This window comes from Cellvibrio sp., assembly GCF_046347455.1.
Taxonomy (GTDB): Bacteria; Pseudomonadota; Gammaproteobacteria; order Pseudomonadales; family Cellvibrionaceae; genus Cellvibrio.
The window spans coordinates 1-57,671 of the sequence record NZ_JAXMGC010000005.1 but is presented as its reverse complement, the minus strand read 5'-3'; the positions used below and the strand labels follow the sequence as shown (position 1 = coordinate 57,671).

Below are 57,671 nucleotides of genomic sequence, written 5' to 3'. Positions count from 1 at the left end.
TGCTGACTGAGAACGAGCGTAAGCGCGCGAAGTAATTTTTTTGTGATGACCGTTTGATAAGAATCCTCAATGCGAAAGTGTTGGGGATTTTTTATTTAGTTTAATTTTTAACTGATATATTTTGCCTTCCGCGGGAGTCACTTTTCGTTGCTTGTCCAACGAAAAGTAACCAAAAGAAAAGACACCCCTCTCGCGCCTGTTTCCTGCGCGCTTCAGAAATTTGCTGTCGTTCCAACGCGACATCCATGTCGCGTAGTCACTAAAACAAACCTCCTGTTTGTTTTACAACAAATTTCTTCCAGTGCTCGGGGCGCTCGCAGGGGGTAATTGGAACCAGCGACGAGCTATGATTTTTTAGCTTTTGCTTACATTTCTTTGTACAAGCACAAAATTACAGGACAGTAATTTTGCACGGCGAAGCTGCCCAACGGTTGAAGGCCATGGAGGCTTTCATGCACAAAAGTGAGGCCTGCCGCAGGCAAATGCGATTAATTTAAAATGTGGTTTTGATGAATATTTTATTCTTATTTTATTTCTTAATACTCGGCGCCTTCACCGGCCTCTTCGCAGGCCTCTTCGGCATCGGCGGTGGCGGTATCATGGTGCCGGTACTCACATTTCTATTCATCAAACTAACCTTCCCTTCTGAACACTTAGTGCATATGGCACTCGCCACATCCATGACCGCAATCGTCCCAACGGCGATCGCCAGTTTACGCGCACATCACAAACGCAACGCGGTAATTTGGCCTGTCGTCATAAAAATCGCACCGGGGATTTTGGCGGGTACTTTTGCAGGTACATTCCTAGCGAGTTATTTATCTGCAAAACCACTCGCGATTTTTTTCTCGTGCTTTATGGCATTTGTTGCTTTGCAAATGGTGTTAGATCGCAAGCCAAAACCTTCTCGCCAATTACCCGGTTCGGTTGCGTTGATCGGGGCGGGTTCAGGTATTGGTGGAATATCTGCCTTGGTGGCAATTGGTGGTGGAACACTGACAGTACCCTTTTTAACATGGTGTAATGTTGCATTGCCCGTAGCGATTGGAACCTCAGCTGCGGTTGGCTTGCCCATCGCATTTTCGGGTGCAGTTGGTTACGCCATTAATGGTTGGTCGGTAGAAAATTTACCGCCGTATACTGTTGGTTTTATTTATTGGCCAGCCGTGGTTGCTATGGCGACCGCAAGTTTTTTTACCGCGCCTTTGGGCGCAAAACTCGCGCACAGCTTACCCATTCCTGTGCTTAAAAAATGCTTTGCCGTGTTGCTGACCGGCTTGTCCTTACAAATGCTATTTACTGTGATTGGTCGTTAAGTATGTCGATTAGAGCTTCGATTTTGTCTGCATTAAAGCAAAATTTATTGCCGGGTTTGGTTTTGCAATTTTTTGCGCTCGCGCTGGTGCTTATTTATTTTTTTGTTCCAGCATCCCAACCCGTTTACGCGTGGTTTGGTGTTTTAAAGCATGATTACGGATTTCTTTACGCTTTTGTTGCAACCGCATTTTTTGGTGGATTGATTCCGTTTATCTATTTGTGGCTAAGCAGGCGGTTAGATTCATCGCGCAGTTTATTTGCGCTCTTAGCTTTTTATCTGGCGTTCTGGGGATTGAAAGGCATTGAAGTAGATTTCTTTTACCAGCTGCAAGGCAAATGGTTTGGCTATGAAAACAACTTTAAAACTATCGCAACCAAAGTGTTAATTGATCAGTTTATTTATAGCGCGCTCTGGGCTGCGCCGACTATTACCATCGCTTACTTGTGGGTGGAAAATGGATTTGATATTCGCGAATGGTATGCGTCTATGAATAAGCGCTTTTTCGCCGAGAAAATTCCGACAGTTGTCTTCTCAAACTGGATGGTGTGGATTCCTGCGGTATCTATTGTGTATAGCATGCCGCAGGATTTACAAATACCGCTGTTCAATTTGGTGTTGTGTTTTTGGGTGCTACTGCTTGCTGTACTGAATAAAAAGTAGCAGCTAATAATGCTTAATAGTTAATTGATTTGGTAACGAACTTGCTTTAACTGATTTGTGTGCTGTAAGCCGCGCAAATAAGCCAATACTTTTTTTGTGCGGGCTTGCGTTAGTTCTTCTGCTTTGCGTTGGGTTTTATTCATAAGTCTTTGCAACGCATGGGCACCCTCTGGCCAGAACTCACCTTGGGTTTGTGCTGGCGCGTTAGATAAATCGGTACTCCACAGCGCGGCAAGCAAAGCAGACTTGGTATGAGTTTGCGTGCGAATCACAATTTTTGTGGGTGCCGGCAAATGTTGCTTAGGAATTTTTTTGCGCAAATCAAATTCTTCCGGATCAGCTGGGTCAACTAAAAACGCAGCGATAATTTTTCCGGGATATTCTGCTGCCACGCTCGCTGCTGCCAAGGCGCCAAAACCTTCAGCGATTAATACAACGGGTTCATCAATACTGATTAAGGATGCAATAATGCTGTTGCGCCACTTCACCCAATCTGGCGAACTCCAATCGTGCATAAGAATTCTGCGGCTACGTGGAATATTGCGCTCCCAAACACTGAGCCAATGACGGGCGTCGCTGTTGCTTAAATCAGGAATAATCAGTGCGCGGTAACCGTTTAAAGCACAGGCTAATTCGTTGGAGTATTCAGTGTTCGTCATCATGGCAAGCTCCTTATCAGAACTATCTTGCTTGCAGGTTATGACGCTGAGGCTGAATTGCGAATGAACAAGTTGTAAAAAAAGAGAAGGCGCCTTTAGAGCGCCTTCTTTTATAAAAATTAAGCTTTGTATTTCCGTCTTGCTAAACCTAAACCAACCAAACCCAATGTGAAGAGCAATATTGACGAAGGTTCAGGTACGCTTTGGGCACCTACATTGATTCGGAAAATCAAATACTCGTCGTGATTGAATCCGCCCTGTGTTGGGTCTGATCCATCTTTCTTGCTGTTGTACCAAGACCAACGCGCTGCGCTGTCAATCGAAGACAAATTGCCCCAAGGAGCCGAGCCATTTGCATTACCGGCTGTAGTCGCAACCCAACCTGCTGAAGGGTTAGTACCAGCATTAGCCAAAGCCAATTGGCTATTTAACTCAGCAAATGAAGCTGGAGTGCTGTCATAAGGCGCGAAACCATAACGGCCGGTTGCCGTTACTTGCCACTGACTGTCGTGGCTGTAAAAACGCTCGTTAGTTAGCAGGTTCGTGAACTGTGCCAAGAATCCCTGCGCAACGGCTAAATCAGATTGGGTAACCACGTAAATGTAATTGTTAGCGGGCAAATCAAACGCATATTGCTCCGCAGTTGGCCAGTTGTTATCGGAACCAACGAAATTAGTCGCAGTGGTCTGGGTACCATAAAACAATGCGTAAGAGTTATCGACAGTAATGTCTACCTCAAACGGAATTGCGTTAGCTTTGAACGAGATTGCTAAGAGCGCGAGGCCGACGGTCACACCTTTAACTGAGTTAAAAAATACTTTCATTTAATTTTTCCTTAATTGAAATCTTACAGGACGGAACCACGCATCAGGCACTGTTTGTGCCAGTTTCGCTTGATTCACATTCTGCGACGGTATTTTGCGAATTTTTGTCGCCGAAAAATTCATTTTTCTAATCTCTAGGTAGAAAAATTACATACCTTGGCGCTTTCATGTAAATTATGTCGACATCAGAGCTGCTTTAAAAAGTGAGATGCAAATGCAAAATGAATTAATTATTGAAGATATGATCATTGGTGACGGTAAAGCTGCAGTGAAAGGTGCCTTGATCACTACGCATTACCGCGGTTTTTTGGATGACGGCACTGAATTCGATTCGTCATACTCGCGAGATAAACCTTTCCAGTGTGTTATTGGAACGGGACGCGTTATTAAGGGCTGGGATATGGGTATTATTGGTATGAAAGTGGGTGGAAGGCGAAAACTTTTTGTACCCGCGCATTTAGCCTATGGGGAGCGGCAAATGGGCGCGCTTATAAAGCCGAATTCCAATTTAATTTTTGAAATTGAATTGCTGGAAGTCTTAACGCGGGACGATTAACAATTTACGTTTTAGCAGGTGATATGCCAAATAAATCTTCTCGCCCTTTTTCACTAATCGCCATAATCGCCGGGTGTTTTACTTGTCGCTCGGTGGCAATCATATAAACCTGCTCTACCACTGCCTCAATTTTTCCAATCGGTTGAACTTTATATTGTTCGCAAATATGCGCCGCGTTGGTGGATGGCGCTGCGAACAAACCAACGCCCGCTTGGCCGAAAGACTTCATCAAAGCGCTGTCGTCAAACTCGCCGTTGATAATGGGGTGCAAATTATTATTGTCGAGCCACTGTTCTAGCTTGGAGCGAATGGCGGCATCCTCACCGGGCATTAAAAACGGTGCTTGGTCGAGACAACTTGGGAAATCGTTCGCCAACTTTTTAATCAGCGACGGGGCGCCAAAAACAGTGAGCTGGCTTTCGCCGAGCAAGTGATTAAATCCGCGTACATTCAAATGATTCGGCATGGGGCGATCTGCGATGATCATATCCAAACGATTCACCGACAATTCTGCAAGCAATGGCACCAATCGCCCTTCGCGACAAATCAACCGAATCGGCTCCGCTAATTCAAGCGCGGGTTCGAGCAAACGGTAAGCCACCAACTTTGAAACCGAATCTGCAATTCCTACTTTCAGCGGTGTCGATTTTTTTGCGCGCTGATCGTGAATTGCTTCTATCAATTCGTCGCCGATGGAAAAAATCTCGTCCGCGTAACTCAAGACTTTTCTGCCCGCATCGGTCACTTCCAAATTCCGCCCAGAGCGGCGGAATAATTCAACGCCCAACACACTGGCAAATTCTGTGAGTTGGCCGCTAATGGATTGCGGTGTGAGGAAGAGTTGTTCCGCTGCTTTAGCGATGCTCCCCGTTTTGGCAACCATCCAAAAATAGCGCAGATGCTTGTAGTTGAGGTTGTTCATGCGGGCACTCCATTCATCGAAAAAAACGATTTATTGTTCAATTATATTCGATTTGTTGGATGCTTTGTCTTTATCTAGTATCTGGTGTGTTGCAAGTCGCAACGGCTATCACACGAGGAAAGTTCCCATGCGTATTGAAATACACACCGGTAAGTTTTCGTTGACTGAGAGTTTGCGGGAACACATTGAGCGCCGGATTCAGTTCACCTTGAGTTGGGCGCATCACGGCCTGCAGAAGGTGGTTTTGCGGTTGGACGATATTAATGGCCCCAAGGGAGGAGCCGATAAATCCTGCCGTGTGCAGATTCCGGTGGCGGGTGGTAAGCCCGTGGTGATTGAGGAGATCCAATCGGATTTATACATCGCCATCGACTGTGCGCTGGAGCGAGCGGGACGAGCCTTGAGCCGTAAGTTAGCGCGCAAGCGCGAGCACGGGCACAAGCGCCTAACGCCCGCGTTGGGTGATGGCATTCAACTGGTTTAAACATTCTTTTTGCTGAGGAGCATAACGATGAAACGTATCTTGTTATTCCTGGCCACCAACGTCGCGATAGTGTTGGTGCTGTCAGTCACCATGCGCGTATTGGGGGTTGAGCCATACCTCAGCGCGAATGGACTTAACCTTAATTCATTACTGATATTTGCCGCCGTTATGGGCTTTGGCGGCTCCTTTATTTCACTCGCCATTTCCAAGTGGATGGCGAAAAAATCCATGGGCGTGCAAGTGATTGAATCGCCCAATACCGCCACCGAGCGCTGGTTGGTGGATACGGTGCGCCGCTATTCGGAGGAAGCCGGAATCGGCATGCCGGAGGTGGGTATTTTTGACAGCCCCGAGGTCAACGCTTTTGCCACAGGGATGAGCAAAAACAGTTCGTTAGTGGCTGTGTCATCGGGCTTATTGGAGCAGATGACTCGCCAGGAAGCCGAGGCGGTAATCGGCCATGAAGTGGCGCACATTGCCAATGGCGATATGGTGACGCTCGCGCTCATTCAGGGTGTGGTGAATACCTTCGTGATGTTCCTGTCGCGTGTGATTGGCTACTTCGTGGATAAGGTAATTTTCAAAACCGAGAACGGTACGGGCCCCGCCTTCTTTGTCACCATGATTGTGGCGGAACTGGTATTGGGTATTCTCGCGTCTATTATCGTTATGTGGTTTTCGCGTCAACGCGAATTCCGTGCGGACAGCGGCGGCGCGCGCCTAGCCGGTCGCCATAACATGATTGCGGCGCTGGAGCGTTTGAATTCGCTGCACCCATCACCATTACCAGACCGTATGGCGGCCTTTGGTATCTCCGGTGGTGGTGCTAGCGGTCTGAAACGATTGTTTTTAACGCATCCACCCTTGAGTGAACGTATTCAAGCACTGCGTGATAGCCAATAAGGAGTCTTTCGATGAATGAGATAAGTGTAGGAAGTCCCGCCCTATGGGCGGGCTTTCTGGCCTTTGTGCTCGTCATGCTCGCGCTGGATTTATTTGTCTTTGGCGCAGGCAAAGCGCACAAGGTCAGCATCAAAGAAGCGGCGACTTGGTCGTTAGTGTGGTTTGTGTTGGCGATTGGGTTCAATGCAGGTCTTTGGTGGCATCTGCAAGGCAGTGTGGGGGCAGAAATCGCCGATCAAAAAGCCTTGGAGTTCCTCACGGGTTATCTCATCGAAAAATCTTTATCTGTAGATAACGTCTTTGTGTTTTTAATGATTTTTTCGGCATTCCATGTTCCGCCGGAATATCAGCGCCGCGTGTTGATTTACGGTGTGCTGGGCGCTATTGCCATGCGTATCGTCATGATCATGTTGGGCAGTTGGGTGGTGCAGGAATTTAAATGGGTGCTTTACCTATTTGGTTTCTTCCTGTTTGTCACAGGTATCAAAATGATGATTCCTTCAGACAAAAAGCCGGATATGGAAAACAACTGGGTGTTAAAAGTTGCGCGCAAATATTTGCGCGTGACAACAGAAAATAACGGCGAAAAATTCACAGTGCGAAAAAACGGTGTGCGTTATTTTACACCGCTGTTTTTAGTGCTCATCCTGATTGAGATGTCAGATCTCGTGTTTGCGGTGGATTCCATTCCGGCGATTTTTGCGATCACAACAGATCCATTTATTGTCGCCACCTCAAATATATTTGCCATCATGGGATTGCGCGCGTTGTATTTTTTACTGGCAGATATTGCTGAGCGTTTCCATTTGCTCAAATACGGCTTGGCAATTGTGTTGACCTTTATCGGTATCAAAATGCTGATCATGCCTTGGTTCCATATGCCGGTGGCTTTATCGCTCGGCGTGGTGGTCACGGTGATTGGTTTGAGTGTAGTGGCAAGTCTTTGGGTAACGAGAAAGACCGCTTAAATTTTAATGTCGGCGTTGGTTCCTTTATGCCCCGTTCGCGGGGCTTTTTTATTTCAGCAGCAAATCAAGTTCGTTGCGCACGTATTTTTCTTCTACGCATGTGTCCAAGTTTGCATTTAAGAATTCAATAAATTGTTGTGCGGAAATCGGCAGGCGGCGGTCGCCGGGGCGAACTAAATACCAGTGACTTAAGAGTGGAAATCCTTCCACATTGACGATCGCAATATTGGCTTTCACTTGCGCGAGCGTATGCTCCGAAATTACGGCGAGCCCCAAACCTGTTTCAACACTCAAACGAATAGCTTCGTTACTCTCAATTTGAAAGGTGTTGCGCAACTGCAAGTTGTTATCGCGCAGAAAATTTTCAAACACCATGCGCGTTGCACTGCCGGGTTCGCGCATTAAAAAGCGCTCGTTCGTCAGTTCAGAAAAATTTACCTTGTCGCGCTGCGCGGCCCAGTGATCTTTTGGGGCAATTAACACCAAAGGGTTTCGCAAGAATCGTCCGCTAATAACCTGATCACCCGTGGGTGGGTGGCTGAACACGTAAAGGTCATCCTGCTGGTGTGCAAAGCGCTGCAACACAGAGCCGCGGTTGCCAATGTTTACGGTCACATCTACCGCCGGAAATTGTTTAGCGTAGGGGCTGAGCAAACGCGGCAAAACATATTTCGCGGTGGTGACTATGCCGATGCTGAAATGGCCTTTGCGCCCGCGCGCGGCGTCATCCAAAAAGCTATCAAAATCTTCAAAGCGCGTGAGTGCATCCTGCGCGGCGTTAAATAGTTCCTTGCCGATAAAGGTGGGCTGATAACTGCCTTCCCGCATTTCCAACAACTGGTCGCCAACAGCTTCGGTTAAACGTTTGATTTGTAGCGACACCGTAGGTTGGGTGAGGTGGAGTTGGCTGGCAGCTTGGGAAATTGATCCTGTGCGGACGACGGCGACATAGACCTGAAGTAGGCGGAAGGTGAGGTGGCGAATGTTCATGGGGGCTCACGGATCTAATGTATAGATAATTATCAATATTTAAAAGTATAAACATTAATTATCGTAAATGAAAAACAGCAATCAGAATGGCGCCGAAGACCACTGAGGAGATTGCCATGCCTGATATCGTGATTATGTTTTTCTTGCTGGGAGCTTTGGCCGGTTTGGCCAAGTCAGATTTAGAAGTGCCCAAAGCGGCCTACGACACCTTGAGCATTTTGCTCATGCTCACTTTGGGCCTGAAGGGCGGTTTGTCCCTACATGGGCAAGTGAGTTGGCAGTTGCTGCCAGAGGTAATGGCGGTTTTGGCTGTTGGTAGCCTCATTCCTTTTGTACTTTACCCCTTGCTGCGCAAAGCCGTGCAACTCTCGCAAGCCAACGCCGCCAGCGTTGCCGCGCACTACGGTTCCGCCAGCGCGGGAACCTTTGCGGTCGCGCTGGCGTTTACCGAGGCTTTGAAACTCCCCATCGCCCCGCAAACCACACTCTATTTGGTGCTCTTGGAGCTTCCGGCGATAGTCGCGGCCATTCTTTTGCACCGCAAAGTAACGGGTAGTAAAGGCGGTGCGGGCGCGATTTGGCATGAGGCCTTAACCAGTCGCGGTGTGTTGTTGCTGGTTGGCGGTGTGGTGATTGGTTATTGCTACGGGCCGGAGGGCAGCAGCGCCATATCGCCCTTGTTTCTCGGTGCTTTTAAAGCCTTGCTCGCCTTATTTTTGCTGGATATGGGCTTGTGCGCGTCCAAGCATCTTTACCCGCTGCCTGTTCACCATTGGCGGTTAATGGTGTTCGCTCTTGTTGTGCCCGTGTGCTTGGCGATTGTCGGTCTGCTAATCGGTTTGGCGCTTGGCCTCCCAAGTGGCAGCACCTTGATCTTGGGTTGTCTTGTCGCCAGCGCCTCCTACATCGCCGCGCCCGCTGCCATACGTGCAGCCATTAAAGATGCGGATGTCGGTATCGCTATATTCGCCTCGCTCGGCATCACCTTTCCGTTCAACGTGCTCTTGGGAATTCCCCTTTACCACAAGATGCTAATGGCTATAACGGGCTGATGTGGAGACGCTTATGAAGGTGTTATCCCACCTGCAAACCTTGGAAGCGGAAGCCATAGGCATATTGCGCGAAGTCGCTGCCAGCTTTGAAAATCCTTGCATGTTTTATTCGATTGGCAAGGATTCCACGGTCATGCTGCACCTCGCGCGCAAAGCCTTTTGGCCTGCGCCCGTGCCCTTTACCTTGCTGCATATAGACACTACGTGGGAGTTCGCGGAGATGGCGCGCTTTCGGGATCGACTGGCCGAGCGGTTGCAGCTAAAACTGAAAGTGCACATTAATCAGGAAGCTTTAGATCAAGGTGTCCACCCGATACTTTCGGGGTCAGTGAAATACAACGATCAGATGAAAACCCAAGCCCTCAAGCAGGCATTAAAGCGCTACAAGTTTGATGCTGCCTTGGGCGGTGCGCGGCGCGACGAAGAAAAATCCCGTGCAAAAGAGCGCGTATTTTCCGTGCGCGATGCCCACCAAACCTGGGATCCTAAAAACCAACGGCCTGAATTGTGGAACCTGTACAACACACGCTTAAACGCAGGCGAAAGCGTGCGCGTGTTTCCGCTGTCCAACTGGACGGAATTGGATATTTGGCTGTACATACTGCGCGAAAAAATCGATTTGGTTTCCCTCTACTTTTCTGCGCCGCGCAAGACATGGATTAGCGAAGAATCCGGCCAAGTGTTTATTTTGGATGACGACCGCATGTTGCCGTTTCTCTCGCCGGCAGAATTGGATTCTATCGCCGTGCGCCCGGTACGCTGCAGGACATTAGGGTGCTACCCGCAAACGGGCGCTGTCTTGAGTGATGCGAGCGATGTAAGCGCCATCATTCAAGAATTGCTGTTAAGTAAAACCAGCGAGCGCGAAGGCCGCATGTTGGATAAAGACCAAGTGGGCTCTATGGAAAAGAAAAAGCGCGAGGGGTATTTCTGATTGTGCCCCGCAGGATTTCTGCAGGGCGTGTTTGTTTTATAGATGTGTGCGCACAATGGAAGTGAGTGCGGCAATATGATCTTCCCGTGTGTTAAGCGCGGGAATGTAACGATAATCTGTACCGCCTGCGTGTAAAAAAATCTCGCGGTTTTCCACTGCCAGTTCTTCCAAGGTTTCCAAGCAATCTGCACTAAAGGCTGGCGAGACTATGGCAACATTCTTGGTGCCGGTTTTGGCGAGCTCTTCCAAGGTTGCATCTGTATAAGGTTGCAACCATTCCGCATAACCAAAGCGCGATTGAAAGGTGGAGATATATTCGCCTTTTTGCAACCCCAACTTTTCCGCCACCAAGCGCGTGGTTTTTTGGCACAAGCAGTAGTAAGGATCGCCCAAATCTAAATTGCGCTTTGGCATGCCGTGGTACGAGAGTAATAACTTTTCCGGCTTGCCGTGCTGATCAAAATCTTCCTGAATGCTCTTGGCGAGTGCATCAATAAACAAACTGTTATCGCAGTAGTTATTAATGAAATGCAGCTCGGGCACAAAGCGCCATTTTTGGAGTTCGCGTGTCACCGCATCAAAAGTCGAACCCGTTGTCGCTGCGGCGTATTGGGGGTAGAGCGGGAAAACAATCAGTTTGCGCACACCTTCTACTTGGAATTCGCGCAATGCTTTGGTGATGGACGGGTTGCCGTAGCGCATGCCCAATTTCACAGAGACGCTATCTCCCAGCTGAGCTGCAATTGCACTGGTTTGACGCTTGCTGATCGCGAGCAAAGGCGAGCCTTCGTCTGTCCACACGGTTTGATATTTAGCGGCGGATTTTTTGGGGCGCACGCGCAGGATAATGCCGTGCAAAATCAGGTTCCAAATGATCTTGGGGATTTCAATCACACGTGGGTCTGCCAAAAACTCCGCGAGGTAGCGCCGTAAAGCGGGCGCGGTGGGTGCGTCTGGTGTTCCCAGGTTGACCAGCAGAACGCCCGTGAGCGCTGGCTTTCCTTTATGAAAGAGTGAATCGGCGTTGGCGGTTTCGGCGGAATATTTATTTTTCATGTGTATACAGAATCTCTCTTTATCACCTCATCTCATGAGGTTAGCTTTTATTGGCGCAAGCCTGTGTGCTGGCAAAATTGAGCTAAGCTTAGTTCGATCAGCTGGCCATTCTAACCTGTGCCGCTGCGAATTTTGGCTAACTGGACGCTTTATGGGTATAGGTCAGCGATTAGAACGGATAGCACTGTGGAAAAAGTTCACCTGCCTTGGGTTCCTTTGTCTTGCAGCCACTTTTTTGCCGAGCTTTTTATACTGGGAAGAGGTGCAAAAAGATCTCGCCTTCGCAAAAAAAGAGCAAGAAGGGCTGCCGCAAGTCCAACTGGTTCTTAACGTCATACAGCGTACCCAGCAGCACAGAGCCCTCTGCGCGAAATACCTGCAAACCACCCTTGAAAGACGCGAACAACGCATGAAGGCAGAGGAAGTCGATACTGCCATCTTTGCGTATGAAGCTTATTTGGACAAAAATCCCAACAAACAACTTCAAGCCCAGTTTGCAGAAACGGTGAGTTATTGGCACAAAATCCGTCACGATGTTTCGCAAAACCGCATTAATTATCTTGAGAGCTTTGAACAGCATAGTTTTCTGGTTAAGTTACAGCTGCAATTTCTGCGCAATCTCGTTGACTCCTATCAACTCAGCCTTGATCCGGATGTTGATGGTTACTTTCTGATTGACGCGAGCCTTGTTGAATTGCCCGAATTGGCGGAAGTACTCGGCCAGATTCGCGGCTACGGCACGGGTTTGTTGACCAAAGGGGAAGCGAACTTTGATGAACGTGCCCACTTAAAAGCATTACTGCTCTTAAGCAAATCAAAAGCAGACCAATTGAGCATAAATATTAATAAGGCAGTCGCTGCGCGATCAACGGGGCGAGAAAATATTTATGCCAATTATCAATCGACCAAAGCGCAATACGATAAAGCAGTGAGTATTGCACAACTGAATATTCTTGATTCACAAAATCTTACGTTCAGCCCCGATGATTATTACGCATCTTTCACGCTGGGTGTGAACAGCTATTTCGCCTATGCACATTTTGCCATTGAGCAATTAGATTCCATTCTGCAAAGTAGAATTACCAAATTAAAAAACCAAATGATCGCGCTGTTGTTTTACGTGGTTATTTTGACCTTAACCGTCGCGTTGATATTTATTCTCTTCGTTAGGCGCTTGCTGCACCAATTAGGTGGCGAGCCTTACTATGCAGCTGAGGTTGTGCAAACAGTAACAGACGGAGATTGGGAGTACGAAGTAAAAACCCCTTACCCGGATTCGCTGCTGGGTAAAATGAAAATCATGCAAGAAAAACTCAAAGAAAATAATCGCCTCAAAAATGAATTCGTTTCTACCGTAAGCCACGAACTGCGCACCCCCTTAACGGCAATTGGCGGAGCACTATCGGTAGCGCTGAGCGGACAGTTAGGCGCCCTGCCGGGCTCAGCGGTAAAACTGCTTGATATAGCGCAAAAAAATTCGGTGCGTTTGACAGAGCTTATCAATGACTTGCTGGATATTGATAAATTAACCGTCGGCAAGCTTGAACTGGATTTAGTTGTGCAGCCCATAATGCCAATTATTGATGATGCCTGTTTGGCAATGACATCCTACGCACAAAAGTATGGCGTAAATATTGTTGTGGGGCCGCGTTTTGAGTATGCCTTGGTAAAAGTTGATGCGCGGCGGTTGCGTCAGGTGTTGATGAACTTCTTATCTAACGCTGCAAAATTTTCGCAAAAAGGTGATGACATTATCATCAATGCCAGCGTCAGCTCAGATCGCGTGAGAATAGAAGTTGTCGATCACGGCAGCGGAATTCCTGAGGAGTTTCACGATAAAATTTTTCAAAAATTTTCCCAAGCCGATTCATCTGATACACGAGCTGTGGGCGGTACAGGATTAGGACTTGCCATCGCCAAAGAGCTTATCCAGCAAATGAATGGAACTATAGGCTTTTCCTCCAGCTTAACTGTAGGCTCTTGTTTTTATGTTGAGCTACCGCTGGAAGAAGCTAATAGCGATTAAGAAAATCGCCTGAAGTTATAGGCTCGAGATGTTCAATCTCTTGCTGGTAGACATAAGTCCAAGCACTCATGATTTCACCGCTGCTTAATATAACCTCGGCTTTACAGCGCTTGTATTCGTGCGGCTTGGGCGATTTTTCTGCGCAGCCTTCATACACATCCAAATCGTGTAATTGCGACTGATCCTCTAATAAATACACTTCTCCCAAGGCCCAATGCTCAGTTTCACTCAAAATTAATCCGGGGTAGTAATCAACTATATAAAGTTGCCCGCGAATTTTTGCGGGCGACACAAAATCTGCTCGCCCTAAGTATTCCCGATGCGCTCCGGTTTCGCATTCTTTTCGCAAGGTGCCGTACACAAACAAATAATGCATGGGGAGATCGTCACTGCTTGAATCGTACATAGGTTATTTACCTGGTCCGCAATCTTTGTATCTATAACAGCTAGTCATGTGGTCATTCACCATACCAGTCGCTTGCATAAAGGCGTAGCAAATAGTGCTCCCCACAAAATTAAAACCACGCTTTTTAAGCGCTTTGCTCATGGCGTCTGATTCGGGTGTAGACGCTAGAGCTTCGCCCATGTGCTTCAGTTTATTTTGTTTTGGTTTGCCACCGACAAAACTCCATAAGAACTCGCTAAAGTCTTCACCATTTTTTTGCATCGCCAAATAAGCTTTTGCATTTTTTATCGCGCTCTCTATTTTTAAACGATTGCGAATAATGCCCTCGTTCTGCAAGAGCTTTTCTACTTTGGCATCACTATAACGGGCTATTTTTATCGGGTCGAAATTATCAAAAGCTTTGCGGTAGTTTTCGCGTTTACGCAACACCGTTATCCACGAAAGTCCGGCTTGCGCACCTTCAAGAATTAAAAACTCAAACAGCTTTTGGTTGTCATACAAAGGTGTGCCCCATTCTTTGTCGTGGTATTCCATGTAAAGTGGATCCGTCCCACACCAAGGGCAGCGAACTTTTTCAATCATAGGGTTTCGTCCTGAAAAGATTCTTCGCGTTGGGCTAAAAAGTGTTTCAAGCTTTTGTTGTCGTTGGTTTCAAATTGTTCTTCAAGTACGGTTAATTGATTAATGCGATCCAGTCTAAAGGTGCGGTACTCGCCTCGTAATTGACACCACGCAACCAAAGTCCACACCTTGCCCCAAAAAATCAAACCCAATGGTTCAATGATGCGTGTGGAAATTTGTGCGTCCGCTCGCGTGTATTCAATATCAATGCGTTGGCGCGTTCTGATCGCCTCCCGAATTTGCTGGCTGTGCGCCGTATAAAATTTTTGAATTTCTTCGATATTGGGCACGAGCAGCGGTAGGGTTTCATCACTGTGGCGCAAATGGTCCGGCAAGACCGCGAGAATTTTTTGAATCGCATGTTTTGCGTGCGCCGCCATATCTGTATCGCCCCAACTGCTCACCATACGTGCACCGAGCAACAATGCCTCCACTTCATGGCGGTCAAACATTAAGGGGGGCAGCTGATAGCGATGCGACAGACGATAACCAACACCCGCTTCGCCCTCAACCGGAACACCCGAGAGACTCAGCGATTGGATGTCGCGATAAATGGTTCGCTCAGATACGCCCAGATGTTCGCTCATGTCCCTCGCGGTCATCACCGTACGTCGGTTGCGCAGCAATGTAAGCAATTGAAAAAGGCGTTCGGCGCGTTGCATGTGTTCCGTTTCCGAATGGGCAGTTATGAAAGGCTAAAGTTAACACGAACACCTGCCAATATCTGTCAGTTGCGCTTTAACTCAAGATCTAAATATTGATTTGGACGGGTATTGCGCGAAAAAGTACGCCTAATGCACGACGCTCTGTGCTACCTTTAGATAAAGATTCCAGCCTGTAAGACCAAGCTCAACACCTCATCAGGCTTGATCGACACAGGTACATGCACATAACAAGGTCAGTCTATGCATACATTTTTTCCCGAGATAAAACCCTACCAGCGCCACATCATTGCCGTTGAACCACCCCATGAGCTTTATGTGGATGAATCGGGAAACCCCAACGGAATACCTGTACTGTTTGTGCATGGCGGCCCGGGAGCGGGTTGCGGGAAATACGATCGCCGCTTCTTTGATCCACAGGTGTATCGCATTGTTTTGTTTGATCAGCGCGGTTCAGGCCGTTCGCGCCCTCACGCGGAATTACAAAGCAATACCACACAAACATTGGTCGAGGACATTGAGTTTATCCGCAAAACCCTGGGCATTGAAAAATGGGTTTTGTTTGGTGGCTCCTGGGGTTCAACCCTAAGTCTGGTTTACGCACAAACCTATCCTGAACGTGTTTTGGGGCTGATTCTGCGCGGCATTTTCCTGTGTCGTCCGGTAGACCTTCTCTGGTTTTATCAGGATGGGGCGAGTCGTCTTTTCCCCGATTACTGGGACGATTTTATTCAGCCCATTCCGGAAGACGAGCGTCACGACATGATGAACGCCTACTATCGACATCTCACCAGTGATAACCAAATTCAGCAAATGACAGCCGCCAAAGCGTGGTCTTTGTGGGAAGGACGCACAGCAACCTTGCGCCCTAATCAAGAAGTGGTGGATTCCTTCACTGAGCCTCATCGTGCTCTTTCTCTCGCACGAATCGAAGCTCACTATTTTGTAAACAACGCATTTTTGGAGGAAAACCAAATTCTGCGTGACGCACACAAGCTCGCCGATATTCCCGGCGTCATTGTGCATGGTCGCTACGACGTTATTTGCCCGCTAGATAATGCCTATTTGCTGCACAAAGCTTGGCCGGGTTCTGAGCTGAATATTATCCGCGAAGCGGGGCATGCATCGCGGGAAGCGGGTATTGTTGATGCCTTAATTCGTGCAACTAACGACATGGCAAAAGAATTGGGTGAACGACCAGATCAGCTTGCATAAGTTAAGTATTACCAAGTGGAGCCTAAGGGCTCCATTTTTTTATCAACTAAATAAATCCAAGGCAAAATGGGCGAACGCTTGGTGAAAAGTTATGTTATGTGGCGTGCGGTAAATTCCGCTGAACGGCTAGAATTTCAAAATAAAAAGTATCTTCGATAAAAATAAACAACGACAAATCAAAATAAGAATGGTGAGGGACTATGTATCAAGTTATTTTTAATACTCATGATGTCGTCTTATTAATGACGGCCTACCAATGTATTCTTTTCGCGATCTTATTGCTCACTATCAAGCGCGAAAAAGCCATAAGCAATATTTTCCTCGCGCTATTTTTGCTACAGCAAGCAGCGATTCCGCTCGATATTCTGATTAGTTTTGGTGCGGAGTTTCGCCACATAGCGCTCAGCTGGTCACCAAACTTATTTTATGTGTTTGGATTTGGCTATTGGTTGGAAGCTCCCTTTTTGCTGTGGTACACCCGCTCCCTCATTTATAAGGATTATCGTTTGACTAAGATGGATGCGATTTATTTAATTCCGTTTCTTTGCTATCTCGTTCATCAAATCCTGTTCTACTACCGCCTTGAGTGGAGCGACAAGCTACACATACAACAAGCGTACAATTTGTTTCTGGCGCCACATTATATGAACTATGTAACCCTGTTCAGGGAATTGTTCAGAGCGGCATTAGGTGTGATGTGTATTATTGAAATCAGGCGATACAGCCAACACATAAAAACAAACTTCTCCGATATAGAGCGGCTGGACCTGACGTGGCTAAAAATGCTGTCCATTGGATTCCTCATAATCAGAGGATGGGCGGTGCTCGTCGGCCTATTGATTTTGCTGTCGGTAAGCTTTGGCATCAGCACAAATTTTGAAGTCATGGGGCTATTAGGAAATTACACCACATTTGTTATGGTGAGCATTCTCATCTTTTTCGGCTTGGGCCATTCTTCCGTTTTTGAAGGAATGGAAGCAAGACATAGCTCAGCAGGACGAAATGAATTACCAAAGGATAGGATTAAGGATGAGCAAATAAAATCACTCACAGATTTCATGGAGCAGCAAAAACCTTATTTGGTTCCGGCGCTAACGCTGGATAAATTGGCTACACAATTAAAAATGCAACCCCGCGTTTTGTCCCATTTGATAAATCGGCATTTTGACTGCAATTTCTTTGAATTCATCAATGCCTATCGTGTCGATGAAGCCAAGCGGCTGTTAAATGATCCGGCAAATGAAGCGCGAAATATGCTCGCTGTTATGTATGATGTGGGATTCAATAGCAAAGCAACGTTCAACACACTATTTAAGAAAAAAGTGGGAATGACACCAACAGAATATCGCAAGCAAGCTCTGCTACGCCAGCAGCAAGACAATACAGGTTTATAGACAATGTTAGGACTTATTCAGCGCGTTAAAAAGGCGCAGGTTGATGTGAACGGTGAGTGCGTAGGAAAAATAGAGCAAGGTTTACTGTTGCTGCTCGGCCTGGAAAAAATGGATACGCACTTAACAGCAGATAAGCTGGTCGATAAAATTCTGGCCTACCGTGTTTTTGCCGATGAACAAAACAAAATGAACTGCAATGTGCAACAGATTCAAGGTGGGGTTTTAGTGGTTTCGCAATTTACCCTAGCGGCTGATACACAGAAAGGTTTACGCCCCAGCTTTTCATCCGCCATGCCGCCTGCAGAAGCAGAACAGCTGTATCAATATTTTGTATCTCAATTACGCACTAAGCATAAGATTGTACAAACCGGAATATTTGGTGCAGATATGCAAGTAAGCCTTGTTAACGATGGCCCGGTTACTTTTATGTTAAAGATGGATTAGTGGATGATCGCACCCATTTCCTGGAGTAACTCATCTAAATAGCGTTCCGCTAACACCAAATCATATTGCTTTATCGCATTGGCAATTCGTTGATAGCTCGTTTTTCCAAGCGCTTGTGGCGTATGTGATTTAAATAGCTTTTTACTGTTATTCGAGTCGCCACTGGCTAAACTTGCTTTCAGCTCCACAAGCTGGCTATGCAGGTTTCTTAATTCGTTCGGATCAGTCCAGCATGCTCTCTCGTTTTCCAGTTTTTCCTCTTGCTGATCTGCATTGTCGAGTCTAATGAATTGAACGCCGGTTAAATTTTCCAAGGTGCGGTAAATATCGCTGAATTCGTACGGCTTACCAATAAATTCATGGAATCCCTCTGCAAGATAAAAAGTGCGCTCATGCTCAAGGCTTGAAGCCGATACCGCGACCACAGGCAAATCCTCCTTGCTAAAAGTTTTACGCAATTCCTTTAGCATTTCCGTACCTGTAAGCTCCGGCATGCGAATATCGGTAAATATAATGTCGGGCTTTTGTTGCAGAGCAGCCGTCAGGCCAGCTTTGCCCGAATATGCCTCGCGGGTATCGCACCCCATGTTGCGCAAAAGGCTGACCAAAAAATCGCGGCTTGCTACATCATCTTCAACTACCAGGACGCTACAACTAAAACCCGCTGCTAATTTTGCATTTGCTACCGCAGGCCTATGTTCAACATCCGCAGCGTATTCTATGGGAAGCGGTAACTTCAGCGTTGCTCGTGTACCTTTACCTTGCTCACTTTCTAAAATGATTTCTCCACCCAAGCTTTCTGCAATATGTTTTGAGATCACAAGTCCCAAACCCGTACCGCCAGACTCTTCGCCTGCTTTGCCTTGTTTAAAAGCAGAAAAAAGCGATTGCTGCTCTTGCGGTGAAATTCCAGGGCCGGTATCAATTACGTCGACGCAAATAATTTTTTCGTCCAAATAGGCGCGCAATTTTATTTCGCCAACTTGGGTGAATTTAATGGCGTTACCCAATAGATTTAAAACCACTTGACCAATTTTTTGGCGGTCACTTTTTACAATAGCGGGATTCGGCAACTGAATATCGCAACTCAAGGCCAACCCCTTTCCTGTCGCCTTGGTGTGCATGATGGTATAAATATCTTGAAGCTCGTGATTGAGGTCAAAATAATCTTGCCGGAAATGCAAGACACCAGCTTCTATTTTTGAAAGATCCAGTATGTCGTTGATAAGGTGCAACAAGCGCTGCCCAGCACTCAGAATTGATTGCAAACGCTCCTGCTGCTGCGTAGAAAGTTGTGTATCAGTCATGAGCAATTGCGAATAGCCAAGCACCGCATTGAGTGGTGTTCTTATTTCGTGGCTCATGTTGGCAAGAAAACGGCTTTTTGCCTGGGTTGCTTCTTCTGCTGCCTGCTTCGCTAATTGCAAGGATTGTTCGATTTGTTTTTGTTCCGAAATATCGCTCATGATCTCGCCAATATACAAGGGTTGCCCTTTGTCATCGCGAATGACGAAGAAAATAGCTTTCGTGGGAAAGCGTGAACCATCGGCGCGCAGTGCTGCCAATTCTCCTTGCCAGTAACCTTTATTTAACACGTAGGGAAAAATGCTCTGATGCCACTGTTCGTGTAAATCATTTGGAAAATAGGAAAGAAAATGGTTGTGCCCGGCGTCATGCTCAATGAGCAGCATCTTTTGCATACTAGGGTTTGTGTAAAGCGTATCTGCCATCAGCGACATAATGGATAAGCCTTCACTGGCGAATTCCGCAAACCGCTTGAACTTCTCGAGTTCGACAATTAATTGGTGTTGCTCGGTGATATCACGCGCAATACTTAAAATACCTATGGCAGTATTGTTGTGGTCACGCATGGCAATTTTGATGGTGTCCATCAAACGGTGTTCGTTTTTGGAAGGAATGTGCATCCACAAATCGCGTCTTACCGCCGTATCGCTGGCAAGTGCAGCCATTTCAAATTGTTTGATTGCTTCTGCAAATTCCTTATCTACATAATCGCTCGCACGTTTTCCCGCTACCTCGTTTTCATCGCGATAAAATAATTCGGTCACAGCTTTGTTGAAGCTGATATATCTGCCTTCGGGCGACTTCAGCCATACCGGATCCGGAATAGTATCTAGCAGTGTGCGCAAATGCGCCTCACTCGCTTCGAGTTGTTCTTGCGTTTTGCGTTTGGATTCCATTTCCTGCAACAGCCAATCATTCGCTGAGCGCAGCGCTTCGGTTTGCGTGTTTATCTCTTCTTTTAGTTTTTCCTGATTTTCAACGATAATTTGATCGTGCCTGAATAATGCCTGCAAATATGCACTTAACAATGCAACTAACGTCAAGCCAATAACTAATATTCCGCATTGCAAAAGCGTTGGCTTCAATTGGTTAGGCAGGTTGCTCGCTCCGAACAGAAGCTCCCATTCCGCGCCAGCGAATTTCACACTCGGAATTTTTTTTAAGTCATTCCTAATGGGACTTTTTATCAGGTCTTCATCATTCACAATCGGCCGCCATTGCGTGCCAGACCATTCAAGATTACTTAAGACTTGTTGCGGAGTTTTGATTACAAGCTGAAGGCTTAAACCAGCGAGAGAGACGTGCTCCAGACTGGCTCGCGTGATTGCGTTCAAATCCAACTCTGCAGCTACTAGATAAGCGGAAGCGCAATTTTGCGTATGGTTAACGCAAGTGTTAATGGGAAAGCCAAGTGTTTGAACCCAGCTTTTCTGGTCGGCTATTGGTCGAAGCCAGAGAAGGTTTTGATCGTTTGAAAAAGCTTTTTGTTCGGAAAAGACTGCAGCCAAACTAGAATCACGGGCTTCCCTATACCTATCCGAGTTCCACACTATCTCGCCACTAATTGCGCGAGAGACTGTTAAGTTTTTACCGAATGCTTGCTCACTGCCTCCGGCTGATGTCGAAACAAGATTCAATGACACAATTTGCGGGTTGCGCTCCAAAAAGGCTTCTGCATTCACACGAAATTGTTCTTCCGCTGAGTCAGCATTTAGGCTATCAAAGTGACCGAGGTCGCGCGTCACCAAGTCTATATTGGATTGCAAATGGGCTTCTAATAAATCTGCGGCGTGCACCAAACTCGTTTTAAATGTTTCCCGCTCTTTATGCCCCACAGTAGCAGCAACCAGCAACACAAGTCCCACGCCCACACTAAAAATCAAAAAGGCATTTTCTTGCGACTGTTTGAAAAATATTTTTCGGTGGTGTACCCAAAGTAGTAATGGAGTGACTATAAGAACGCCTATAGCGTCGCCACTCCACCACACAACCCAGTTTTGAATTGTACCCGCGCCTGAAACAATCTTGGCTTGCCAGAGAGAAAGGCTGCCAAGGGTAGCCGCAAGCGTGCACGCACCCAATACCATTAAGGTAAATTTAAATGCGGCACCTAGAGGAACACGAAAATCTTTCGAGTAATAAACACGGGATAGTCTTGCGATAAGATAGGCTTGGAGAATGCTCGCGCTACTATTCACCACGCTTAATAAATATGCGAGAGAATCATTGCTTGATATGTTCACCAGCGAAATACTTTGACTTGACGCTATAGCACCCAAAAGCAGCCCCGGGATAACCCGAGAACCGAATACCAGACAGGCGAATACTGCAAGCCCCGAGGGCGGCCACAATAAAGTAGCATTTGCGGTTAAGGCGCCCCATTTAAATCCCAGTGTGGCCAAACAAAAATAGCAGATACAAAAAATAATATTGAGCGGAATGCTTTTAGTGAAAAAGTGATTCACAAATCGGCCCCTGGGTTTGTTATTTTTACAGTATCCGATATACCAATACTAACTCGGCAGATGATTCAGTAGGCTTTGATAACTTAGCTCTTCAGGTTTGTGAAACAAGAAGCCCTGTCCCCACCTAACGTTTAGGGCTTTGAGTTTTTCGGTGACCTCTGGAGTCTCCACGAATTCTGCAACAACTTCTTTATTAAGCGATTGCGCCATTTCAACAATGGCCTTGACCATAGCGTAATGATGCGGTTCGCGATCCATATCTCGCACAAAAATGCCGTCAATTTTTAGCGTGTCAAAGGCCAAGGTGTGCAAATAGGCATAAGAGGCAAAGCCGCTGCCAAAATCGTCGAGCGAAAAAAAGCAACCCAATTCATGTAGGCGCGACATAAATTCGTTGGCGACATCAAGATTGGTAATTGCTTCAGTTTCCGTAATCTCGAAATTAATCATAGACGCAGGGACATTGTGCTTGTTAATAAGCTCAATTATATGATCGGCAAAATGGGGTTCGCGCAAGGAGAGCGCGGAGAGATTCATAGACACTGTTTTAATTCCAGCGAGCAAATCTTTGTGCTGTGATAATAGCGTCAAAACTTCTTCAATCATCCATTTATCCAATTCGGGAATCAGATGCAATCGCTCCGCCGGGCCAATAAATTCTGCGGGAGGAATAAGCCGATTGTGCGTGGGGTCCAACATACGGATGAGCGTTTCAATACGAATCTTGCGCGGCTGAGTTGTGTCTGGGAAGAAATCCTGGATAAGCTGAAAGTAGGCGCGGAATAATTTGTTGTGGTTAGCATCAACCAAACGCTGTGCCCAGTTGATGTTTTCTTTGTCATCGCTGGAACGTTTTGTTGCTTCATTGTAACTGCGTATGAGGCCGCGACCCTCTCTTTTCGCAAGGAAAAGAACTTCGTCTGCCATTAACATGACTTGGTCAAAACTGACGATGTCGCGGTTCAGCGGCACCAATGCGATGGATGCAATTAATTTAAACTCACGCTCCTGCCAAATAAACGTAAAGTTTTTGATATGTTGTAAAATAAGCGCGGCGAGATGCTCACTCTTATCCACGTCTGTACTTTGGGTGGCTATCGCAAATTTGTCACTGCCAATGCGTGCGAAAAAATCCTCACGTGACAATAATCCGGTAATGGAATCCGAAAACTGTCTTAATAATTCGTCACCGGCAATACATCCACAACTTTCATTAATCACACGGAAGCGATCTATATCAATCAACAAAAAAGATGCCTTGTTGTCGCCAGTTTGCAAATGGCTAAGCAAGGAGCAAACATGGGCTTCCAATGCGCTGCGATTATGCAAGCGTGTTACAAAGTCGTGCGTTGCCAAATAATTCAAGCGGTCTTGCATATAGCGACGCTCGTTTATTTCTTCGCGCAATTGGCGGTTGGCAATGGTCAGTTCAGATGTGCGTTCACGCACTTTTTGCTCGAGCTCTTTATTCAGTATTTGTAATTCATTGAGCAAAGCTTTGCGTTCGAGCTGGTGGCGAACGCGGGCACGCACTTCGTCGGCGTTGATCGGTTTAGAAATATAATCACTGCCACCAACAGAAAAGCCTACGCTGATATCGTCGGTACGTGCGGTCACAAAAATAATGGGAATGTCAGCAGTGCCTGCATCTGCTTTGAGTAAGTTGCAAACTTCAAAGCCATTCATGCCGGGCATCATAACGTCGAGCAGAATTAGATCGGGGTGTTGTTTGTGCGCAAGCTCAATAGCGCGCTCACCATTGGTTGCCACAATCAGTTTGCAGCCCAGATCTTCCAGAATTGCACTCAGCACATCCAGGTTTTCGGGGGTGTCGTCGACCAGCAGTATCCGTGAACTTGCAAGCATAACCAACCTCATTCCATCGTTATTCTTTGATGGCTAAAGCCTAGCTGGTTTTAGCCCGGAGAACTTATTGGATAATAACAGAGGCGCGCAAAATTGCACTATCGCGACATGTGAAGCCATGTAAGGAAATTCAAGCTTATGAATAACTCAGGATTACCCTTTTCCAAGAATAATCCTGCCTTATAAGAGACCAATTTTTATGACTTTTTAATCAGTACGGCGGCCAAACCAAAGCCGATTGTCAGCACTAGGATGCTAGTGGCGTTGAGGCTAGCTAGATAGATTTTAATGGCACCAAAAACAGCGGGGTGCGCAAGCGTCAATGCGACTGCAACCACAGCTCCTCCCAGCCAATAGCGGCCAGTAGATCGGTTGCTTCTTTTTTGAAGTTGCTGTGCGGTTTTGTGCAGTTCGGGTGCGAGTTGGCCTACGTTTTGAAGTTGCTCTAATCCATTAAAAATAAGTTGGGGGATGAGCGGGAATTTTTCCATCCATTCGGGGCCGTAGCGTTTGAGTTCCCCCCACAGGGTTTTGGGGTGAAAGCGTTTTTTAAGCCAGCGTTCCAGAAATGGGTGAGCTGTGGTCCATAAATCGAGGTCTGGATAGAGTTGACGACCCAAGCCTTCAATGTTGAGTAATGTTTTTTGCAGCAAGACCAGCTGCGGTTGCACTTCCATATCGAAGCGTCTTGCAGTGCGAAACAGATTTAACAATACGTGGCCGAAAGAAATATCTTTAAGCGGCTTTTCAAATATCGGCTCGCACACGGTACGTATAGCTGCTTCAAATTCATCGACACGCACATGCGCAGGAACCCATCCGCTCTGCACATGTAACTCTGCAACTTGGCGGTAATCGCGGCGAAACATAGCGAGCAAATTGCGCGCAAGGTAGTACTGATCTTCGCGCGTGAGCGATCCGACAATCGCCATATCCACCGCCATGTATTGCGGCAACTCGGGGTTCACTTTGGAAACAAAAATGTTGCCGGGGTGCATGTCGGCATGGAAAAAATTGTGATCGAACACTTGGGTAAAAAATATTTCCACGCCGCGCTCAGCCAGCTTTTTCATGTTGGTATTTTGCGCTTTGAGCGCCGCCACATCCGTAACGGGAATGCCATAAATACGTTCCATGACCATCACGTTGCTACGCGTATACTCCCAATAGACTTCTGGTACATATAACAGTGTTGAGTTAGCAAAGTTGCGGCGTAATTGTGACGCGTTGGCTGCTTCTTTCTGTAAATTGAGTTCATCAAAAATGGTGTTGCGGTAGTCTTCAACAATTTCTACCGGGCGCAGGCGGCGGCCATCGTCACTGTATTTTTGCAGCAGGTGCGCAAGTTTTAAAAGTAATGCCACATCTTGCGCAATAATGTTTTCAATATTAGGGCGAACCGCTTTTATCACCACGGCTTTGCCATTTTTTAAGGTGGCAGTGTGGACTTGCGCAACGGATGCTGAAGCTAAAGGCTCCTGATCGTACTCGCTAAAAATATCATCGACCGATGCGCCTAAAGCCGACTCTACAATTCGGCGAAATTCTTGACTGTCAAAAGGTGCCACACGATCTTGCAAATAATTTAATTCCATTACTATATCTGTAGCAACTAAATCGGGACGAGTAGAAAGTAGTTGGCCAAATTTTACGAAGATCGGCCCCAATTCCTCGCACGCGCGACGCAAACGTTCGCCGCGGCTTAACGATGAGGCCGGAAATAAAGAGCAGGGTAGTAATAACAATCTTGCGCGTAAGGGCAAGTGCTGCTTTGGAATGAGTTCATCCAAACGATAACGCAGGAATACGCGAAGAATGGTCAGAAAGCGAAAAAAAACCGTCACAAATAAAATCCTATTGAGCGCTCTGGCGCGCGATACGTGCAAGTATTTGATCGACACGCGCGGCTACACGATCAGCACCTAAACGCAATTCATCGACTTGATTATTAAAAAATGCCAATTCAGCTTGATTGGGAAGCACGCGCAGTTCTTCAGTAAGAAATTCGCTGGTGAGTCGTTGAATATTGGCGGCGCGATCTTTTGCCCAGGACATTTTTCCGCGAATCAGCTGGGCACTTTGGTGACCAATAATATCGCCGAAAATTTGGCTGAGCATTTCTTCCCAATCGATTTCAAGATTTTTCAGGATGCGTTGCAACTCAGCTAAAAAGTGTGTGCTGCCAAAAATATGTACGCCAGTGTCTTTTAAATTAAGTTGATCGCTTTTTGCCAAGCTGATTAACGCCGGTAATGCACCTTGAATGTGGGTTGTTATTTCGCCTTCGTATTGGCCGCGCAAGTTAATGCCTTCTGCGGTGGGGACGACGAATAATTTGAATGCAGGTGAAGTGACGTCGACTAATAATACTTGCGGCGTAAGTTGTTCGAGCGCGATACGCGATGCAGGATCATAAGCCAGTGCGGCGTTAATGATTTTTTCTACGCCCGCAATAGCGGCTGTGCTAAGCATTGGGTCCATGTGGAACTCCTTAAGGTTTTATACCCTTGTGAAGCGCCACTATGCCGCCGGTCATGTTGCTAAATTCAGTGTTTACGAATCCCGCTTCTTGCATCATGCCTTTTAGCGTTTCTTGGTCTGGATGCATACGAATAGACTCGGCTAAATAGCGATAACTGTCCGCATCGTTCGTAATCAGTTTGCCCATTAATGGCAAGAGTTTGAATGAATAGGTGTCGTACACTTTTTCTAAAACTGAGTGTTGTGGCTTAGAAAACTCCAACACCAACAAGCGGCCGCCGGGTTTTAATACGCGCAACATGGAGCGCAGCGCCATGTCTTTATCGGTAACATTGCGCAAACCGAATGCAATGGTGATGCAATCAAAGGTGTTATCGGGAAAGGGCAAGTATTGAGCATCGGCTTGCGCGAATTGCAAATTTCCCGCAACACCGCGGTCAATCAAACGATCACGGCCTACGTTCAGCATGGATGCATTGATATCCGCCAAAACAACTTGGCCATCCTTACCCACTAATTTTGCGAATTGGTAACTCAGGTCGCCGGTGCCACCCGCTATGTCCAACACTTTATGGCCGGCACGAACGCCGGAGGCCTCAATGGTGAAGCGCTTCCATAAGCGATGAATGCCACCTGACATCAGGTCATTCATCAAATCGTATTTTGCAGCAACCGAATGGAAAACATCAGCAACACGCTCAGCCTTCTTTTCAACCGCCACTTGTTCAAAGCCAAAATGCGTTGTTTTTTGGTCGTGTAGAGGTTGGTTTTCGTTTGTCATAAGCAGCTCGTTCGCCAGAAAATAGGGTGCCGGAAAAAGGTGGCGGTCATTGTACAATGCCGGGCTATTACACCCAACAAGAAAGCATGGGACCTCACAAAAAAGCTCGAGACTCCCATAAATAAACTCAAGAGAGAGGAATTCATGCGTGTTTCTTCTGTGCTGGCCCCCATTGGTTTGGTGGTCGCGCTGATTTTGGCGCAACCTAGCTTGGCGCAGCCGGTAGTTGATGCCGTAAAACCCTTCACTACCGACGGCTGTTCAGTTTGGATTGATGGGCCACCCAAGTCGCCCTATTTATGGCGTCACTGCTGCGTAGCTCATGATCTAGCCTATTGGCAAGGTGGTGCTGAGTCTGCAAAGGTAAAAGCAGATAAAGACCTGCAAGCCTGTATTGCTGATCTCGCCGGGCCGGCAATGGCGAATTACATGTATTTTTTTGTAACCACTGGTGGTAGCCCATTATGGTTAACCCCTTACCGTTGGGGTTATGGTTGGAATTATTTAAAGGCAGGTAAACCGCGTGGCTACAAAATCTTAACGCCGGATGAGCAGGCGCAAGTGGATACACTCATGCCACAAGCGATCAAAACGGTCGCTGAGGATGCTGAGAAACATCCCGCCACAGCAACAAGTTTGCGAATTTTTAAATAACTCTCTGACGTTAACTGGAGAACAGATCTGCACGGAGGCAGATCCGCAATTAAGAATGTTCTCTGTGTTGGCGAATGCGCGCGCGCCATTCGCCCAATGCTTCTAATGCGCCTTGAAACTCTCGCTCAATTAAATCGGCTTCTCGCTCGGTGATAACGCTGTCGAGCAACGCTTCTGAAACCGCTTCCGCTACATCGCCCACCTGACTCATTACCTTGCACACAGTTTGCGATAAATCATCGTTGCTGATTTTGGCTGGTTCCGGAACAAGAAATGCTGCCATACCGTGGCGAGCCAGGAGCGCGTGTAATGGCAAGGTAGCATCCTTCACTCCAGCCTCTTGGCACAGGCTGATAATGTTGGAGACCTCTTCAAATGAAGGGTAGTGAGAAGCAATTCCCGGCGCTAATTTATTGCGTAACACGTTCGCCGACATATTCAGGTTTTGCGCAAGTGCTTCAATACCACCCGGATAAGCGCGGGCAACTTTATACAAAGCATCGTGTTGGTTCATATCCGAGTAGCGGCGGGTCATGGTGATTATTCCTATTTTTTACCGATGCGAAAAACGCAGCTGCACATTAAGCTGCGTAAACAGATTGCGATGGGAATTGTAGCGAATCTATAAGGGATTTGTATCACGGATTGAATGAATTGCAAGTGAGGAACAGGCTAAACCTCGTTATCATGCAGATTGTTATCCCCGTTACTCATGGAGTTGCGGGGATAATGCTTTTTAGGGCTATTTATTTTAAGAGCTAAGTATTTAAGGAATTATCATGAACGATATTTTTGTCGATGCAAACAAAGTCGCCGCAGGAAAGCTTATTCGCAACGTGCTTATCGCCGTTGCCGTTATTTTATTTCTCATATGGTTAAGTCCCTTCAATACCGTACCCACAGGTATGCGCGGTGTTATCACCCAATTTGGAGCCATTAAGGGCATTGAGCCTGAAGGTTTGGTCATACTTCCGCCTTGGCAAAAACTAAGCGTATTTAACGTGCGCGCGGAAGAGGCGACCATCGAAAATGCAGAAGGTAGCACGAGCGACACTCAGCCCGTAAAAGTGAGTATGACAGTGCGTTACAGCATCATGACTGACCGTGTTGCAGAAGTGTTTGAAAAATACTCGCGCAATGGCGATTTGTCTTCTTATGTGCAAACTGCAACGCAGGAAGTGTTTAAGGCGGTAACCGCGCGCTATACCGCGCCGGATTTAATTGCCCAACGCGCAAAAGTATCCTCGGATATTAACCTAGCCCTAAAGTCCAAGCTGGAATTATATGGTGCAAACGTAATCAATATTGATATGCGAAACTTTGCGTTTTCTGAAACCTATATGGCAGCAATCAACCAAAAAGTTACGCAAGAACAATTGCGACTGGTAGCAGAAAATAAGTTAAAGACAGTAGAGGCAGAGCAAAAGCAAAAAGTGGCAATTGCAGAAGCAGAAGCGGAAGCAACGCGTGCCCAAGCGGACGGTGAGTCTTACGCAAATTTGAAAATTGCAACAGCACAAGCCGAAGCGCTGAAAATTCAAAATGCTGCTCTTTCACAAAGCAAAGAGGTATTAGAACTGCGCCGTATTGAGGTAGAAAAAATTAAAGCTGAGCGTTGGAATGGTCAGTTACCGCAAAACGTTTACGCGGGTGCGCCTATTCCTTACTTTGATGTGAATAAAACTGTCGCACATTAATGATGTCTGTTAGTTGAAAGGATTCAACTCAGTAATGACAAGGATGTTATTTTTCCTTTGTGCTCACGTTTTCCATTTCTAATAGTTTTTGTTTTCTCTCCACGCCCCATCTATACCCCGACAGATCACCGTTGTTGCGCACAATTCGGTGGCAGGGAATGGCAACCGCCAATACGTTTCGCGCGCAAGCACTCGCCACCGCGCGTACGGCTTTAGGCGCACCTATGCGTTCGGCCAATTGGCTATAGCTGAGCGTTTCGCCCGGTTTTATGGTTTGTAGTGCGCGCCAAACCTGTTGTTGGAATAGTGTGCCGCGAATATCAAGAGGAAAATTAAATAATGGCGCAGGCTTTTCTATAAAACCTATAACCTGCGCAACCATGGCTTCGTAGTTGCTATCACCGCCTAGCAAATTTGCATTGGGGAATTGGGTTTGTAATTCATTTAATAAATGCGCAGCGTCATCGCCAAAGGTAATCGCACAAATTCCATGTTCACTTTGCGCAACTAAAACAGAGCCGAGAGAGCATTCGCCTATAGCGAAATAAATATTCATGTCCTTGCCGCCTGCTTTGTATTTTTTTGGGTTCATGCCGAGGATTTGTTGCGATTCCGCATAAAACTGGCTGTTCGAATTGTATCCCGCATTGAATGCCGCTTGCGTGATACTTTCAGTTTGCTTCAGTGATTTTTGTAGGCGATTTATACGATGTGCTCGCGCATATTCTTTTGGAGTCAGGCCTGTTGCTCGCTTAAATAGCCGTTGTAAATGATAAGCGCTCATTTGAGCGCGTTCGCTTAATTCGGTAAGGCTTGGTTCTTGTTCTGATTCGGCGATAAATCGGCAAAGCTTAACAATAAGTTCTTGATGTTGTTGGTTAGGTAGCTGCTTGTCGGGCTTGCAGCGCTGGCATGGGCGAAAGCCAGCTGCTATCGCATCCTCACAGGTTGAAAAAAACAAAACATTTTCTGGTTTTGCGCGACGCGACGGGCAACTTGGCGCGCAGAAAATCCCCGTTGTTTTTACAGCGTATACAAAGCTTCCATCTGCCGTGCGGTCTCGTGTAAGTACGGACTGCCAGCGCGAGTCAAATGAGGTGGTATTTTTGGATATTGCTGTCGTCATAATTTTTAAGCTTAAGTATCTACCGGCTTTACTTTAACCGCTTTTGAAGGCACTAACATCCGGAATCTTGCGTTCAAATTTAGGCTTGGGTTAGAACCATCTTTTGTATTGCTGGTACTATGAGTGCCTAAACCTTTTCGTATGGATGACTTGAAATGAATAATAAGTATTTTGGTGTTTTAAGCATGTTGTTGTGCCTCTCAGGGTGCGCGACCATGAGTAAGGAAGAGTGTAAACAAGCAGATTGGTATTTAAAGGGTGTAGAAGATGCCACCCAAGGCTATCCCTTGGATCGCGTGATTGAACATGGCAAGGCTTGTGCAAGAGTAAATATAGTGCCGGACATGAAAGAGTATCGGGAAGGGCATGGCAAAGGTGCGCGCTTGTATTGCGTTCCAGAAAAGGGCTACAGCGAAGGGCGTAAGGGCGCTGCGTACAACAACATTTGCCCAACAGAATTAGAGCCCGCTTTTTTGCGCGCTTATGGTGATGGACAGGAGTTGTACCGAATTCAGCAAAACATTGATCGCATGCTTTCTGAAATCAATTCCAGTCAATCGCAAATTGATAGCAATTACAGTGAAATATCGCGCTTGAAATATGAAATAGTAAATAGCAACGACGAGCAAGACCGCCGTTACAAAATGCGTCGCATTGATGATTTGGAACGCGATATTCACAGACTGGGTTTAAATGCCGATAGCGCTGCGCGTGAGTTGGAACTGTTTAAAAATGATTACCGTATTGTTGAGGCCAAGCATCGCCGAATGGGTTATCAATAACTGAGAATGAATATGCCGAGTTTAAATCAACAAATATTTATAGCTGCCGTTTTAGGTTTGGCTATTGGCGGCCTGCTGCATCACGTGGGTAGCGCTTCTGTCACCTATGAATGGACACTCTACGCGGCCAATTTAATTGCGAGTGTCTTTGTTGATTTGCTGAAGATGGTGCTCATTCCCTTGGTGTTCTCGACCATTGTAGTTGGCGTTGCCAATTTACAGGCGAATAAAAATATTCATCAAGTGTGGAAAGTGACGCTTATTTTTTTCGTCTCGTCTATGAGCTTGGCCATGTTGCTGGGCTTGTTTGTCATGAACTGGATTCGTCCGGGTGAAGGCATTCATTTGGCGATGTTCCAAGAGTCAATGAACAGCTTTGAATACAGCAAAATGAACCCTGCGGAATTTTTTACAAATTTCCTCCATAGTCTTTTTCAAAATCCTATTAATGCCTTGGCAAAGGGTGACATTCTTGCTGTTGTGGTATTCGCTTTATTTTTAGGAATTGCATTGGTTGTAGGTGGCGAGAGATACCGAAATATCCTCAATATATTTCAGGAGTTTCTTGATCTTATGATGCGCATTATCGGGTGGATAATGCTGATCGCACCGCTCGGCATTTTCTCGTTCTTGCTCAAGCTGGCTGCAACGCAGAATCTCGAGATTCTAACAACCTTAGCGACCTTTATTCTCACCATTATTGGTGCAACTCTCTTTCACGGTGTGGTTGTGTTGCCCTTATTGTTGTATGCGATAACTCGCAAAACACCGCTGTGGTTTTGGCGTGGTGCACGTGAAGCACTGATGACGGCCTTTGCGACTAGCTCGAGTAATGCCACTTTGCCAGTCACTTTGCGTTGCACACAAGAAAAATTAAAAGTCCGCAAAGATATCACTGGTTTTGTGGTGCCGCTGGGTGCGACCTTGAATATGGATGGTACGGCTCTGTACGAAGCTGCCGCTGCGCTTTTTATTGCGAATCTGGCGGGTATTGATTTAAGTCTGTCGCAGCAACTTATTGTGTTTTGCACAGCAATGATTGCCGCAATGGGCGCACCGGGAATGCCAAGCGCCGGTATGGTAACAATGGTGCTGGTATTGCAGTCAGTGGGACTGCCTGTTGAGGCAATTGCAATTTTGCTACCTATAGATCGCCTGCTCGACACCTTTCGCACAACAGTGAACGTAGAGGGCGATATGATTGGCAGCCTGATTGTAGAACGATATGTTGCAAAAATTGATACTGTATTCGGCGATTAAATTTTTGGAATTTTAGATTTAAATTGCTTGGGATTTGCTGTCTTACAAGGGTGGAAAATGTCCACCCTTTCAATTAAGAAGACTTACTCCTTTTTATAGGTAATTTTCTTGGTGCCTGCTTCACAGCTACCCACGACTTTTTGGTCTTTAACCTCTTCGTTAGCCACTATATCCAACGTGTAGCCTTTAACACCTTTTGCATCCAGTTTCGCTGCAATTTCTGATTTAAGTTCTTTACAGTTCTTTGATGCAAACGCCGGTGCAACAACCAAGCTAAGCGACAAAAAGGCAATAAGCTTTTTCATATTAAGGTCCTTTACGTAAGAGTAGAAAAAGAAAAAACACGCAACGAAACTAAAAAATAACATAGGATTTAGCGCGCAAAGACTATCAACAAAAATCTTAACGGCACATGAATTAGCTCAAATTTCACAAACGCGACACACTTTTACCAGAGCAACTTATCGCCATTGGAATGCCAAAAGCCACCCGAGTTTTGCAGGCTCAATTCTGCAATTCGCTTGCTTAAGCGTTTCGCAGATTCTGCAGCAGAAATATCACCACCAAAATTTACCATAGCCGTTTGCACATAACCCGGATGCAAAATACCTACGGCAATACCGCGTGGCTTAAGGTCAATACTCAGGGACTTGGCCGCCGCGTTGAGTGCCGCTTTAGACATGCGATATCCATAGTAACCACCAGAAGTATTGTCGGCAATTGAACCCATGCGGCTAGTAATAAAAGCGATTTTTGAACCTTCATTTAAGTTGCGCAATAAGGCTTCCGTCACTAGCAACGGTGCTTGGGCATTAACCAGAAATTGTTGGGTAATGGTGCTCTCATCAATATCGCCAAGTTGTTCGTGTTGCAATATGCCGGCGTTATTAATCAGCAAATCAATTTTTGCACCCGCTATGGTCTGAAGCATGTTTTGAATAGCTTGAGCGCTGGTTACGTCTATTCCGGCGATCACTTGAGCACCGGTAGCATCCAACTCAGGTGAGCTCTTGCGACACACAGCGATAACCCGCCAGCCTTGAGCCAAATATTCCTGAACCAACGCGAAACCTATACCGCGATTGGCGCCTGTAATAAGAACTGTTTTCATAATGAACTCCTTAGTAAAGCCCGGATGAGTGGAGTCATGCTAACAGGATTCGATGACAACCCGGAAAAGCCTTAGTGAAGAAGACGCTCGCAATTGCACCCCAGCATAGAAAAAGGCAAGATTCCGCACCGCCAAGCGCAAAAAATGAGTAACAGACAGCGGGCCGCAGAATCGCTAAAATCCGCCCCCTAAGCACGCCGAATCCACCACCAAGTACACGTCTATGCCTAATATTTTCCAGTCACTAATGACCAATACTCAGACCAAACTGTTAAAACATATTTACCCGTTAATTTTGCTTGTTTGCTCATTTGCAATTTACTTCACCTACTACGGCTCACCCAGCGCCATGTTTTGGGATGAAAACTATCACGTCGCTTCTGCCGAAAAGCATGTGCAAGGTGTGATGTATATGGAGCCACACCCACCACTCGGGAAAATGCTCATGGCATTAGCGGAGGTGATGATTAATCCCAACGAAAATATCGATAAACACAAGTTTGTAGAAACTGATCACATTGAAGGTTCAGACACGCCGGCCGGTACGCAATTTACCGGTTACCGCTGGCCGTCCGTGGTGTTGATGGCGCTGTCGGTTTTATTTTTTTTCGGCATTTTGAATCGTATAACCCGCCAACCTTTACTCGCGTTTTTATTTAGCAGCTTTGTTATTTTCGACAACGCACTCGTCATACAAGCACGTGCGGCCATGCTGGAAGGGATCCAACTATTTTTTATTCTCGCCGAACTTTATTGCTTCACTCGTATTATCACCAGCCAACGAGTAATCACATTGAAGGATTATGCGTTACTCGGTGTATTGATTGGTCTTGGCATCAGCGTAAAAGTCACCAGTGCTATTGAGTTGCTTTTATTTGTCATTCTCTTTGGCGTAGACCAATGGAAGAACATTCAGGAGTTTAGATACATCACATTGTTAAAACGCCTGTTAGTTGCAGTTCCTGCTGGCGTAGTACCCGTAGTTTTGGTGTTTTTGAGTGTCTTTTATATTCACATAGGTACGGGCACTAAAGTCATTGCAGGCCACACTTACAAAGCGTCGCCCGAATATTTGCAAGCTATTCAAAACGGCGACACATGGAGCCCATCAACATTTGCTATCGGCTTTCGCGATAACTGGAAATACATGAGCGAGTATGCCGATGGCGTTCCGCGTTTAGACGAATGCAAACCGGACGAAAATGGCAGCTACCCGATGGATTGGTTGCTCGGCAAAAAAACCATTAGCTACCGCTGGGATAAAGACACAGTAGATGGCAAGGTTGAAGTTCGCTACATGACCATCATTGCTAACCCAATAATTTGGTTTAGCGTTGTTGCCGGCATTGTGTTGAGCCTTGGCTTAATCATGAGCAAATTTATTTACGGCCAACGCGAGAAAGACACCGCACTCTTTAATTGGATCTGTGTGTTTACGGGTTTGTATTTGAGTTACATGATTGCGATCTTGCAAATTGAACGGGTAATGTACCTCTATCACTATTTGATTCCGCTTGTGTTTGGTTCGATTAATCTCGCATTGGTATTTAATTACATTTACCGGGAGGAGATTATTGCCAAAAGCAAACATCTGTGGATTAACTTAAGTGTCTATGTGTTGTTAGTGATTGCCATATTTGCCTTCTTCTCGCCCTTCACCTACGGCATAGGCATGACCGCAGACGAGTTTGAATTACGCAATTGGTTTAGCTTCTGGAAGTTACAGGTGGTTCAATAATGAAGACTATTCCATTTAACAGAAACATTGTTTTTTCTGCACTGCTGGCCATTATTTGTATTGCCATTATCAACCGCATTACACCACCCCATGTTAGCCCGGTGTTTGAATTGGTGATAAGCAAAAATCGCACGTCGATTGCAGATATACATCAACCACGCGATATTGAAATGACCAAAAAGGTAAAGGTGGATCGTATTGACCTTGCTGATAAAAATCGCTTTCGCCATCGTAAATTAGGTGAAATTGGTTATGCAGGCGATTTTTTTGTTGATATCAATGCACCTTTTACAGTGAAAAAGGCAGGAACATACACCTTTTACCTCGGCAGTGATGATGGCTTTATTTTTAGTGTGGACGACAAACAATTGTGCGAATGGACACATGACAGGCCTTTCAGTATTAATGCCTGCCAAGTTAATTTAACCGAAGGCGCACATCGCTTTACGTTGGTTTACTTCCAAGGCTTTGGCAACGCCGGATTAACTATGGGATACGCTTACGGAGAAGAGACCACGCAATATATGGCGGGGGACGATTCGCGTTATATCAGCTTTTAATATTTTAAAGATTCAATTTCAATGAAATCCGGCAGTCGCGAGACTCCCGGATTTTTATTTTACGGGTAGCATGCCCCGACACTTGGGATAGCTTGAGCAAATCCAAAATAACTTACCTGCAGATGCGCCTGACTTAGCCTTGCGCTTTAACATAACGGAGGAACATTCGGGGCATTGCTCCAATGCAATTCCACTTTCTGTCATAGCGGCTTTTTCCGGGGAATTTTTTTCTTCGATTATCTCTCGTATATCCAAACCTGATTGATCGGAAGCCGGCTCAGTACCAGCCTTAATGCCCAGCGCGTTCGCTAAACTCGCGCGAATAATGCTCACGTCGTAGCTGGATTGCACTTTAAATTTCGCCAGTGGAAGTTGCGCTTCTTCGCAGGCTTTTTCGAGAAAGCTATCGAGATTTTCACCCACGCTAATTGCGCAGAGTGCACGCATCTGTAATTTATCGCAAATCACAAAATCAAATTTTCGATCACCCATGTTCTGGGTAGCAACTTGCAGCGCAAGCTTGTTAGCGCCGGAATCAATACTGAGCACATCGCCCGCGTTAAGATTGGTCAACAAAAAATAATCACCCGCCAATGCTTCTTGCAGGGCTTTAAAAATAGGACGCTGGGTATCACCCAATACCGATGACTTTAGGCTGTAGCTGAGTTTCACGCTTGCTGCTGTAGCGGCTACAGGCTGCGGTTTTATATCAACAGGCAACTCAACAGATCGGGGCAACTCCCATTCATGCGGGTTAAATTTGTCTTCAAATTTTGCTTTAATTTTTTTATCGGCACGGTAGATAAAATAACCCCCGACGCCGACCATTAGCACTAACCACAACAACCACATACAGCCACCTTTTTAAAACCGCTTTTTAAAAACACGCACTAGGTCAACTCTGGGCGAGCCAGTTCAAATCGCTCGTGGGTTGTTGCGTATAAATCGCCACCCAACTTGCCAATGGTATTGATTAAGTGTGGCGCGATTTGGCCATCAACAAGAACCGATTCATTCACAAAAATATTCACCACATCCAACAACATCATGTGCCCACCCATGGGTAAGGAGGATACCTCCAGCACCTCGCGCAGGCGGCACTCAAACCGAACCTTAGCGGCGGCAACACCCGCCACCGCCACTTTAGTACTCTGCACACTCTCTATTCCCACGGCCAAAAACTCGCTAACCTCGGGCGGATAATTTGCGCAGCTGGCATTCATGACCGATGCCTGATCTTCACTCACGATATTCACCACGCATTCGCCCGTTACCCGCAAATGGGCGAGCGTATCTTTAGCGGCGCGATCACGGGGATTCACGTGCGTCACTGCCAGCACGGGCGGGTTGCAACTTGCCACAGTAAAGAACGAGTAAGGAGCGAGATTAAGCACCCCAGTCGCACTCTTAGTGCTTACCCAGGCGATAGGGCGCGGCGTGATGCTGCCCACCATTAACTTGTAACATTGGGTTGCTTCAATAAGCGAAGGGTCGAAATTCATAGATGGGATCCAAGCAAGGAAAACACCCTAGCTTCGGTTAAATCGATCTTTTTTACAAATGTTATAATATAACGCTTGCGAGCCACGGAAAACTTCTTTAGATTGCGCCCCATGTTTAGCTCAATCCGCCATTCCACCAGAACAATACGCCTGTGGCTAATTGCCGCCGCAGCCATATTGGCGCTAACCTCAGTTTTAGAGGCCGGCCACGTTCATGGTGTTTTTACCCAGGCGGACGACCAATGTACGCTCTGCCAACATTCAGTTTCGCTGGATAAGCCGCTCAATTCCTCCCTCGTTGTTTTCATTCCTCTGCTGCTATCCGTTGCCGTTAGCAGTGTCTTAACTCTTTTTATCCCCCAATCCCAAAGCTGTTTTGCGCTGATACGCGCACCTCCCACTCAACTCCACACCCGTTAAAACTTTGTTTTTTTACCGGCTGGCCGCTATGAGCTAGCTGTGCCTTTTGCTGTGGAGTTTTTCATGAAATATTTTTCAAAACACTATCTTGCCCTTGCACTCGCCGCTGTTTGCCAGACTGCCTTTGCTGAGGATGTTGAAGAAGAAGTGGTAGTGACTGCCTCGCCCTTTGCCAAAAGCATTGAAGCGGTCAACAAACCCGTTAATTTGCTCAGCGGTGATGCCTTACAAAATGCCTCAGCCGCCACATTAGGCGAAACCCTCAATGGCCAGCTGGGTGTGAGCTCCGCCAGCTTCGGCCCCGGTGTTGGCTTGCCGATTATTCGCGGTCAAAGCGATAACCGCGTAAAAGTCATGCAAGACAGCGTTGGTTCCATGGATGCCTCGGCCGCCAGCCCAGACCATGCGGTAACCCTTGAGCCATTACTCGCCAACAAAATTGAAGTGCTGCGCGGGCCAGCTGCATTGAGATACGGCAGCGGCGCCATCGGTGGCGTGGTAAACGTGTTGGATAATCGAATCCCCAATGAACTACCCGATGGCATTACCGGCGGTGCCGAATTACGCAACGCCAGCGCCAACAATGAAACCGTTGGTGTCACCAGCCTTAACGCCGCCGCTGGAGATTTTGCGTTTCACCTCGATGGCGTAAAACGCACCAGCGATGACATGGATATCCCCGGCTTTGCCGTTAAGAATCCCGAAGATCCAGCCTCCGCTACCAAAGGCCATATTCCCAACACGGATGCAGAATCCACGAGCGGCACCTTGGGTGCGTCCTATATCAGTGGTGATGATTTTATTGGCATCAGCGTTAACAAGCTGGACAACAACTACGGCGTGCCTCCAGATGGCGACGAGCTGGTACGCATCGATATGCATCAAACCCGCTACGACCTCAAGGGTGAACTGAATAATCCGTTTGATGGTTTTCAAAAAATCAGCGCTCGTCTAGGTCACAACGATTATCGCCATACCGAAATGGAAAACGGTGAACCTGGCACAAAATTTACCAACGATGCTTACGAAGGACGCGCAGAATTAATTCATAACCCGATTGATTGGCTAGAATTAACGTGGAATGGTGCCGTGGGTGTTCAAGCATCAACAAGCACTTTTGCGGCCGTGGGTGAAGAGGCATTTATTCCAAAATCAGACATTAGTGATTTGGGTATTTTTATTGTGGAAGAAACAAAACACAATAATTTTACCTACGAAATTGGCGCACGTGCCGATTCGCAAAAAATCAAACCCGATGCAAATTTTGGAACATCAAACGGACAAACCATTAGCCATGACACTCTTAACCTATCCGCTACCACTACCTGGCATTTTACACCGAATCAACAACTCAGCGTGGGAATTGCGCAATCACAACGCGCACCCAGCGTAGAAGAATTGCTCGCCAATGGCCCGCACCCTGCCACCGGAAGTTATTTAATTGGCGATGAAAATCTGAAAGAGGAAAGCAGCACCAACGTGGAATTCGGCTACCACTGGCATCACGATAATTTCCAATTTTCAACCAATGTGTTTTACAACCGCGTAAAAGATTTTATCTACGGTGAAAATCTAAATGAAATTATTGATGATCTTGCGGGTTATCAATACACCCAAGCAAACGCGACTTTTAAAGGGTTTGAAACAGAACTGAAAATTCCATTTATGACTTATTGGAATCTGCACTTATTCAGCGATAAAGTTCGCGCCACACTGGATGATGGCGGTGATCTACCGCGTATTACGCCCATGCGTTTTGGTGGCTCGCTGGATTTTAATCTTGACCAATGGAGTGCAAACATCAGCGCGACTCACGCCGCAAAACAAAACCACCCCGGTGCCTTTGAAAGCGACACAGATTCGTACAACAGACTTGATGCACGTGTGGATTACACCTTCACCACCGCAGGAACGGATTACACGCTTTTCCTAAAGGCTACCAATTTAACGAACGAAGAGATTCGTAATGCATCTTCCTATTTGCGCGACATAGCGCCCGAAGCAGGCCGAAGTTTGCAAGCGGGTATCCGCGTTAAATTTTAAATTCCTTAGCGGTAAGCCTGCCCCGGACTACCGGGGCAAAACCCCTCGTGAATCAAACCCCAATCCACCGCAAAACGCACCACAACGAATCAGATCACACCAAACCGGTGTTTAATTGGGGCACAAATATTCGAAAAACATGCACCAATAGCTATCACTTTAATCTCAAAACCCGCGAATTTGATACAAAATAAGGCGTTGGCACAGGCGTTGCAAAATCACGTTTAGGCAGTCTCATTTCACAAATGGGATCACTGTGATTTAACACCTTCGGAACACGCCATGAGCTCTTCAAAATTAAACCTGTTGGATTTCTCTAACAAATCAGTTGCGACCCTGCACTTAACTTGGTTTGCGTTTTTTATGACCTTTGTGATGTGGTTTAGCTTACCGCCGCTAAAACCACTGATCATGCAATCCATTCAAATGACTCCACAACAATGGGCAGCCTTGTTAACGTTGAACGTTGCACTCACTATTCCCGCGCGAATTGTTGTTGGTAGCCTTGTCGATAAATTCGGCCCGCGCAATATTTACAGCGGGCTCCTCATTCTCTCTGCCGTAGTACTTATTGCATTTGCGTTTTCAACAACCTTTGAGCAATTAGCACTGTTCCGCTTCTTGCTAGGTTTTGTTGGTGCAGGTTTTGTAATTGGTATTCGTTTGGTGAGTGAGTGGTTCCCTGCTCGCCAAGTCGGTTTGGCGGAAGGCATTTATGGCGGTTGGGGTAACTTCGGTGCAGCAGCAGCTGGCTTCACACTTCCCTTCTTAGCAATCCATGTTTTTGGCGGTGTAGATGGTTGGCGTTACGCTATGACCGCTGCCGCTGTACTGGCCGCATTTTACGGCGTTGTGTTTTATATTTTTGCACGCAACACCCCAAAAGGCTCTACTTACTTCAAACCGAAAAAATCCGGCGGCTTAGAAGTCAGTAACAAAAAAGACTTTTGGTTTTACGTTGCTCTCAATGTGCCTATGTATTTAATTTTGGCTGTGCTCGCGTGGAAAATGTCGCCAGCAAACCTAAAACTTTTGAGCGCAACAACCACCAACATTTTGTACGTTGTTTTGGTTGCGCTGTTTATCTTCCAATTCACACAAATTTATCGCGTCAACAAAGATATGCTGAAGAATGGTGTGCCAGAGCACGATAAATATGAATTTAAACAAGTGGCGATTTTAAGCTGGGCTTATCTCGCAAGTTTCGGTTCTGAATTAGCGGTTGTATCTGTGTTGCCCGCATTCTTTATGGACACATTCAAAGGCCTAAGTATTTCACAAGCAGCAATGCTGGGTGGTTCTTTCGCATTTATGAACTTGGTTGCGCGCCCCGGTGGCGGTTGGGTGAGCGATAGATTGGGCCGCCGCTTTTCCATGTCGATTATATTTGGCGGTATTGCAATTGGTTATGTGCTCTTATCGCAAATCAACGGCAACTGGCCATTGCCACTGGCATTTGCGGCGGTGTTTATTTGCTCTCTGTTCGTACAAGCAGGTTGTGGTTCGGTATTCGCTGTAGTGCCACTCATCAAACGTCGCATGACTGGCCAGATCTCGGGTATGGCGGGTGCTTACGGTAATGTGGGTGGCTTGGCGTTCCTTACCATCAACACTTTCGTCACCATTCACACCTTCTTCTACGTGCTCGCAGGCGCTGCGGCGTTAGCATTCTTCTTCATCCAATTTTTAAAAGAACCTAAAGGCCACACTGTAGAGGTTAATGAAGACGGTAGCTTGCAAAAAATTGAAGTGGCTTAAATAGCACTCGAAGAATCATACAAATTAATCCTTAAAAGTTAGCCCGCACTTGCGGGCTTTTCTATTAGAATTTCTTCAATCCGATAAAAAACAGCGGCTCAGCTTATGGATCACCTTCAATCTGGCTTACATATTCGTTTCGCACAACGAAGCGAAGCGGGGCGAAAGCCAGAAAACCAAGACACAGTCGGCGCACGTATTCCAGAAGGGAACGCACTCACCAATAAAGGCATAGCAATCGCAATTGCCGATGGCGTGAGTAGTAGCATGGCCGCTCGTGAAGCAAGCCAAACAGCGATTACAGGTTTTCTCACCGATTATTACGCAACGCCGGACACCTGGCGCACACAACAATCAGCCATGCGTGTTATTCAGGCGCTTAACTCCAGTTTGTTTGGGCGCAGCCAAAATTCTATTTATGGAGAAGGTTACCTAACCACTTTTTCCGCGTTAGTGTTAAAAGGCTCCTCTGCCTTTGTATTTCATGTAGGCGATACGCGCGTATACCGGTTGCGTGGTGATGAATTTGAATGCCTTACACGCGACCACACACAGCGTATTGATCGTCAAACCAATTATTTGAGCCGCGCTCTTGGCGCAGATCCTTTTCTTGAAGTGGATGTGTACACGGCTGAATTAGAAATTGGCGACATTTTTATTTTAAGCTGCGATGGTGTTCACGAGTTTATACCCACTGCAGAACTCAAATCCTTAATTAAACAAAACACTCAGGATTTAGATAAGCTCGTCAACACGATTATTGAAACCGCGCTCGCCAACAACAGCGATGACAATCTCAGTATTCAGGCTGTAGCTGTAGAACAACTGGGTCACGCTACGCAAAATGATGCAATGCAAATTTTGTCGCGTCTGCCTTTTCCGCCTTTACTTTCACCCGGAAAAATAATCGACGGCTTGCGCGTTAAAAAAGTTCTTCACGAGTCTACGAGAAGCCAAGTCTATTTAGTCGAAGATGAAAAAGGCACGCAGCTGGTGATGAAAACACCGTCAGTAAATTTTCAGGACGATCCCGCTTATATTGAACGTTTCGTTATGGAATCCTGGATTGGTTCACGCATTCACGGTGCGGGCGTGGCGCGTGTCATTCCCGCACCGGAATCTCGCTCATGCCTTTATTATCTCACCGAATATATTGGTGGCCCGACACTTACCCAACTGCTAAAAGAGCGTGGAAATTTGGCAATCGTTGATGCAGTAGAAATTATTGAGCAATTGATTCGCGGTATTCGCGTGTTCCATCGCAAAGACACACTGCATCAGGATTTAAAACCTGACAATGTCGTGATCAGTAACAGAGGCCCCATCATCGTGGATTTCGGTTCCTGTTGGGTTGCCGGTGTTGAGGAGGTGATTGCTCCTTTTACGCGCGAGATAGCTTTAGGAACCGCAGACTACTCAGCACCTGAATATAGGTATGGCGGAAAAGTGGGACCCGCATCTGATCAATTTTCCTTAGCCGTCTTGCTCTATGAAATGCTGACTGGAAAATTGCCCTACGGAGAGAAATACGCAAAAGCCAATGACTTGCGGAGTTTTCAAAAATTAAAATACATTTCTGCGATGCAGCACAACCCGCTCGTGCCTTATTGGCTAGACAAAGCCTTGCAGAAAGCCTTAAGCATTTACCCTAATTCTCGTTATGAAGTTTTGTCCGAATGGCTTCAAGATTTAAAGCGCCCCAACCCAGAATGGTTAACGCAACGTCAACAACCCTTGATTGAACGACACCCCGATAAATTGTGGAAGGTGTTAGCTGTTAGCGGCTGGCTGTGCGCAGTTGCTTTATTGTTTTGGAAACGTTAGAAATTTATGAATGGGACGCACACCACCCCAATTCAATGACTATAGCCCTGCATTTGGGCAATCTAAATCACCACCAAAATAGCTATCTACTACCAATCCACCATTCGTGAAATTTACCATCCAAGAATATTCTCCTTTCCTCTTTGGAATCGAAGAATTTAACATTTGCGCAACATATTTAAAACTCAACTTCAGGTCCACTTTAGAGAATTCGTCAACCGAAATCGAAAACATAAGGAAATTGTAATCATCCTGAATTTCATATTTGATTTTTTCTTTCTTGAAAAGAGTTTTTGAATCGATCAGCTTTAAAGACTCTTCAATAACTTCATTAGTAATAATTTTAGTCACGCCATATCCTTTGTGAATTGGGGTCAGAGCAAAATAAAAAAGGAAAATTTATCAGATTTACGAAACTCTCAATCTAATTTTACTCTGACCCCAATTTTTAAATAGCTACTTGGTGTAAGTGACGCGATACACCCGACCGCGTGAATCGTCAGAAATCAACATAGAACCATCACTTAAAAATGCCACATCAACTGGGCGGCCTAGCACATTTTCGTCGTGTAAGAATTCAACGAAGGGCGTGTCGGTTAACAACTGATTGCCTGCCAGCGTCACCAAGCTCACGCGATACCCAATTTTTTGGGTGCGGTTCCAAGAGCCATGTTCTGCCACAAATAATTGATTGCGGTACTGCGCTGGAAATTGGTTGCCGTTGTAAAAGGCCAAACCTAAAGGCGCAACGTGCGGGCCAAGGTTAGCAACCGGTGCAACATAATCAGAACAACTTTTGTTTTTACCAAATTCCGGGTCAAGTAAAACACCGCTGTGGCAATAAGGGAAACCAAAATGCAATCCTGCTTTGGGCGCACGGTTTAATTCACAGGAAGGCAAGTTATCGCCAAGCTCGTCGCGACCGTTATCGGTAAACCACATTTCTTTTGTGAGTGGATGCCAAGTAAAGCCCACTGAATTGCGAATGCCTTTTGCAAATACAGAGAAATTAGAGCCATCCGGATTCATGCTGTAAATTTTTGAGTAGGCTTCGTTTTCTTTGTCGCATACATTACAGGGCGCGCCAATCGGAATATAAAGTTTTCCATCGGGCCCTGCTTTAATTACTTTCTCACCATGCCAGCGATCAGTGGTTAAATCATTTTTAATGACCGTGTAAGAAGGCTTGTTCGCGTAAGTTTGATTAATGTTGTCGAAGCGGATTACGCGCGAAATTTCCGCAACATAAAGCGAGCTATTGAGCAAGGTCACACCTATAGGTGAATCCAAACCTTCGGCAACCGTAATCACCTTATCGGCTTTACCATCTTTATTAGCATCCACCAAAGCATAAACTTTTCCTGCCTTACGCGAACCCACGTAAACCACGTCGTTGCTATCGACCACCAAGGAGCGCGCGGTTTCTACACCTTCCGCATAAACGGATATTTGAAAGCCTTTGGGAACACGAATATTAGCGATGTCATCTGCCGCAGGGGCTTCTGCAGCAGCCGTAGGTTTGGTGAGAAGAAACTCGGAAAGCTGATCGATTTGCGCCTTGGTCAACAAGCCCTCCCAAGCCGGCATACCTTTAGCAACCAAACCTTTGCTGATGATTTTGGTGAAGTTGGCCTTAGTAGGTTCACCATTCAGCCAAACATTGTCCGCCAAGCTCGGCCCCAAGCCACCCTCGCGCTGCTTGCCGTGGCACTGCGCACAGTTGGCGGTGTAAATATCACTACCCGTTTCTGCTTGAGCAGCGCCTAGCGTTAAAAGGCACCCCGAAATAACTGCGCCGAATCTAGCTCTGATTTTCATTTTTGTTTCACCCCGTTCTGTTGGAAGCTCGCTAGCCGAGCCTAAGTGACTGCTTGCGCAACAAGATACCAAATAATGAAACGAAAAACGGTGGCCTTGTGTAAACAAATGCAAACCAATGAAGCCCTTGAACCGAAGCGCCGCCGCCAGAAACAACGAAGCCCGCATAAGCGGGCTTGTGATGGTCAAAAAGGAACCTCAAACTCGGATTACTGAGCAAGAGCGTGCATTTTGTCGGCGTATTCTTTAATGATCAAAATGGTAGAAATATCTGAATCAAAAATACCGTACATACCTTGCTCTTCTTGCGGTGGATCGCCCATAAAATCATCGCCAGATTGCCACCAATAATTTGAACGCGTTGTGCGGGCGGAGCCGTTCCATGCCCAGAAGTTGTAACCCACTATAGGGTCACCTGCTTTCACGCGGTTGTATAAAGTGTCAAATACCATGCGATAAAAGTTGTCGCGGTAGTGCGTGGTGGATTTAACATCGTAAGCACCAAAATCGCGGTCCAAACCGAACTCCTCCAGCACGAGCGGTTTGTTCACTTTCTTCGCAATATCAATATGTACATTTAAATATTCTTTAGCTTTGGCTACGCCTGCATCCCAAGTCTCTGCTGGCTTTTTCTGATCAAACCAACCCCAATTGCGAATCCACATGTGGTAGGTCATGTAATTAATATAGGGAGATGAATGTGCATCGCTATATAATTTTTCATCGCCATTTGAGCCCATTAAACCTTCGCTACCCGTACTTACCATATGATTGGGGTCGAGTGAGTGAATATATTTTGCAGTGTCGTTAATCCATTTTACGTAAATGGCTTTGTCTTTCTCTGAAGCTTTCCAATTACCTGCGCGTGGCTCGTTCGCTAACTGCCAAGACAAAATCGCCGGGTCGTTAACATAAGATTTGCCTGTAATAGTATTCACGCGGGTAACAATTTTCTTAATCGTTTTTCGCCATTCATCTTGCGCCTTTTTACTTTGGTAAAAGCTCGCAGACGTTTGCATAAAACTTTCCCAATCTTTGGTCACGTTTGGATCTTGCACTGGCTTGCCAGTAATCCAGCTCATGTATTGCGACATGCCGCCCGACCACTGCCAGAAATTATTTAAATAGATAACGGCGGTAATATTGCGCTTGGCAATTTCAGCCATAAAAAAATCCAAACCAGCAAGTAAATCTTCGTCGTGATTACCAAAGCCATTGGTGGTGGCGGGGCGAACAGCACTGTTGTGTTCTGCTTTTTCTGAAACAGCAAGAACGCGAATATTGTTAATGCCTAAGAGCTTCAAACTATCCAGTTCTTTAACAAGACGTGCGCGGTCACCAACCTTGCCAGACGAACCTAAATAGCCGCCGTACCACATATTGGTACCCACCACGTAGTACTGCTTCCCTTTCAATAAAAAGTTGGTGCCTTTGGCGCTGATATAATCATCTTTGCTCGCGATTGATGCTTGCTCAACGGCGAACACCACGCTCGTCGTAAAAAGCAAAAGGAGCGAAATGCTCAGGTTTATTATTTTGTTCATACTTATACCTCACTGATTGGAAACAGGGAATTCTTCAGATCCTAATTTAACTTGGACAAATAATTTATGGCTTCCATCATGGCGCGCCCGTTGTGATAGGGGCACTTCCAAAAACCTAATTTGTAATTAGCGATTGGTGGTTGCGTGTTTACTGTGGATAACCAAAGCCATTCGCCATGCTTGCGGTCGATTTGAAATTTTTTTATAAATGCCCAGCATTCTTCCGCAGCTTTTAAAAATTTAGCATCGCCCAATTCGCCATACGCAAATAAAAAGCCCACCAAAGCTTCCGCTTGCACCCACCACACTGCATCACATCGTTTTTCATGGGTAGCGAAATCGTAGGAGTCCAGGACTTGTCCTGAATCGCCAACACCTTCAGCCAAGGTTACTTCTGCTATTTTTAGCAAATCAAGCATTAGAGATTTACGATAGGCTTCGTCATTCAACGAATCCAAAGCTTGTGCAATTAGCCAGCTCGCTTCTATATCGTGACCGTATGTATAGCCGGGAGAGTGATCTACCCAGTTCAAATCCATAAACATACGCAAGTGATAAGTTTGTTTATCAATAATATGCTTATCAAATATTTCAATGTTGTAACGCAAAGCTGCGGTTATTGCAGGGTGCGAGTGAATTTTATTGAGCTGCGTGTAGGCTTCCAGAATATGCAAATGCGTGTTTTGTGATTTTGGGAAATTTAAATCCTTGTCACTCAAACGCGAATCGTCAAGCGAACCCCACTCACGCGTAAAGGCCTCTAAGTAACCGCCAAATTGTGGATCGCGCGTTTTAGATTCCACTAGATGAAAACAATCTAGCGCGTGAGTTAATACTTGGTTTTCTTGCGTTAAATTGTAATAGGCTGTTAATGCATAAATCACAAACGCCTGAGCGTATACTTGCTTTTTTGAATTGACTGGATTTCCTTGCGCATCCAACTCCCAGTAAAAGCCGCCATGCTCCTCATCAAAAAAGCAGCGCAATATATAGTCGTATGCGCGCTTGGCCATTGATGAACATTCATGCGCCTTTGGATTTTTCTCTAGGTGGTAGCGCGCCGCAACCTCACTAAAGAACCACAGAATTCGTGCGTTTAAGATAATACCTTTAGTCGCATTTTTTTTGGGTTGATTATTGGAATCAACCTCTCCGTAAAATCCACCATGTTCATTATCTACGGAATACTTTATCCACCAATTAACAATGGATTCGAGTTCCCGATAAAACTCATCTTGCAACTCACTTAGCGCATAAAAAGACGTAAAACTCATTATTGATCAAACCAAGTCTTTTAATATGTTTAAATTTGCGCTGATGAGTTCATTGCGTGCTGCAACTGAAGCAGCTGAACGCAATCCGTCTTCTGGAGTGTTTTTGCAATAATCAATGAGCTTTTCAACTGTGGTTGTCGCCACATGCATGCGCGTATCGGACGAGGCGTAGTAAATAAAAATTTCATTCTTTTCATTCACAATCCAACCATTTGCAAATGCAACGTTTGATACATCGCCTACGCGCTCCTCACCATGGGGCGCAATAAAATGACCTGCCGGACTATGGCTTACCACCCATGGTCGCTCCAATTCAGTCATAAACATATAAAGCGTGTAGCGCAAACCCGCTGCGGTATTACGCACGCCGTGCGCAAGGTTCAACCAACCTTCTGGTGTTTTGATAGGTGCTGGGCCCTGACCATTTTTAACTTCTTTAATGGTGTGATAGACCTTTCCATCCACAATGACTTCTGATCTCACTTCGGCGCGCGTCATGTCATCAACCAAACCCCAGCCGATACCACCGCCACCACCTACGCTGATAAAGCCATCTTGCGGGCGCGTGAACAAGCCGTATTTGCCGTCAATAAATTCTGGGTGCAAGACCACATTACGTTGTTGGCCAGAATAAGTAATTAAATCCGGTAAGCGCTCCCAGCTAATTAAATCTTTTGTGCGCGCAATACCGCACTGTGCTTCTGCAGCTGAAGTATCTTCCGGGTGATTTAAATCTTTGCGCTCTGTACAAAATAAACCATAAATCCAACCGTCTTCATGTGCGGTTAAACGCATGTCGTATACGTTGGTATCTGGGCGACCTGTTTCGGGCATGGTGATGGGGTAATCCCAAAAACGGAAGTTATCAATTCCGTTCGGGCTTTCCGCTACTGCAAAAAAGGATTTGCGATCAACGCCTTCAACACGAACTACCAAAATGTATTTTCCATTCCAGCAAATTGCGCCGGAGTTAAAGGTTGCATTAACACCTTGGCGCTCCATTAAAAATGGATTGGTTTTTTCGTTTAAATCATAACGCCAAAAAATAGGTGCATGTTCTGCGGTGAGAATGGGGTTTTCATAGCAGGTGTACACACCGTTGCCCATTTTTTTTGGTATGTTTTTTTGCGTTACCAGCGCTTCATGTTGCGCCAGCAAGCGCTGTACGTTTGCCTTAAATTGTGTCATTGGAAGTTCTCCATTTTTTGGCCTTCGGCGGCAATTAGGCCACCGATTTATTTTTACTTATTCGCGTTACAGCGATTAGGATTTCTTAAGAAGATGCTCGTCATTGGTTCCAATTAATAACTCATTGGGAACATCGGCAGGGTAATCTTGCAAATGCTGATACCAATTTTTCCACAGGAACAAGGTGCAAAGTCCGGCAACGCCTATGCAGACTAAGAATTCAGTTTGATAATGAATGACAAGAAAAATGGGCGCTGCAACCAAACTGGTTTGCCACACAATACCTACAACTACATTCACCATGTCGCGTACAAAGTTGTTATTTTTTGTGAGCGCTGGATGATCTGCTAAACACGCATCATGTACGGGTTTCCAAAATCCCCAAGGGCGAACTTTTAAATAGAACCGCTTTAGAATTTCTATATCTGTTGGCGCAGTCAATAGGGAAGCCAGTACGCAAGTAACCAAACACACAACAAACAACCAAGGGAATGCGTAAATAAAATCTATTTTTTTCAGCGCGAATCCAAACAGATTCAGCGTATTCGCCAGCGCGATATTTGCATCGGGTATCGCCAAAATAAGCGCAAGCGTAATGCCAATTGCCATTCCCCAGAAATAGCCATAGGCATTAAATCGCCACCAGTACCACTTGAGCACATTAGATGCGGTGTAACCGCCGTAAAGCCCACTCACAATCCACTGCAAAACGGTGTTCACACTCGGAATATAAAAGCCGAGCCCAACGCCTGTGACAATAAATACCAAAGAGACAATGTAGCTCATGTAAACGTAGCGCTTGGGGTGTGCGTTAGGATTTATGTAGCGTTTGTAAATATCATTCACAACATAAGCGGGCGCGGCGTTAACCGTTGCAGCAAAGTTAGACATAAAAGCAGCAAGCAAACCCGCAATTAATAAACCGAGCAAACCGCTGGGAATATAATTTTTTAATACGAAAGGAAGGATTTGTTCGAAATCCACATTTGAACCCATCGCACGCAAATCATTCATAAAAAAGGCGAGCGCGAGCACCGTCAAACCTGCAATCAACATATAGCGCGGAAACATCAGTACGACTGTAACGAAGCCGCTCATTTTTGCGGCGTCGCGCGGCGATTGGGTTGAGAGCACGCGTTGCATGTCATAGTTGGGCGCGGGGCCAGCAAGGCTTAATAAAACACCTTTAAACAACATCAACATGAAGAAGATGCCGAACAGCGAGTAACCATCCGCCGCAATTTTTTCGTTGGCTGCATCTAACCGACCCGCCCAATCCACATTGATATGCCAGTTGACCGCAAGACTATCCCAACCCGCAGGAACAATAGCGGCAATCATGTCTGGCGATACGCTGTTCATCGCAATAATGCCTACGCCGATACTCGCAATAGTCGTCACCACAAATTGGAAAACTTCGGTAAACACAACCGAGAACATTCCACCTTTGATAATGTAAAAGGTGGTGATCGCCGTCATACCCAAGCCATAGAACACATCGTTCATGTGCGGATCGTCGGAAAGCTTCCACGGAAAAAATACAGACGCAAATTTGCCGATCCCAATAAAGCCGTAAGCCAAAAAGCCAATCACGCCGACCAGTGCGAACGCCACCACAATAATATTGGAAAGCCGCGCACCGCGGTCATCACCAAAGCGGAAAATAATCCATTCAGCCCCGGTCATTACGCCCGAGCGACGCAACCAGGTTGCCAAAAACACCATGAGGAAAATTTGATTGAAGGTGGGCCACAGCCAGGGGATGTAAACGCTCGATAGGCCGTAGACGAACAGCAAATACACCAACCACATGGTGCCGGAAATATCGAACATACCTGAGGCGTTGGACAACCCAAGCATGTACCACTTGAGTTTATTACCACCCAAAAAGTAACTGTTGATGTCTTTAGAGGCGCGAGCAGATACCCAAAAACCCACGCACACGGTTGAGCAAATAAAGGCGATGACAATCAAGATGTCGAGCAAGGGGAGATTCATGGTGTTTTCCAATTATTATGTTGTCCCGCAGGATCTTTTACGGCTGCTTTTTCACGAGCCCGCTCGGGGAAAATCCGAAGCCAAAGATCATGCCTAGCGCCTAAAACTTGTTCAACTAAAACGGTTACATCTTTACAAAAATAGATACTGGCTCAATACGCCCGCCGAGCCTAAAGGAATTTGCACGACGGAAAACCGAAACACTTGGATTCGGGCGCACAATGTAATCGGTTACAGAATAAATTGCCAGCTAATTTCAATGGCATGGGGAAAAATTTCTTCCTCGGCAGCCTGTATTTACACCGTGATAAGCCTTATTGTTACACCCGCCAAGCAAGTAGCAATAAACCACTACCCACTGATGTTTAAGAAGAGACAGATTTATGTCCAGTATTCGCGATGTTGCCCGTATAGCAGGTGTTTCCGTGGCCACCGTTTCCCGCGCACTGAGCATGCCTGAAAAGGTATCTCCCGATAGCCTCGCCAAAGTTCACAGCGCCATCGCCCAAACCGGGTACAAACCCAACATGCTCGCGCGAAACTTCCGTTCCGCACGCTCCTATGCGGTGGTGGTTTTGGTTCCCGATATCGCCAACCCTTTTTATTCCCTATTCATTCGCGCCCTTGAAGACCGCGCCCAGCAAAAAGGTTATGCAGTACTTTTGGGTGATACGCGCGGAACATCTGAGCGCGAACTGGAATACATCCGCCGCGTAGAAACCCGCTTGGCCGATGGGATTATCCAGTTACGCCCTAGCTCAGAAAAAAGCCAAAACAACATTCCGCCGAACATTCCTTGCGTCAACGCCTGCGGTTGCGAGTACACCACCGGCCCTGCCATTCGCATCGACAACCGCAGCGCCGCTAAAACCATGGTGAACTATTTGATCTCCTTGGGGCATCGCCGCATAGGCGTGATTTCCGGCTTGAAGGACAACCCCCACGCCATAGATCGTCTGGAAGGTTACAAAGAAGCACTCGCGGAAGCGGGGATTCCCTTTGAGAAAGACTTGATAGCCGAAGGCGACTTCACCATGTGGTCTGGACTCAATGCTGCGTTCCAGTTCTGCAACATGAAGAATCGCCCCACCGCGATTTTTTCCATGAACGATGAAATGGCCATTGGCGCAATGCAAACGCTAAAGAATCAGGGTATTCGCATTCCGGAAGATATGTCTGTAACCGGCTTTGACGATATCGCCTACGCCAAATATTCCGATCCAAGTTTGACCACCATTTCCCAACCCGCTGAGGAAATGGGCAAGATGGCCATGGACATGTTGCTGAAAGTGATTGAAGGGGAACCGCTGAGCCAGCGCGAGTGCGTGTTGCCGACGGAGTTTATTATTCGTAAGAGTACGGCACCGGTTAAAACGGCGCCTTAAATATGCGGTTGTGGAATGTAAACTTTCGATTTTAAAAAGGGCTTAGCGCCCTTTTTTATTTTGTGTAAACACCATTGCAGTGATCAATCAATTCCACCGCCGCGACGATCAAATGGTAGAGCGTACTCGCCGGAGCCACGTCCACCACCACTTCGTCATTAGCACCGCGTTGATCGACGTAAGAACCGGGCGTACTGGCGCATAGGTAATAGGTAAATAGGTCATCCACACCTTTGATGGCAACCGCTTCTGCCTTTGGATTCCCTGCACGAATTTGCACAAGGCTCGCTTTGATTAATTCGGTAATACCCCAGCAGCGTTTTTTAGGATCTATAACGCGACCATCTGGCGCGACAGCATCGAACAGCAAACCTGATTTATCCATGCCGATTTGCAAGCCTTTTTCGTAGAGTGCCTTGGTGTAATGCCCAACCGGGCGACCGCTGCGGCGGCTGTACCAGTCCAAGAGCCACACCCACTCCATCATATGACCGGGTTCAACCACATCGCCTTTCGGTGAAGGGCAAAGCGACCAATCTTCTTCAAAAAACTCAAACAGAACTTGTTTTTCGGCATCGAAAAAATGGCTTTGAAATAGCGCGAAAAGTTCGCCCACACGCGCCAACCATTTAGCATCTTGGGTTGCATCGTAAAGTGCGAGGAATGCCTCGAACAAATGCATATGCGGATTTTGGCGGCGACAAGCGTAGTCGTAGTCGCCCTCAATCCAGCCACCTACCGGCGACCCGAATTTAGCATCCAAATGCGCAACTAACTTCTCCGCTTCTGCAAGCGCACTTGCGTCACCGCAAGCGCGGTAAACCCACGCGTTAGCGAGCAAGAAAAACGCGTGGTCGTAAAGATCTTGTTTGGTGTCTATGACCCGGTAATTCTTATCCAGCAAATGGCTATAGCCGCCACCGGAAGTGGGGTGCGCCGCGTGTTGTTGAACGAAGGCCAGCATGCGTTGGGCGACGGCTTTGCCGGAATCACACCAGCCGCGATCGGCCGCTTGGGCGAAGAAAAAGGCTTGGCGAGCTTGCACCCTTACGCGAGTTGTGGAATCGAAGTCTACGTCTCCGTTGACCAGAAAACGTTCGTAATTAACACCATTTTGGGAATTGATACCGCGGCTTAGCCAGAGGGGAATTGCGTCGTTTTTTAACCAGTTTTCGAGGCGCTGGGCCTGAGCCTTTAGCTGAGCAGACATGGGTTATCCTTAAGCAGACGGAAATTGGTATTGGACGAACTATACCCATTCCAGAAGAAAAGTTGAAATTTTTCAGTAATTTAGGCGCGTAAAAAACCCCGGCAAGCCGGGGTTAAAGAAACAACAGCGGGCTAACACCAGCAAATATCCCGAAGGACTTTATCGGCACTGATAGCTCATCAGCAGCGATACCGCCAAACAATCACCGGCAAGGTTCACGCTTTGGCAGTCTGGATAACACTATGATGCCAACAAGTGTAACCGATTACAAGCCGTTCGTCTGCTAAATGGCTCGCCTGATTAGAACCTAGCTAAACCTGCTTATTTAACACCTCTATGAAAAGGCGCTCATTACTCCGACTCGACCAAGTAGCGCTCACCAACACGGGAATTAAAGCTGAGCGTATAACCGATCGACGATTTCTCACTCTTTAGCCCCAGAGGTTTAATTATGACTGGCGTATTGGTTCTAACGACGCACTTCCCGCCGTTACGCGACAAAACTGTCGCTTGCGTGATTTGGTTATTTTGCCAATTAATATCCACCACAAAATTACCGCGAGCAACTAAGCCAGTTACCTTTCCAGATTTCCATGCGGATGGCAAAGCCGGTAACAAATGAATTTCGTTATTTTGGCTTTGCAACAGCATTTCAATAACACCCGCAGTGCCTGCGAAGTTTCCATCGATTTGGAAAGGTGGGTGCGCGTCAAACAAATTGGGATATGCACCGCCGTGGCCGGCATAGGGATTATCCTTTTCGCGGGTAATGCGCAGCAAATTTTTAAACAATGTGTAAGCGTGATCGCCATCTAATAAACGCGCCCACATGTTCACTTTCCAAGCCAAGCTCCAGCCGGTGCCATCATCACCGCGAAGCTCCAGCGTTTTCTTTGCCGCATTCGCTAGCGCCGGTGTGGCGAGTGGAGAAATTTCGTGCGCTGGGTGCACGGCATACAAATGCGAAACGTGGCGATGATGCGGCTCAACTTCTTCAAAATCTTTATACCATTCTTGCAGTTGGCCTTTGCTACCAATTTGGTAAGGCAATAATTTCTTCTTGCTGGCAATTAGTGTTTTTCTGAACGCTTTATCGGTATTTAAAATTTCACTCGCTTCAATAACGTTGCCAAATAAATCTCCAATAATGCCAATGTCCATAGTTGCCGCAACAGTGATGTTACCTTTCTGCTGCTGACCTGCTTTATCGGTGTAGTAGTAAACGTTTTCGGGTGATGTGGATGGCATGGTAATCAAGTGGCCATCTTTATCTTTTTGTAACCACGCAAGACTAAATTCCGCTGCGCTTTTTAGCAGTGGATAAATTTGTTTCAAATATTCTTTATCACCGGTGAATTGATAATGCTCCCATAAATGACGGCTCATCCAATTCGCGCCCATATACCAGTTCGCCCACATTGGGTCGAGCTTACCTAATTCGCCTACGGGGTTTGATGTGGCCCAAATATCTGAATTGTGGTGAACCACCCAACCCGGTGCATGGTAAAAAGTCGCAGCAGTTTCTGTTCCGTTTACCGCCAGATTTTTTATTAAATCATTGAGCGGCGAAAACAATTCCGACAAGTTAGCGGTTTCAACCGGCCAGTAATTCATTTGAATATTGATGTTGGTTGTGTAATTACTGCTCCAAGGCGGACGAACTTCTTTATTCCAAATGCCTTGCAAATTAGCGGGCGCATTGGGTGTGCGTGAGGACGATATCAACAAGTAACGACCAAATTGAAAATACAATGCTTCCAAATCGTTATCTGTTTTTCCTACAGTGTACTCTTCCAAGCGCGTGTCTGTTGTCAGGTTGGATTTGGTGGCTTCGGTGTCTGCATTGATCTGCAGTGAAACACGATCAAAGAACTGACGAAAATCTTTTTGGTGCTCATCAAAAAGCTGTGCGTAAGTTTTACCTTCGTTTTTTTCGAGATAAGTCTTAACCAGCTGGTGTTCATCCGCGCCTTGGTTGAAGGGGCACTTATCAAAGCCGTTGAAACTGGTTGCGGCTGAAATTAATAAAATAACTTCTGACGCATTACTGACGCTGATTTTATTATCGGCAATTGCGAGCTTGCCGTCTTTTACAATTGGCTTCACCGCCAATTCAAAGCGCATACCCCTGCAGCTATCTTTTTCGTCGTATACAATCGGCTCACGTTTTGCGCCGAAATAACTCGGGTCGACGTGGGATGGTGCTCTACCGTTTAGTACCAAGGTCTCTGTAGTTGTGGAGCTGGAATATTTCAGCGGGCTTTTGGTGTTGGCCGTAAATGAAATCTGATTCGCTTTATCGGCAGAAAGGCGAACTACAATGGCTTGGCCGGGCGCAGAAGCAAATACTTCACGTTTGTAATTCACGCCGTTCGCTTTAAAACGTGTGGTTGTTAAACCATCGCGAATATTTAAGTCGCGTGAGTAATCTGAAGTAGTGCCGGTCAAGGATTGTGACAACTGCAAGTCACCCAATGGCAAATAACTTTCGGTAAAGTAACCCTGCATGTTTTTAACAATTTCGCTGGCTTTTACATAATCACCTTCTTTCAGTGCTTCACGAGCTGGCGCCAAAAATTCGTAGGCCTTGGGGTTTACATTTTTAGCAACGGGGCCACCACTCCAAAGTGTCGCTTCATTAAGCTGAATAAGCTCCTCGTTCACCTTGCCAAAAACCATGGCGCCCAAACGACCATTTCCCACGGGTAAGGCTTCTGTCCATTTTTCGGCGGGCTTATCGTATTTCAACGTAAGTGAGTTGGTGGGCTCGGGCGCGGCTTGCCCAAACGCCAAGCTTGAGACAAAAAGAAGCAGAAGGCCTTTGTATTTCATAAAGGAATACCTGTTAGCTGATGAGTTGTTATTGTGAGATGCTTTAATTGTATTATAAATAAGGATAATAACCTGTGTTTGGCGAAAATGCTAAAAATGATAGGCAAAAAAAATCCCCACGGCACTTAGCGTGCGGTGGGGATGTGTACATCAAAGGCGGCTTACTTCTTTACACCTTCAACATTCAGAGACAATTTCACAGTCTCTGACGCTGGGCCGAGCGGGAAAACAATATTGTAGTCTTTCAATGTCAACTCAGCTGTGCCTTCAAAGCCTGCGCGGTAACCGCCCCATGGGTCTTTACCTTCGCCAACTTTTTTCGCAGCGATAGTGATGCTTTTGGTTACGCCATTGAGCGTGAAATCGCCAACCAAATCGAAACTGTCTTTATCTTTTCCTGCTACGACTTTCTTGCTTACGAAAGTTGCTTTAGGAAATTTTTCAACATTCAAAAAATCTTTGCTGCGTAAATGTTTGTCGCGCTCAGCATGGTTTGAGTTAACACTGTTGGTATCAATGGTAACGTTGATAGTACTTGCTTCTACTTTTGCTGGATCGTAAGAAAAATCACCAGAGAAAGTATCAAAGCGACCAGTCAACACACTGTAGCCTAAGTGTTTAATCGCAAAGTTAATTGACGCGTGAGCGCCTTTGGTGTCGATAGTGTAATCGTCAGCCAATGAAGGCAGGCTCACAACACCAAGTGTACTGAGTGCCAAAACGGCGAGTTGTTTTTTTGCAAACATAAATTGCTCCTGTTGATTTTGACTTTGGTTGATTGCAGACTTAAAGAGAATCGTCCGAGGGTTTTAACATTCGAACGAGCGTTTTATCGCGTTTGATAAAGTGGTGAAATAATGCAGCAATTGCATGGAGAGCGACTAATGCAATTAGTCCCCACGCAACGTATTTGTGAATTTTGCCTGCGCGATCGATATTATCGGCGGATAGCTCG

At 46.3% G+C, this 57,671-nt stretch carries 52 protein-coding genes (1 of these 52 running past the window's edge); 23 read left to right on the top strand and 29 right to left on the bottom strand.

All coding sequences use genetic code 11. The features are described from left to right. The 3 genes from typA to U1F02_RS10475 all read left to right on the top strand — a co-directional run. Window positions 1-35, top strand: the final stretch of a protein-coding gene (gene typA, locus U1F02_RS10485) for a translational GTPase TypA (RefSeq protein ID WP_409990342.1). The gene continues 1,786 nt to the left of window position 1, outside the view; only the last 35 of its 1,821 coding nucleotides appear in the window; its start codon lies beyond the left edge, outside the window; its stop codon occupies window positions 33-35. A gap of 474 nt (window positions 36-509) precedes the next feature. Next, entirely contained in the window at window positions 510-1,316 is an 807-nt protein-coding gene (locus tag U1F02_RS10480; RefSeq protein WP_409990341.1) for a sulfite exporter TauE/SafE family protein, read from the top strand. A gap of 2 nt (window positions 1,317-1,318) precedes the next feature. Then, window positions 1,319-1,978, top strand: a complete 660-nt coding sequence (locus U1F02_RS10475) for a hypothetical protein (protein WP_409990340.1) — start codon at window positions 1,319-1,321, stop codon at window positions 1,976-1,978. A gap of 20 nt (window positions 1,979-1,998) precedes the next feature. Here U1F02_RS10475 and U1F02_RS10470 read toward each other — a convergent pair whose 3' ends face one another. Continuing rightward, window positions 1,999-2,640: an RBBP9/YdeN family alpha/beta hydrolase gene (locus U1F02_RS10470; RefSeq protein ID WP_409990339.1), complete on the bottom strand. Its 642-nt coding sequence runs from the start codon at window positions 2,638-2,640 to the stop codon at window positions 1,999-2,001. A 116-nt stretch (window positions 2,641-2,756) separates the two neighbouring features. Then, a complete protein-coding gene (locus U1F02_RS10465) occupies window positions 2,757-3,461 on the bottom strand; it encodes a PEP-CTERM sorting domain-containing protein (protein WP_409990338.1) in 705 nt (234 codons plus the stop codon). A 214-nt stretch (window positions 3,462-3,675) separates the two neighbouring features. On the opposite strand from U1F02_RS10465, the gene U1F02_RS10460 reads away from it, so the two are divergent. Continuing rightward, window positions 3,676-4,017, top strand: a complete 342-nt coding sequence (locus tag U1F02_RS10460; protein WP_409990337.1) for an FKBP-type peptidyl-prolyl cis-trans isomerase — start codon at window positions 3,676-3,678, stop codon at window positions 4,015-4,017. A 4-nt stretch (window positions 4,018-4,021) separates the two neighbouring features. Here the strand turns inward: U1F02_RS10460 and nhaR are convergent, their stop codons facing one another. Continuing rightward, window positions 4,022-4,939, bottom strand: coding sequence for a transcriptional activator NhaR (gene nhaR, locus U1F02_RS10455; RefSeq protein ID WP_409990336.1), 918 nt, complete (start codon window positions 4,937-4,939; stop codon window positions 4,022-4,024). 127 nt (window positions 4,940-5,066) lie between these two features. Here nhaR and U1F02_RS10450 point away from each other — a divergent pair, with 127 nt between their 5' ends. Genes U1F02_RS10450 through U1F02_RS10440 form a run of 3 tightly spaced genes read left to right on the top strand, consistent with a single transcriptional unit; the run spans window position 5,067 to window position 7,294 of the window. Beyond that, window positions 5,067-5,423 (top strand): HPF/RaiA family ribosome-associated protein, encoded by a 357-nt coding sequence (locus U1F02_RS10450; RefSeq protein ID WP_409990335.1) that lies wholly within the window; start codon window positions 5,067-5,069, stop codon window positions 5,421-5,423. Between the two features lie 27 nt (window positions 5,424-5,450). Beyond that, a complete protein-coding gene (gene htpX, locus U1F02_RS10445) occupies window positions 5,451-6,326 on the top strand; it encodes a protease HtpX (protein WP_409990334.1) in 876 nt (291 codons plus the stop codon). Window positions 6,327-6,337: 11 nt separating this feature from the next. Further along, on the top strand, window positions 6,338-7,294 hold the full coding sequence (locus tag U1F02_RS10440; protein ID WP_409990333.1) for a TerC family protein: 957 nt from the start codon (window positions 6,338-6,340) through the stop codon (window positions 7,292-7,294). Between the two features lie 48 nt (window positions 7,295-7,342). Here U1F02_RS10440 and U1F02_RS10435 read toward each other — a convergent pair whose 3' ends face one another. Beyond that, window positions 7,343-8,284: a LysR family transcriptional regulator gene (locus U1F02_RS10435; protein WP_409990332.1), complete on the bottom strand. Its 942-nt coding sequence runs from the start codon at window positions 8,282-8,284 to the stop codon at window positions 7,343-7,345. Window positions 8,285-8,400: 116 nt separating this feature from the next. On the opposite strand from U1F02_RS10435, the gene U1F02_RS10430 reads away from it, so the two are divergent. Next, on the top strand, window positions 8,401-9,336 hold the full coding sequence (locus tag U1F02_RS10430; protein ID WP_409990331.1) for a sodium-dependent bicarbonate transport family permease: 936 nt from the start codon (window positions 8,401-8,403) through the stop codon (window positions 9,334-9,336). Between the two features lie 13 nt (window positions 9,337-9,349). Beyond that, window positions 9,350-10,270, top strand: a complete 921-nt coding sequence (gene cysD, locus U1F02_RS10425) for a sulfate adenylyltransferase subunit CysD (protein WP_409990330.1) — start codon at window positions 9,350-9,352, stop codon at window positions 10,268-10,270. A 36-nt stretch (window positions 10,271-10,306) separates the two neighbouring features. On the opposite strand, the gene hemH is transcribed toward cysD, so the two are convergent. Then, window positions 10,307-11,326 carry a ferrochelatase gene (gene hemH / locus U1F02_RS10420; protein ID WP_409990329.1) on the bottom strand — a complete coding sequence of 340 codons (1,020 nt, stop codon included), beginning with the start codon at window positions 11,324-11,326 and terminating at the stop codon, window positions 10,307-10,309. A gap of 262 nt (window positions 11,327-11,588) precedes the next feature. Here hemH and U1F02_RS10415 point away from each other — a divergent pair, with 262 nt between their 5' ends. Beyond that, window positions 11,589-13,352, top strand: a complete 1,764-nt coding sequence (locus U1F02_RS10415) for a sensor histidine kinase (RefSeq protein WP_409990328.1) — start codon at window positions 11,589-11,591, stop codon at window positions 13,350-13,352. Here U1F02_RS10415 and U1F02_RS10410 read toward each other — a convergent pair. From U1F02_RS10410 to U1F02_RS10400, 3 genes are read right to left on the bottom strand one after another with little or no spacing between them, the layout of a single operon-like run. Next, window positions 13,339-13,758 carry a gamma-glutamylcyclotransferase gene (locus tag U1F02_RS10410; protein ID WP_409990327.1) on the bottom strand — a complete coding sequence of 140 codons (420 nt, stop codon included), beginning with the start codon at window positions 13,756-13,758 and terminating at the stop codon, window positions 13,339-13,341. The two genes, U1F02_RS10415 and U1F02_RS10410, sit on opposite strands and share 14 nt — an antisense overlap. 3 nt (window positions 13,759-13,761) lie before the next feature. Continuing rightward, on the bottom strand, window positions 13,762-14,340 hold the full coding sequence (locus U1F02_RS10405) for a DNA-3-methyladenine glycosylase I (protein WP_409990326.1): 579 nt from the start codon (window positions 14,338-14,340) through the stop codon (window positions 13,762-13,764). Then, window positions 14,337-15,041: a helix-turn-helix transcriptional regulator gene (locus tag U1F02_RS10400; protein WP_409990325.1), complete on the bottom strand. Its 705-nt coding sequence runs from the start codon at window positions 15,039-15,041 to the stop codon at window positions 14,337-14,339. The genes U1F02_RS10405 and U1F02_RS10400 overlap by 4 nt, the downstream gene beginning before the upstream one ends. Window positions 15,042-15,284: 243 nt before the next feature. On the opposite strand from U1F02_RS10400, the gene pip reads away from it, so the two are divergent. The 3 genes from pip to dtd all read left to right on the top strand — a co-directional run bounded on the left by pip (window position 15,285) and on the right by dtd (window position 18,094). Continuing rightward, window positions 15,285-16,256 (top strand): prolyl aminopeptidase, encoded by a 972-nt coding sequence (pip, locus tag U1F02_RS10395; protein WP_409990324.1) that lies wholly within the window; start codon window positions 15,285-15,287, stop codon window positions 16,254-16,256. A 200-nt stretch (window positions 16,257-16,456) separates the two neighbouring features. Then, a complete protein-coding gene (locus U1F02_RS10390; RefSeq protein ID WP_409990323.1) occupies window positions 16,457-17,650 on the top strand; it encodes a helix-turn-helix domain-containing protein in 1,194 nt (397 codons plus the stop codon). A 3-nt stretch (window positions 17,651-17,653) separates the two neighbouring features. Next, window positions 17,654-18,094 carry a D-aminoacyl-tRNA deacylase gene (gene dtd / locus U1F02_RS10385; RefSeq protein ID WP_409990322.1) on the top strand — a complete coding sequence of 147 codons (441 nt, stop codon included), beginning with the start codon at window positions 17,654-17,656 and terminating at the stop codon, window positions 18,092-18,094. Here the strand turns inward: dtd and U1F02_RS10380 are convergent. From U1F02_RS10380 to ubiE, 5 genes are all read right to left on the bottom strand, one after another. Next, window positions 18,091-21,864: an ATP-binding protein gene (locus U1F02_RS10380; protein WP_409990321.1), complete on the bottom strand. Its 3,774-nt coding sequence runs from the start codon at window positions 21,862-21,864 to the stop codon at window positions 18,091-18,093. The two genes, dtd and U1F02_RS10380, sit on opposite strands and share 4 nt — an antisense overlap. A gap of 48 nt (window positions 21,865-21,912) precedes the next feature. Continuing rightward, on the bottom strand, window positions 21,913-23,730 hold the full coding sequence (locus tag U1F02_RS10375; protein WP_409990320.1) for a putative bifunctional diguanylate cyclase/phosphodiesterase: 1,818 nt from the start codon (window positions 23,728-23,730) through the stop codon (window positions 21,913-21,915). A gap of 197 nt (window positions 23,731-23,927) precedes the next feature. Beyond that, window positions 23,928-25,574, bottom strand: a complete 1,647-nt coding sequence (ubiB, locus tag U1F02_RS10370) for a ubiquinone biosynthesis regulatory protein kinase UbiB (protein ID WP_409990319.1) — start codon at window positions 25,572-25,574, stop codon at window positions 23,928-23,930. A gap of 10 nt (window positions 25,575-25,584) precedes the next feature. Then, complete coding sequence (locus tag U1F02_RS10365) at window positions 25,585-26,211, bottom strand: SCP2 domain-containing protein (protein ID WP_409990318.1); 627 nt, start codon at window positions 26,209-26,211, stop codon at window positions 25,585-25,587. A gap of 10 nt (window positions 26,212-26,221) precedes the next feature. Continuing rightward, window positions 26,222-26,992 carry a bifunctional demethylmenaquinone methyltransferase/2-methoxy-6-polyprenyl-1,4-benzoquinol methylase UbiE gene (gene ubiE, locus U1F02_RS10360; protein WP_409990317.1) on the bottom strand — a complete coding sequence of 257 codons (771 nt, stop codon included), beginning with the start codon at window positions 26,990-26,992 and terminating at the stop codon, window positions 26,222-26,224. Window positions 26,993-27,136: 144 nt separating this feature from the next. Between ubiE and U1F02_RS10355 the strand changes: the two genes are divergently transcribed. Beyond that, window positions 27,137-27,646 (top strand): helicase, encoded by a 510-nt coding sequence (locus tag U1F02_RS10355; RefSeq protein WP_409990316.1) that lies wholly within the window; start codon window positions 27,137-27,139, stop codon window positions 27,644-27,646. Window positions 27,647-27,695: 49 nt separating this feature from the next. Here U1F02_RS10355 and U1F02_RS10350 read toward each other — a convergent pair whose 3' ends face one another. Next, complete coding sequence (locus U1F02_RS10350) at window positions 27,696-28,181, bottom strand: phage regulatory CII family protein (RefSeq protein WP_409990315.1); 486 nt, start codon at window positions 28,179-28,181, stop codon at window positions 27,696-27,698. Window positions 28,182-28,425: 244 nt separating this feature from the next. Here U1F02_RS10350 and U1F02_RS10345 point away from each other — a divergent pair, with 244 nt between their 5' ends. Continuing rightward, window positions 28,426-29,343, top strand: coding sequence for a prohibitin family protein (locus U1F02_RS10345; protein ID WP_409990314.1), 918 nt, complete (start codon window positions 28,426-28,428; stop codon window positions 29,341-29,343). A gap of 46 nt (window positions 29,344-29,389) precedes the next feature. Here the strand turns inward: U1F02_RS10345 and ada are convergent, their stop codons facing one another. Next, the gene (gene ada, locus U1F02_RS10340; RefSeq protein WP_409990313.1) at window positions 29,390-30,469 is read right to left on the bottom strand and encodes a bifunctional DNA-binding transcriptional regulator/O6-methylguanine-DNA methyltransferase Ada; all 1,080 of its coding nucleotides are present in this window, start codon (window positions 30,467-30,469) and stop codon (window positions 29,390-29,392) included. Window positions 30,470-30,684: 215 nt separating this feature from the next. Between ada and U1F02_RS10335 the strand changes: the two genes are divergently transcribed. Both U1F02_RS10335 and U1F02_RS10330 read left to right on the top strand, forming a co-directional pair. Further along, complete coding sequence (locus U1F02_RS10335) at window positions 30,685-31,251, top strand: DUF2799 domain-containing protein (protein WP_409990312.1); 567 nt, start codon at window positions 30,685-30,687, stop codon at window positions 31,249-31,251. A 12-nt stretch (window positions 31,252-31,263) separates the two neighbouring features. Continuing rightward, entirely contained in the window at window positions 31,264-32,511 is a 1,248-nt protein-coding gene (locus U1F02_RS10330; RefSeq protein WP_409990311.1) for a dicarboxylate/amino acid:cation symporter, read from the top strand. An 83-nt stretch (window positions 32,512-32,594) separates the two neighbouring features. Here the strand turns inward: U1F02_RS10330 and U1F02_RS10325 are convergent, their stop codons facing one another. Both U1F02_RS10325 and U1F02_RS10320 read right to left on the bottom strand, forming a co-directional pair. Further along, the gene (locus tag U1F02_RS10325; protein ID WP_409990310.1) at window positions 32,595-32,816 is read right to left on the bottom strand and encodes a DUF1161 domain-containing protein; all 222 of its coding nucleotides are present in this window, start codon (window positions 32,814-32,816) and stop codon (window positions 32,595-32,597) included. Between the two features lie 143 nt (window positions 32,817-32,959). After that, a complete protein-coding gene (locus U1F02_RS10320; protein ID WP_409990309.1) occupies window positions 32,960-33,622 on the bottom strand; it encodes an SDR family oxidoreductase in 663 nt (220 codons plus the stop codon). A gap of 223 nt (window positions 33,623-33,845) precedes the next feature. Here U1F02_RS10320 and U1F02_RS10315 point away from each other — a divergent pair, with 223 nt between their 5' ends. Together U1F02_RS10315 and U1F02_RS10310 are read left to right on the top strand one after the other, a co-directional pair. Further along, window positions 33,846-35,360, top strand: coding sequence for a phospholipid carrier-dependent glycosyltransferase (locus U1F02_RS10315; RefSeq protein ID WP_409990308.1), 1,515 nt, complete (start codon window positions 33,846-33,848; stop codon window positions 35,358-35,360). Beyond that, window positions 35,360-35,920, top strand: a complete 561-nt coding sequence (locus U1F02_RS10310; RefSeq protein ID WP_409990307.1) for a PA14 domain-containing protein — start codon at window positions 35,360-35,362, stop codon at window positions 35,918-35,920. Before U1F02_RS10315 ends, U1F02_RS10310 begins: the two co-directional genes overlap by 1 nt. 54 nt (window positions 35,921-35,974) lie before the next feature. Here the strand turns inward: U1F02_RS10310 and U1F02_RS10305 are convergent, their stop codons facing one another. Beyond that, a complete protein-coding gene (locus U1F02_RS10305) occupies window positions 35,975-36,772 on the bottom strand; it encodes a DUF2726 domain-containing protein (protein WP_409990306.1) in 798 nt (265 codons plus the stop codon). Window positions 36,773-36,810: 38 nt separating this feature from the next. After that, the gene (locus U1F02_RS10300) at window positions 36,811-37,422 is read right to left on the bottom strand and encodes a flavin reductase family protein (protein ID WP_409990305.1); all 612 of its coding nucleotides are present in this window, start codon (window positions 37,420-37,422) and stop codon (window positions 36,811-36,813) included. Window positions 37,423-37,905: 483 nt separating this feature from the next. Here U1F02_RS10300 and U1F02_RS10295 point away from each other — a divergent pair, with 483 nt between their 5' ends. The 3 genes from U1F02_RS10295 to U1F02_RS10285 all read left to right on the top strand — a co-directional run bounded on the left by U1F02_RS10295 (window position 37,906) and on the right by U1F02_RS10285 (window position 43,467). Next, window positions 37,906-39,885: a TonB-dependent receptor gene (locus U1F02_RS10295; protein WP_409990304.1), complete on the top strand. Its 1,980-nt coding sequence runs from the start codon at window positions 37,906-37,908 to the stop codon at window positions 39,883-39,885. Window positions 39,886-40,167: 282 nt separating this feature from the next. Beyond that, the gene (locus U1F02_RS10290; protein WP_409990303.1) at window positions 40,168-41,643 is read left to right on the top strand and encodes an MFS transporter; all 1,476 of its coding nucleotides are present in this window, start codon (window positions 40,168-40,170) and stop codon (window positions 41,641-41,643) included. 105 nt (window positions 41,644-41,748) lie between these two features. Continuing rightward, window positions 41,749-43,467, top strand: coding sequence for a protein kinase domain-containing protein (locus U1F02_RS10285; RefSeq protein ID WP_409990302.1), 1,719 nt, complete (start codon window positions 41,749-41,751; stop codon window positions 43,465-43,467). A gap of 39 nt (window positions 43,468-43,506) precedes the next feature. Here the strand turns inward: U1F02_RS10285 and U1F02_RS10280 are convergent, their stop codons facing one another. From U1F02_RS10280 to U1F02_RS10255, 6 genes are all read right to left on the bottom strand, one after another. Next, a complete protein-coding gene (locus U1F02_RS10280) occupies window positions 43,507-43,818 on the bottom strand; it encodes a hypothetical protein (protein ID WP_409990301.1) in 312 nt (103 codons plus the stop codon). Between the two features lie 105 nt (window positions 43,819-43,923). Further along, window positions 43,924-45,285 carry a PQQ-dependent sugar dehydrogenase gene (locus U1F02_RS10275; protein ID WP_409990300.1) on the bottom strand — a complete coding sequence of 454 codons (1,362 nt, stop codon included), beginning with the start codon at window positions 45,283-45,285 and terminating at the stop codon, window positions 43,924-43,926. Between the two features lie 209 nt (window positions 45,286-45,494). Continuing rightward, entirely contained in the window at window positions 45,495-46,829 is a 1,335-nt protein-coding gene (locus tag U1F02_RS10270) for a glycoside hydrolase 5 family protein (protein ID WP_409990299.1), read from the bottom strand. Between the two features lie 41 nt (window positions 46,830-46,870). Further along, entirely contained in the window at window positions 46,871-48,103 is a 1,233-nt protein-coding gene (locus tag U1F02_RS10265) for an AGE family epimerase/isomerase (RefSeq protein WP_409990298.1), read from the bottom strand. A 6-nt stretch (window positions 48,104-48,109) separates the two neighbouring features. Continuing rightward, a complete protein-coding gene (mgp130, locus tag U1F02_RS10260) occupies window positions 48,110-49,291 on the bottom strand; it encodes a 4-O-beta-d-mannosyl-d-glucose phosphorylase Mgp130 (RefSeq protein ID WP_409990297.1) in 1,182 nt (393 codons plus the stop codon). Window positions 49,292-49,366: 75 nt separating this feature from the next. Next, a complete protein-coding gene (locus U1F02_RS10255; RefSeq protein WP_409990296.1) occupies window positions 49,367-51,289 on the bottom strand; it encodes a sodium:solute symporter family protein in 1,923 nt (640 codons plus the stop codon). A gap of 383 nt (window positions 51,290-51,672) precedes the next feature. Between U1F02_RS10255 and U1F02_RS10250 the strand changes: the two genes are divergently transcribed. Then, the gene (locus tag U1F02_RS10250) at window positions 51,673-52,674 is read left to right on the top strand and encodes a LacI family DNA-binding transcriptional regulator (RefSeq protein WP_409990295.1); all 1,002 of its coding nucleotides are present in this window, start codon (window positions 51,673-51,675) and stop codon (window positions 52,672-52,674) included. 55 nt (window positions 52,675-52,729) lie between these two features. Here the strand turns inward: U1F02_RS10250 and U1F02_RS10245 are convergent, their stop codons facing one another. The 4 genes from U1F02_RS10245 to U1F02_RS10230 form a co-directional block, all read right to left on the bottom strand. After that, entirely contained in the window at window positions 52,730-53,884 is a 1,155-nt protein-coding gene (locus tag U1F02_RS10245; RefSeq protein WP_409990294.1) for an AGE family epimerase/isomerase, read from the bottom strand. Window positions 53,885-54,235: 351 nt separating this feature from the next. After that, window positions 54,236-56,716, bottom strand: a complete 2,481-nt coding sequence (locus U1F02_RS10240; protein WP_409990293.1) for a glycosyl hydrolase family 95 catalytic domain-containing protein — start codon at window positions 56,714-56,716, stop codon at window positions 54,236-54,238. 161 nt (window positions 56,717-56,877) lie between these two features. Continuing rightward, window positions 56,878-57,462, bottom strand: coding sequence for a YceI family protein (locus tag U1F02_RS10235; protein WP_409990292.1), 585 nt, complete (start codon window positions 57,460-57,462; stop codon window positions 56,878-56,880). A gap of 40 nt (window positions 57,463-57,502) precedes the next feature. Then, on the bottom strand, window positions 57,503-57,652 hold the full coding sequence (locus tag U1F02_RS10230; protein WP_409990565.1) for a cytochrome b: 150 nt from the start codon (window positions 57,650-57,652) through the stop codon (window positions 57,503-57,505). Window positions 57,653-57,671 lie beyond the last annotated feature (19 nt).

What these genes read in the sequence shown, in the direction of transcription:
- U1F02_RS10480 (WP_409990341.1), top strand. Translation starts at nt 510, where the DNA reads ATGAATATTTTATTCTTATTTTATTTCTTAATACTCGGCGCCTTCACC.
- U1F02_RS10475 (WP_409990340.1), top strand. Translation starts at nt 1,319, where the DNA reads ATGTCGATTAGAGCTTCGATTTTGTCTGCATTAAAGCAAAATTTATTG.
- U1F02_RS10470 (WP_409990339.1), bottom strand. Translation starts at nt 2,640, where the DNA reads ATGATGACGAACACTGAATACTCCAACGAATTAGCCTGTGCTTTAAAC.
- U1F02_RS10465 (WP_409990338.1), bottom strand. Translation starts at nt 3,461, where the DNA reads ATGAAAGTATTTTTTAACTCAGTTAAAGGTGTGACCGTCGGCCTCGCG.
- U1F02_RS10460 (WP_409990337.1), top strand. Translation starts at nt 3,676, where the DNA reads ATGCAAAATGAATTAATTATTGAAGATATGATCATTGGTGACGGTAAA.
- nhaR (WP_409990336.1), bottom strand. Translation starts at nt 4,939, where the DNA reads ATGAACAACCTCAACTACAAGCATCTGCGCTATTTTTGGATGGTTGCC.
- U1F02_RS10450 (WP_409990335.1), top strand. Translation starts at nt 5,067, where the DNA reads ATGCGTATTGAAATACACACCGGTAAGTTTTCGTTGACTGAGAGTTTG.
- htpX (WP_409990334.1), top strand. Translation starts at nt 5,451, where the DNA reads ATGAAACGTATCTTGTTATTCCTGGCCACCAACGTCGCGATAGTGTTG.
- U1F02_RS10440 (WP_409990333.1), top strand. Translation starts at nt 6,338, where the DNA reads ATGAATGAGATAAGTGTAGGAAGTCCCGCCCTATGGGCGGGCTTTCTG.
- U1F02_RS10435 (WP_409990332.1), bottom strand. Translation starts at nt 8,284, where the DNA reads ATGAACATTCGCCACCTCACCTTCCGCCTACTTCAGGTCTATGTCGCC.
- U1F02_RS10430 (WP_409990331.1), top strand. Translation starts at nt 8,401, where the DNA reads ATGCCTGATATCGTGATTATGTTTTTCTTGCTGGGAGCTTTGGCCGGT.
- cysD (WP_409990330.1), top strand. Translation starts at nt 9,350, where the DNA reads ATGAAGGTGTTATCCCACCTGCAAACCTTGGAAGCGGAAGCCATAGGC.
- hemH (WP_409990329.1), bottom strand. Translation starts at nt 11,326, where the DNA reads ATGAAAAATAAATATTCCGCCGAAACCGCCAACGCCGATTCACTCTTT.
- U1F02_RS10410 (WP_409990327.1), bottom strand. Translation starts at nt 13,758, where the DNA reads ATGTACGATTCAAGCAGTGACGATCTCCCCATGCATTATTTGTTTGTG.
- U1F02_RS10405 (WP_409990326.1), bottom strand. Translation starts at nt 14,340, where the DNA reads ATGATTGAAAAAGTTCGCTGCCCTTGGTGTGGGACGGATCCACTTTAC.
- U1F02_RS10400 (WP_409990325.1), bottom strand. Translation starts at nt 15,041, where the DNA reads ATGCAACGCGCCGAACGCCTTTTTCAATTGCTTACATTGCTGCGCAAC.
- pip (WP_409990324.1), top strand. Translation starts at nt 15,285, where the DNA reads ATGCATACATTTTTTCCCGAGATAAAACCCTACCAGCGCCACATCATT.
- U1F02_RS10390 (WP_409990323.1), top strand. Translation starts at nt 16,457, where the DNA reads ATGTATCAAGTTATTTTTAATACTCATGATGTCGTCTTATTAATGACG.
- dtd (WP_409990322.1), top strand. Translation starts at nt 17,654, where the DNA reads ATGTTAGGACTTATTCAGCGCGTTAAAAAGGCGCAGGTTGATGTGAAC.
- U1F02_RS10375 (WP_409990320.1), bottom strand. Translation starts at nt 23,730, where the DNA reads ATGCTTGCAAGTTCACGGATACTGCTGGTCGACGACACCCCCGAAAAC.
- U1F02_RS10365 (WP_409990318.1), bottom strand. Translation starts at nt 26,211, where the DNA reads ATGGACCCAATGCTTAGCACAGCCGCTATTGCGGGCGTAGAAAAAATC.
- ubiE (WP_409990317.1), bottom strand. Translation starts at nt 26,992, where the DNA reads ATGACAAACGAAAACCAACCTCTACACGACCAAAAAACAACGCATTTT.
- U1F02_RS10355 (WP_409990316.1), top strand. Translation starts at nt 27,137, where the DNA reads ATGCGTGTTTCTTCTGTGCTGGCCCCCATTGGTTTGGTGGTCGCGCTG.
- U1F02_RS10350 (WP_409990315.1), bottom strand. Translation starts at nt 28,181, where the DNA reads ATGACCCGCCGCTACTCGGATATGAACCAACACGATGCTTTGTATAAA.
- U1F02_RS10345 (WP_409990314.1), top strand. Translation starts at nt 28,426, where the DNA reads ATGAACGATATTTTTGTCGATGCAAACAAAGTCGCCGCAGGAAAGCTT.
- ada (WP_409990313.1), bottom strand. Translation starts at nt 30,469, where the DNA reads ATGACGACAGCAATATCCAAAAATACCACCTCATTTGACTCGCGCTGG.
- U1F02_RS10335 (WP_409990312.1), top strand. Translation starts at nt 30,685, where the DNA reads ATGAGTAAGGAAGAGTGTAAACAAGCAGATTGGTATTTAAAGGGTGTA.
- U1F02_RS10330 (WP_409990311.1), top strand. Translation starts at nt 31,264, where the DNA reads ATGCCGAGTTTAAATCAACAAATATTTATAGCTGCCGTTTTAGGTTTG.
- U1F02_RS10325 (WP_409990310.1), bottom strand. Translation starts at nt 32,816, where the DNA reads ATGAAAAAGCTTATTGCCTTTTTGTCGCTTAGCTTGGTTGTTGCACCG.
- U1F02_RS10320 (WP_409990309.1), bottom strand. Translation starts at nt 33,622, where the DNA reads ATGAAAACAGTTCTTATTACAGGCGCCAATCGCGGTATAGGTTTCGCG.
- U1F02_RS10315 (WP_409990308.1), top strand. Translation starts at nt 33,846, where the DNA reads ATGCCTAATATTTTCCAGTCACTAATGACCAATACTCAGACCAAACTG.
- U1F02_RS10310 (WP_409990307.1), top strand. Translation starts at nt 35,360, where the DNA reads ATGAAGACTATTCCATTTAACAGAAACATTGTTTTTTCTGCACTGCTG.
- U1F02_RS10305 (WP_409990306.1), bottom strand. Translation starts at nt 36,772, where the DNA reads ATGTGGTTGTTGTGGTTAGTGCTAATGGTCGGCGTCGGGGGTTATTTT.
- U1F02_RS10300 (WP_409990305.1), bottom strand. Translation starts at nt 37,422, where the DNA reads ATGAATTTCGACCCTTCGCTTATTGAAGCAACCCAATGTTACAAGTTA.
- U1F02_RS10295 (WP_409990304.1), top strand. Translation starts at nt 37,906, where the DNA reads ATGAAATATTTTTCAAAACACTATCTTGCCCTTGCACTCGCCGCTGTT.
- U1F02_RS10290 (WP_409990303.1), top strand. Translation starts at nt 40,168, where the DNA reads ATGAGCTCTTCAAAATTAAACCTGTTGGATTTCTCTAACAAATCAGTT.
- U1F02_RS10285 (WP_409990302.1), top strand. Translation starts at nt 41,749, where the DNA reads ATGGATCACCTTCAATCTGGCTTACATATTCGTTTCGCACAACGAAGC.
- U1F02_RS10275 (WP_409990300.1), bottom strand. Translation starts at nt 45,285, where the DNA reads ATGAAAATCAGAGCTAGATTCGGCGCAGTTATTTCGGGGTGCCTTTTA.
- U1F02_RS10270 (WP_409990299.1), bottom strand. Translation starts at nt 46,829, where the DNA reads ATGAACAAAATAATAAACCTGAGCATTTCGCTCCTTTTGCTTTTTACG.
- U1F02_RS10265 (WP_409990298.1), bottom strand. Translation starts at nt 48,103, where the DNA reads ATGAGTTTTACGTCTTTTTATGCGCTAAGTGAGTTGCAAGATGAGTTT.
- mgp130 (WP_409990297.1), bottom strand. Translation starts at nt 49,291, where the DNA reads ATGACACAATTTAAGGCAAACGTACAGCGCTTGCTGGCGCAACATGAA.
- U1F02_RS10255 (WP_409990296.1), bottom strand. Translation starts at nt 51,289, where the DNA reads ATGAATCTCCCCTTGCTCGACATCTTGATTGTCATCGCCTTTATTTGC.
- U1F02_RS10250 (WP_409990295.1), top strand. Translation starts at nt 51,673, where the DNA reads ATGTCCAGTATTCGCGATGTTGCCCGTATAGCAGGTGTTTCCGTGGCC.
- U1F02_RS10245 (WP_409990294.1), bottom strand. Translation starts at nt 53,884, where the DNA reads ATGTCTGCTCAGCTAAAGGCTCAGGCCCAGCGCCTCGAAAACTGGTTA.
- U1F02_RS10240 (WP_409990293.1), bottom strand. Translation starts at nt 56,716, where the DNA reads ATGAAATACAAAGGCCTTCTGCTTCTTTTTGTCTCAAGCTTGGCGTTT.
- U1F02_RS10235 (WP_409990292.1), bottom strand. Translation starts at nt 57,462, where the DNA reads ATGTTTGCAAAAAAACAACTCGCCGTTTTGGCACTCAGTACACTTGGT.